59 protein-coding genes and 1 pseudogene (1 of these 60 cut by a window edge) are annotated in these 54,595 nt (G+C 70.0%); 25 read left to right on the top strand and 35 right to left on the bottom strand.

Going from position 1 to position 54,595, the window contains the following annotated elements; all coding sequences use genetic code 11:
• Positions 1-47 precede the first annotated feature (47 nt).
• The gene (locus AB0J46_RS14235) at positions 48-1,076 is read left to right on the top strand and encodes a serine hydrolase (protein WP_364330928.1); all 1,029 of its coding nucleotides are present in this window, start codon (positions 48-50) and stop codon (positions 1,074-1,076) included.
• Here the strand turns inward: AB0J46_RS14235 and AB0J46_RS14230 are convergent.
• The 5 genes from AB0J46_RS14230 to pstS are packed head-to-tail and all read right to left on the bottom strand — an operon-like array spanning position 1,045 to position 5,533.
• Complete coding sequence (locus AB0J46_RS14230; protein WP_364330925.1) at positions 1,045-1,770, bottom strand: response regulator transcription factor; 726 nt, start codon at positions 1,768-1,770, stop codon at positions 1,045-1,047. The two genes, AB0J46_RS14235 and AB0J46_RS14230, sit on opposite strands and share 32 nt — an antisense overlap.
• On the bottom strand, positions 1,770-2,546 hold the full coding sequence (pstB, locus tag AB0J46_RS14225) for a phosphate ABC transporter ATP-binding protein PstB (RefSeq protein ID WP_352322866.1): 777 nt from the start codon (positions 2,544-2,546) through the stop codon (positions 1,770-1,772). The genes AB0J46_RS14230 and pstB overlap by 1 nt, the downstream gene beginning before the upstream one ends.
• A 15-nt stretch (positions 2,547-2,561) precedes the next feature.
• Positions 2,562-3,434: a phosphate ABC transporter permease PstA gene (gene pstA, locus AB0J46_RS14220; RefSeq protein ID WP_357985115.1), complete on the bottom strand. Its 873-nt coding sequence runs from the start codon at positions 3,432-3,434 to the stop codon at positions 2,562-2,564.
• Positions 3,431-4,411, bottom strand: coding sequence for a phosphate ABC transporter permease subunit PstC (gene pstC / locus AB0J46_RS14215; RefSeq protein WP_357985112.1), 981 nt, complete (start codon positions 4,409-4,411; stop codon positions 3,431-3,433). Before pstC ends, pstA begins: the two co-directional genes overlap by 4 nt.
• A 6-nt stretch (positions 4,412-4,417) precedes the next feature.
• On the bottom strand, positions 4,418-5,533 hold the full coding sequence (gene pstS, locus AB0J46_RS14210; protein WP_364330920.1) for a phosphate ABC transporter substrate-binding protein PstS: 1,116 nt from the start codon (positions 5,531-5,533) through the stop codon (positions 4,418-4,420).
• Between the two features lie 137 nt (positions 5,534-5,670).
• Between pstS and AB0J46_RS14205 the strand changes: the two genes are divergently transcribed.
• The 3 genes from AB0J46_RS14205 (at position 5,671) to AB0J46_RS14195 (ending at position 7,454) form a co-directional block, all read left to right on the top strand.
• Entirely contained in the window at positions 5,671-6,144 is a 474-nt protein-coding gene (locus AB0J46_RS14205; RefSeq protein ID WP_358289023.1) for a low molecular weight protein-tyrosine-phosphatase, read from the top strand.
• The gene (locus AB0J46_RS14200) at positions 6,131-6,916 is read left to right on the top strand and encodes a fructosamine kinase family protein (protein WP_364330916.1); all 786 of its coding nucleotides are present in this window, start codon (positions 6,131-6,133) and stop codon (positions 6,914-6,916) included. Before AB0J46_RS14205 ends, AB0J46_RS14200 begins: the two co-directional genes overlap by 14 nt.
• A 166-nt stretch (positions 6,917-7,082) precedes the next feature.
• Positions 7,083-7,454: an Rv3235 family protein gene (locus tag AB0J46_RS14195; RefSeq protein ID WP_352366048.1), complete on the top strand. Its 372-nt coding sequence runs from the start codon at positions 7,083-7,085 to the stop codon at positions 7,452-7,454.
• 9 nt (positions 7,455-7,463) lie between these two features.
• Here the strand turns inward: AB0J46_RS14195 and hisN are convergent, their stop codons facing one another.
• A complete protein-coding gene (gene hisN / locus AB0J46_RS14190) occupies positions 7,464-8,261 on the bottom strand; it encodes a histidinol-phosphatase (protein ID WP_352366090.1) in 798 nt (265 codons plus the stop codon).
• 90 nt (positions 8,262-8,351) lie between these two features.
• Between hisN and AB0J46_RS14185 the strand changes: the two genes are divergently transcribed.
• Positions 8,352-8,807, top strand: a complete 456-nt coding sequence (locus AB0J46_RS14185) for a DUF4442 domain-containing protein (protein WP_358009509.1) — start codon at positions 8,352-8,354, stop codon at positions 8,805-8,807.
• Between the two features lie 11 nt (positions 8,808-8,818).
• Here the strand turns inward: AB0J46_RS14185 and rsgA are convergent, their stop codons facing one another.
• Together rsgA and aroA are read right to left on the bottom strand one after the other, a co-directional pair.
• The gene (gene rsgA, locus AB0J46_RS14180; protein WP_358289078.1) at positions 8,819-9,850 is read right to left on the bottom strand and encodes a ribosome small subunit-dependent GTPase A; all 1,032 of its coding nucleotides are present in this window, start codon (positions 9,848-9,850) and stop codon (positions 8,819-8,821) included.
• 91 nt (positions 9,851-9,941) lie between these two features.
• Entirely contained in the window at positions 9,942-11,216 is a 1,275-nt protein-coding gene (gene aroA / locus AB0J46_RS14175; RefSeq protein ID WP_364330912.1) for a 3-phosphoshikimate 1-carboxyvinyltransferase, read from the bottom strand.
• Between the two features lie 176 nt (positions 11,217-11,392).
• Between aroA and AB0J46_RS14170 the strand changes: the two genes are divergently transcribed.
• A complete protein-coding gene (locus AB0J46_RS14170) occupies positions 11,393-12,136 on the top strand; it encodes an SOS response-associated peptidase (RefSeq protein ID WP_364330909.1) in 744 nt (247 codons plus the stop codon).
• A gap of 156 nt (positions 12,137-12,292) precedes the next feature.
• Positions 12,293-12,625, top strand: a complete 333-nt coding sequence (locus AB0J46_RS14165) for a TraR/DksA C4-type zinc finger protein (protein ID WP_364330906.1) — start codon at positions 12,293-12,295, stop codon at positions 12,623-12,625.
• A gap of 108 nt (positions 12,626-12,733) precedes the next feature.
• Here AB0J46_RS14165 and AB0J46_RS14160 read toward each other — a convergent pair whose 3' ends face one another.
• Positions 12,734-13,474: a methyltransferase domain-containing protein gene (locus tag AB0J46_RS14160; RefSeq protein ID WP_352322877.1), complete on the bottom strand. Its 741-nt coding sequence runs from the start codon at positions 13,472-13,474 to the stop codon at positions 12,734-12,736.
• A 234-nt stretch (positions 13,475-13,708) separates the two neighbouring features.
• Here AB0J46_RS14160 and AB0J46_RS14155 point away from each other — a divergent pair, with 234 nt between their 5' ends.
• The 8 genes and pseudogenes from AB0J46_RS14155 to AB0J46_RS14120 all read left to right on the top strand — a co-directional run bounded on the left by AB0J46_RS14155 (position 13,709) and on the right by AB0J46_RS14120 (position 20,135).
• Positions 13,709-14,314: a sigma-70 family RNA polymerase sigma factor gene (locus AB0J46_RS14155; protein ID WP_125648071.1), complete on the top strand. Its 606-nt coding sequence runs from the start codon at positions 13,709-13,711 to the stop codon at positions 14,312-14,314.
• Entirely contained in the window at positions 14,311-14,577 is a 267-nt protein-coding gene (gene rsrA / locus AB0J46_RS14150) for a mycothiol system anti-sigma-R factor (RefSeq protein ID WP_352322878.1), read from the top strand. Before AB0J46_RS14155 ends, rsrA begins: the two co-directional genes overlap by 4 nt.
• A gap of 10 nt (positions 14,578-14,587) precedes the next feature.
• Positions 14,588-15,526, top strand: coding sequence for an NAD-dependent epimerase/dehydratase family protein (locus tag AB0J46_RS14145; RefSeq protein ID WP_358289007.1), 939 nt, complete (start codon positions 14,588-14,590; stop codon positions 15,524-15,526).
• Positions 15,527-15,751: 225 nt separating this feature from the next.
• Complete coding sequence (locus tag AB0J46_RS14140; protein WP_364330901.1) at positions 15,752-17,107, top strand: HD-GYP domain-containing protein; 1,356 nt, start codon at positions 15,752-15,754, stop codon at positions 17,105-17,107.
• Positions 17,104-18,402 (top strand): HD domain-containing phosphohydrolase, encoded by a 1,299-nt coding sequence (locus AB0J46_RS14135; RefSeq protein WP_364330898.1) that lies wholly within the window; start codon positions 17,104-17,106, stop codon positions 18,400-18,402. Before AB0J46_RS14140 ends, AB0J46_RS14135 begins: the two co-directional genes overlap by 4 nt.
• Positions 18,403-18,582: 180 nt before the next feature.
• A pseudogene (locus AB0J46_RS14130) lies at positions 18,583-19,026 on the top strand (biotin carboxylase N-terminal domain-containing protein); the annotation flags it as partial.
• A gap of 152 nt (positions 19,027-19,178) precedes the next feature.
• Positions 19,179-19,880: a hypothetical protein gene (locus AB0J46_RS14125; protein WP_364330895.1), complete on the top strand. Its 702-nt coding sequence runs from the start codon at positions 19,179-19,181 to the stop codon at positions 19,878-19,880.
• Positions 19,881-19,922: 42 nt separating this feature from the next.
• Positions 19,923-20,135: a biotin/lipoyl-binding carrier protein gene (locus AB0J46_RS14120; protein WP_358289001.1), complete on the top strand. Its 213-nt coding sequence runs from the start codon at positions 19,923-19,925 to the stop codon at positions 20,133-20,135.
• Here the strand turns inward: AB0J46_RS14120 and AB0J46_RS14115 are convergent.
• Positions 20,125-20,508: a thioesterase family protein gene (locus AB0J46_RS14115; protein WP_364330891.1), complete on the bottom strand. Its 384-nt coding sequence runs from the start codon at positions 20,506-20,508 to the stop codon at positions 20,125-20,127. The genes AB0J46_RS14120 and AB0J46_RS14115 overlap by 11 nt on opposite strands.
• 239 nt (positions 20,509-20,747) lie before the next feature.
• Between AB0J46_RS14115 and AB0J46_RS14110 the strand changes: the two genes are divergently transcribed.
• On the top strand, positions 20,748-22,478 hold the full coding sequence (locus tag AB0J46_RS14110; RefSeq protein WP_364330888.1) for a serine/threonine protein kinase: 1,731 nt from the start codon (positions 20,748-20,750) through the stop codon (positions 22,476-22,478).
• A gap of 4 nt (positions 22,479-22,482) precedes the next feature.
• Here AB0J46_RS14110 and AB0J46_RS14105 read toward each other — a convergent pair whose 3' ends face one another.
• The 4 genes from AB0J46_RS14105 to AB0J46_RS14090 form a co-directional block, all read right to left on the bottom strand.
• Complete coding sequence (locus AB0J46_RS14105; RefSeq protein ID WP_364330885.1) at positions 22,483-24,129, bottom strand: acetolactate synthase; 1,647 nt, start codon at positions 24,127-24,129, stop codon at positions 22,483-22,485.
• 63 nt (positions 24,130-24,192) lie between these two features.
• Positions 24,193-24,972 (bottom strand): hypothetical protein, encoded by a 780-nt coding sequence (locus tag AB0J46_RS14100; RefSeq protein WP_364330882.1) that lies wholly within the window; start codon positions 24,970-24,972, stop codon positions 24,193-24,195.
• Entirely contained in the window at positions 24,969-25,622 is a 654-nt protein-coding gene (locus tag AB0J46_RS14095) for a response regulator transcription factor (RefSeq protein ID WP_352366075.1), read from the bottom strand. The genes AB0J46_RS14100 and AB0J46_RS14095 overlap by 4 nt, the downstream gene beginning before the upstream one ends.
• Complete coding sequence (locus AB0J46_RS14090) at positions 25,613-26,773, bottom strand: histidine kinase (protein WP_364330878.1); 1,161 nt, start codon at positions 26,771-26,773, stop codon at positions 25,613-25,615. The genes AB0J46_RS14095 and AB0J46_RS14090 overlap by 10 nt, the downstream gene beginning before the upstream one ends.
• A gap of 135 nt (positions 26,774-26,908) precedes the next feature.
• On the opposite strand from AB0J46_RS14090, the gene AB0J46_RS14085 reads away from it, so the two are divergent.
• Complete coding sequence (locus AB0J46_RS14085; protein ID WP_364330875.1) at positions 26,909-27,484, top strand: hypothetical protein; 576 nt, start codon at positions 26,909-26,911, stop codon at positions 27,482-27,484.
• Here the strand turns inward: AB0J46_RS14085 and bioD are convergent.
• Together bioD and AB0J46_RS14075 are read right to left on the bottom strand one after the other, a co-directional pair.
• Positions 27,481-28,188, bottom strand: coding sequence for a dethiobiotin synthase (gene bioD / locus AB0J46_RS14080; RefSeq protein ID WP_364330872.1), 708 nt, complete (start codon positions 28,186-28,188; stop codon positions 27,481-27,483). The two genes, AB0J46_RS14085 and bioD, sit on opposite strands and share 4 nt — an antisense overlap.
• 35 nt (positions 28,189-28,223) lie before the next feature.
• Positions 28,224-28,943 carry a GntR family transcriptional regulator gene (locus AB0J46_RS14075; protein ID WP_125648113.1) on the bottom strand — a complete coding sequence of 240 codons (720 nt, stop codon included), beginning with the start codon at positions 28,941-28,943 and terminating at the stop codon, positions 28,224-28,226.
• Between the two features lie 463 nt (positions 28,944-29,406).
• Here AB0J46_RS14075 and AB0J46_RS14070 point away from each other — a divergent pair, with 463 nt between their 5' ends.
• Positions 29,407-30,876, top strand: a complete 1,470-nt coding sequence (locus tag AB0J46_RS14070) for a histidine kinase N-terminal domain-containing protein (protein ID WP_357985039.1) — start codon at positions 29,407-29,409, stop codon at positions 30,874-30,876.
• 169 nt (positions 30,877-31,045) lie between these two features.
• Here the strand turns inward: AB0J46_RS14070 and AB0J46_RS14065 are convergent, their stop codons facing one another.
• On the bottom strand, positions 31,046-31,300 hold the full coding sequence (locus AB0J46_RS14065; protein ID WP_113705541.1) for a WhiB family transcriptional regulator: 255 nt from the start codon (positions 31,298-31,300) through the stop codon (positions 31,046-31,048).
• Positions 31,301-31,575: 275 nt separating this feature from the next.
• Positions 31,576-32,541 carry a diacylglycerol kinase family protein gene (locus tag AB0J46_RS14060; RefSeq protein WP_364330868.1) on the bottom strand — a complete coding sequence of 322 codons (966 nt, stop codon included), beginning with the start codon at positions 32,539-32,541 and terminating at the stop codon, positions 31,576-31,578.
• Positions 32,542-32,630: 89 nt separating this feature from the next.
• On the opposite strand from AB0J46_RS14060, the gene AB0J46_RS14055 reads away from it, so the two are divergent.
• A complete protein-coding gene (locus AB0J46_RS14055; RefSeq protein WP_364330865.1) occupies positions 32,631-33,014 on the top strand; it encodes a hypothetical protein in 384 nt (127 codons plus the stop codon).
• On the opposite strand, the gene AB0J46_RS14050 is transcribed toward AB0J46_RS14055, so the two are convergent.
• From AB0J46_RS14050 to sodN, 3 genes are all read right to left on the bottom strand, one after another.
• A complete protein-coding gene (locus tag AB0J46_RS14050; RefSeq protein WP_352352343.1) occupies positions 33,011-33,790 on the bottom strand; it encodes an RNA polymerase sigma factor SigF in 780 nt (259 codons plus the stop codon). The two genes, AB0J46_RS14055 and AB0J46_RS14050, sit on opposite strands and share 4 nt — an antisense overlap.
• Before the next feature lie 17 nt (positions 33,791-33,807).
• Entirely contained in the window at positions 33,808-34,233 is a 426-nt protein-coding gene (locus tag AB0J46_RS14045) for an anti-sigma factor (RefSeq protein ID WP_352352342.1), read from the bottom strand.
• Between the two features lie 126 nt (positions 34,234-34,359).
• Positions 34,360-34,761 (bottom strand): superoxide dismutase, Ni, encoded by a 402-nt coding sequence (gene sodN, locus AB0J46_RS14040; protein WP_352331376.1) that lies wholly within the window; start codon positions 34,759-34,761, stop codon positions 34,360-34,362.
• An 89-nt stretch (positions 34,762-34,850) separates the two neighbouring features.
• Here sodN and AB0J46_RS14035 point away from each other — a divergent pair, with 89 nt between their 5' ends.
• Positions 34,851-35,144 carry a S24 family peptidase gene (locus tag AB0J46_RS14035; protein WP_352331378.1) on the top strand — a complete coding sequence of 98 codons (294 nt, stop codon included), beginning with the start codon at positions 34,851-34,853 and terminating at the stop codon, positions 35,142-35,144.
• A gap of 16 nt (positions 35,145-35,160) precedes the next feature.
• Here AB0J46_RS14035 and AB0J46_RS14030 read toward each other — a convergent pair whose 3' ends face one another.
• Genes AB0J46_RS14030 through AB0J46_RS14015 form a run of 4 tightly spaced genes read right to left on the bottom strand, consistent with a single transcriptional unit; the run spans position 35,161 to position 38,073 of the window.
• On the bottom strand, positions 35,161-35,589 hold the full coding sequence (locus AB0J46_RS14030) for a CGNR zinc finger domain-containing protein (protein WP_352331380.1): 429 nt from the start codon (positions 35,587-35,589) through the stop codon (positions 35,161-35,163).
• Between the two features lie 55 nt (positions 35,590-35,644).
• The gene (locus AB0J46_RS14025) at positions 35,645-36,388 is read right to left on the bottom strand and encodes an amino acid ABC transporter ATP-binding protein (protein WP_364330859.1); all 744 of its coding nucleotides are present in this window, start codon (positions 36,386-36,388) and stop codon (positions 35,645-35,647) included.
• A complete protein-coding gene (locus tag AB0J46_RS14020) occupies positions 36,385-37,212 on the bottom strand; it encodes an amino acid ABC transporter permease (protein ID WP_364330856.1) in 828 nt (275 codons plus the stop codon). The genes AB0J46_RS14025 and AB0J46_RS14020 overlap by 4 nt, the downstream gene beginning before the upstream one ends.
• Positions 37,213-37,215: 3 nt before the next feature.
• The gene (locus AB0J46_RS14015) at positions 37,216-38,073 is read right to left on the bottom strand and encodes an ABC transporter substrate-binding protein (RefSeq protein ID WP_364330853.1); all 858 of its coding nucleotides are present in this window, start codon (positions 38,071-38,073) and stop codon (positions 37,216-37,218) included.
• Between the two features lie 263 nt (positions 38,074-38,336).
• Here AB0J46_RS14015 and AB0J46_RS14010 point away from each other — a divergent pair, with 263 nt between their 5' ends.
• Positions 38,337-39,545: an NADP-dependent malic enzyme gene (locus tag AB0J46_RS14010; RefSeq protein WP_364330850.1), complete on the top strand. Its 1,209-nt coding sequence runs from the start codon at positions 38,337-38,339 to the stop codon at positions 39,543-39,545.
• Between the two features lie 277 nt (positions 39,546-39,822).
• The gene (locus tag AB0J46_RS14005; RefSeq protein WP_364330847.1) at positions 39,823-41,181 is read left to right on the top strand and encodes a hypothetical protein; all 1,359 of its coding nucleotides are present in this window, start codon (positions 39,823-39,825) and stop codon (positions 41,179-41,181) included.
• A gap of 72 nt (positions 41,182-41,253) precedes the next feature.
• On the opposite strand, the gene AB0J46_RS14000 is transcribed toward AB0J46_RS14005, so the two are convergent.
• From AB0J46_RS14000 to AB0J46_RS13975, 6 genes are all read right to left on the bottom strand, one after another.
• Positions 41,254-42,744 carry a hypothetical protein gene (locus AB0J46_RS14000; protein WP_364330844.1) on the bottom strand — a complete coding sequence of 497 codons (1,491 nt, stop codon included), beginning with the start codon at positions 42,742-42,744 and terminating at the stop codon, positions 41,254-41,256.
• A gap of 182 nt (positions 42,745-42,926) precedes the next feature.
• Positions 42,927-44,498: a hypothetical protein gene (locus AB0J46_RS13995; RefSeq protein WP_364330841.1), complete on the bottom strand. Its 1,572-nt coding sequence runs from the start codon at positions 44,496-44,498 to the stop codon at positions 42,927-42,929.
• 438 nt (positions 44,499-44,936) lie between these two features.
• Positions 44,937-46,466, bottom strand: a complete 1,530-nt coding sequence (locus AB0J46_RS13990; protein WP_364330838.1) for a hypothetical protein — start codon at positions 46,464-46,466, stop codon at positions 44,937-44,939.
• A 496-nt stretch (positions 46,467-46,962) separates the two neighbouring features.
• Complete coding sequence (locus AB0J46_RS13985; RefSeq protein WP_364330835.1) at positions 46,963-47,757, bottom strand: inositol monophosphatase family protein; 795 nt, start codon at positions 47,755-47,757, stop codon at positions 46,963-46,965.
• Between the two features lie 104 nt (positions 47,758-47,861).
• Positions 47,862-47,996 carry a hypothetical protein gene (locus AB0J46_RS13980; protein WP_364330832.1) on the bottom strand — a complete coding sequence of 45 codons (135 nt, stop codon included), beginning with the start codon at positions 47,994-47,996 and terminating at the stop codon, positions 47,862-47,864.
• 89 nt (positions 47,997-48,085) lie between these two features.
• Complete coding sequence (locus tag AB0J46_RS13975; RefSeq protein WP_364330829.1) at positions 48,086-48,301, bottom strand: DUF397 domain-containing protein; 216 nt, start codon at positions 48,299-48,301, stop codon at positions 48,086-48,088.
• 140 nt (positions 48,302-48,441) lie between these two features.
• On the opposite strand from AB0J46_RS13975, the gene AB0J46_RS13970 reads away from it, so the two are divergent.
• Together AB0J46_RS13970 and AB0J46_RS13965 are read left to right on the top strand one after the other, a co-directional pair.
• Positions 48,442-48,702 carry a GntR family transcriptional regulator gene (locus AB0J46_RS13970; protein ID WP_364330826.1) on the top strand — a complete coding sequence of 87 codons (261 nt, stop codon included), beginning with the start codon at positions 48,442-48,444 and terminating at the stop codon, positions 48,700-48,702.
• 149 nt (positions 48,703-48,851) lie between these two features.
• A complete protein-coding gene (locus AB0J46_RS13965) occupies positions 48,852-49,826 on the top strand; it encodes a 5'-nucleotidase C-terminal domain-containing protein (protein ID WP_364330823.1) in 975 nt (324 codons plus the stop codon).
• A gap of 47 nt (positions 49,827-49,873) precedes the next feature.
• Here the strand turns inward: AB0J46_RS13965 and AB0J46_RS13960 are convergent, their stop codons facing one another.
• The 3 genes from AB0J46_RS13960 to AB0J46_RS13950 all read right to left on the bottom strand — a co-directional run bounded on the left by AB0J46_RS13960 (position 49,874) and on the right by AB0J46_RS13950 (position 53,016).
• Complete coding sequence (locus AB0J46_RS13960; RefSeq protein WP_358288944.1) at positions 49,874-50,068, bottom strand: hypothetical protein; 195 nt, start codon at positions 50,066-50,068, stop codon at positions 49,874-49,876.
• A 491-nt stretch (positions 50,069-50,559) separates the two neighbouring features.
• Positions 50,560-51,720 carry a hypothetical protein gene (locus AB0J46_RS13955; RefSeq protein ID WP_358288941.1) on the bottom strand — a complete coding sequence of 387 codons (1,161 nt, stop codon included), beginning with the start codon at positions 51,718-51,720 and terminating at the stop codon, positions 50,560-50,562.
• A gap of 198 nt (positions 51,721-51,918) precedes the next feature.
• On the bottom strand, positions 51,919-53,016 hold the full coding sequence (locus tag AB0J46_RS13950) for a hypothetical protein (RefSeq protein ID WP_364330819.1): 1,098 nt from the start codon (positions 53,014-53,016) through the stop codon (positions 51,919-51,921).
• Positions 53,017-53,362: 346 nt separating this feature from the next.
• Between AB0J46_RS13950 and AB0J46_RS13945 the strand changes: the two genes are divergently transcribed.
• Entirely contained in the window at positions 53,363-53,605 is a 243-nt protein-coding gene (locus AB0J46_RS13945) for an SSI family serine proteinase inhibitor (protein WP_364330816.1), read from the top strand.
• Positions 53,606-53,699: 94 nt separating this feature from the next.
• On the opposite strand, the gene AB0J46_RS13940 is transcribed toward AB0J46_RS13945, so the two are convergent.
• Positions 53,700-54,595, bottom strand: the 3' portion of a protein-coding gene (locus AB0J46_RS13940) for a serine protease (protein ID WP_364330813.1). It continues 235 nt past the right edge of the window; the window shows 896 of its 1,131 coding nt (coding positions 236-1,131); the start codon falls outside the window, past its right edge — the gene reads right to left on this strand; the stop codon is at positions 53,700-53,702.

The following is a 54,595-nucleotide window of genomic DNA, read 5'->3' as shown; positions in this document are numbered from 1 at the left end:
CGGTGTTGCCATTTTTCGTGATAATTCACCGCATGATCGCGGGCAGCGTGAGGACACTTCCACGGCTGGCCATCGCGCTCGCCCTCCTGCCGCCGCTACTCGCCCCAGGCACAGCCGCGGGGACGGCGCTGCCGACGCACGCGGCGCCGGGGACGGTGGGCGCACACGTGGCGATGCCAGGGCAGGTCAGCGCCCCGGAGCCGGTGACCGTGCGCGCCGTGCCCGGGCCGGTACGCATGCCGCACCACCTCGGCCACCCGGCGATCGCCGTGACGGTCCCGGCCAAGAAGCCGAAGGCCGTGAAAAGCGTCCAGGCCAAGAAGAAGGTCGTGAAGCCCGTCCCGGCCAAGAAGATCACCGAGCGGCTCGACCGCTTCCTGGCGGGCCGGCCGGGCCCGGTCACGGCCATGGTCAAGGATCTGACGACCGGCCGCGTCTACCGCTACCACCCAGGCGAACGGCTGATCACCGCCAGCACGGCCAAGGTCCAGATCCTGATGGCGCTGCTGCTCGGGAGACCGTGGCGCAGGCTGCCCGAGCCCGTCAGGCGCGACGCCGAGCTCATGATCCGCTACAGCGACAACCACGCGGCCGACCGCCTGTGGTTGCGGATCGGCGGCGCGGCGGGCTTCACCGAGGCCGGCAGGAGGTTCGGGCTCAGGCACACCAGGGGCGTCCCGGGGGACTGCGTCGACCTCTACTGCTGGGGCATCACCGAGACGTCGGTGGACGATCAGGTCCGCCTGATGAAGGCGCTGGTGTCCGGGAAGAGCCCGCTGAAGGCGAAGGAGCGCGCGCAGGTGCTCAAACTGATGGGCGCGGTCGTCCGCGGCCAGGACTGGGGTGTCTCCGCCGCGGCCTGCGCGGGCGAGCGCGTGCGTCTGAAGAACGGCTGGTTGAAGCGCGTCTCCAACGGGCGCTGGGCCACGGTCAGCGTGGGGCTGATCCGGGGCCGCGGCCACGACTACGCGGTCGCCGTCCTCACCGAGGGCAGCGCCGAGGTGGGGGACGGCATCGCGACCGTCGAGGGCGTCGCCGCGCGGATCATGCGGGACTTCCGGAGGTGCCCGGCGTGACCAGCCGGTAGCCGACGCCGCGCACGGTCTGGATGAGCTGGTCGTCGTTGTCGCCGAGGCGCGCGCGCAGCCGTTTGACGTGCACCGCGATCGTGTTCGTCGACGTGGTCGCGGCGGCGTGCCACACGTGCCGCATGATCTGCTCGCGGGTGACCGTGCGGTCGGCGTTGCGCATCAGGTACTGCAGCAGCTCGAACTCGCGCAGCGGGAGGTGCACGGCGCGGCCCTCGACGCGTACCTGGTAGGCCTGGACGTCCAGTTCGACGCCGCCGACGGCCAGGACCTTGCGGGACTCGGGGGAGGACGCCTGGATGAACGGCAGCAGTTCCGGCACCCGGTACGGCCGGGCCACGCAGGCCGCCGCCCCCGCCGCGAGCGCACGTACGGCCTGCTCGGCGTTCCCCTCGCCGACGCCGAGCAGGACGGGCACGGCTCGCGCGAGCCGTACCGCGCGGACGAAGTCGACCGCGTCGATGACCGGGAGCGTGGCCGACACGAGCACCACGTCCGGCTGCAGCGCTCCCGCCTGGAGCAGCCCTTGGGCGCCGTCCGGCGCGCCGGTGACGGCCACGCCCTCGCGTTCCAGCGCCGTGACCAGGTCGTCGACCACGGCGTCGTCGGGGTCGGCGATGAGCAGTACGGGCTTGGTCCGCGTGTCCCCGTTCATCGTGGATGCCGCCTGCTGTGGGGTCATCAGCCGAAGCGTCCCGTGATGTAGTCCTCTGTCGCCTTCTCCGAAGGGTTGGTGAACATGCGGGAGGTCTCGTCCATCTCGATGACCTTGCCGGGCTTGCCCTGGGCGGCCAGGTTGAAGAACGCGGTCCGGTCGCTGACCCGGGCGGCCTGCTGCATGTTGTGGGTCACGATCACGATCGTGAACTCTTCCTTGAGCTGGGCCATCAGGTCCTCGATGGCCAGCGTCGAGATCGGGTCGAGCGCCGAGCACGGCTCGTCCATGAGCAGGACCTGCGGCTTGACCGCGATCGCGCGGGCGATGCACAGACGCTGCTGCTGACCGCCGGACAGGCCGGCGCCGGGCTTGTTCAGCCGGTCCTTGACCTCGTTCCAGAGGTTGGCGCCCTTCAGCGACTCCTCCACGATGCCGTCGAGGGTGGACTTGCCGACCCGGCCGTTGAGGCGGAGTCCGGCGGCCACGTTCTCGTAGATCGACATCGTGGGGAACGGGTTGGGGCGCTGGAAGACCATGCCGACCATGCGCCGGACCGAGACGGGTTCGACGGTGGGGGCGTACAGGTCCTCGCCGTCGAGCATGACCTTGCCCTCGACGCGGGCGCCGGGGATCACCTCGTGCATGCGGTTGAGCGTGCGCAGGAACGTCGACTTGCCGCATCCGGACGGGCCGATGAACGCGGTGATCGAGCGCGGCTCGATGGTCATCGACACGTCCTCGATCGCCTTGTGCGACCCGTAGTACGCGTCGAGGCCCGAGACCTGGATCTGCTTGGACATTGTGGCGGATACCCCCTATCGGCCCCTGGCGGGCCTGCGCCACCAGGCGATCAGGCGCGCCACCAGGTTGAGCAGCATGACGATCAGGATCAGCGTGAGGGCTCCGGCCCAGGCGCGGTCGATGGCGGTGTCGTTGGGACGGGCCGCCTGGTCGAAGACGAAGAGCGGAAGGCCCATCTGCGGCCCGCTGAACGGATCGTTGTTGATGGAGTCGGTGAAGAACACCGTGAGCAGCAGCGGCGCGGTCTCGCCGGCCACGCGGGCGACGGCCAGCATGACGCCGGTGACGATGCCGGTGAACGCGGTCGGCAGCACGACCTTCAGGATCGTGCGCCACTTGGCCACGCCCAGCGCGTACGAGGCTTCGCGCAGGTCGTTGGGCACCAGCCGGAGCATTTCCTCGGCCGATCTGACCACGGTCGGCATCATCAGGATCGACAGCGCCAGCGCGCCGGCGAAGCCGGAGAACGGGTTGCCCAGGAAGAGCACCCAGAAGGCGAGGATGAACAGGCCGGAAACGACTGAAGGGACGCCGGTCATGACGTCCACGAAGAAGCTGATGGCCCGGCTCAGGCGGCCGCCGTGGCCGTACTCGACCAGGTAGATGGCGGTGAACAGGCCGATCGGGACCGAGATGAGCGAGGCCAGCAGGACCTGCTCCAACGTGCCGATGATGGCGTGGTAGGCGCCGCCGCCGACGTCGCGGGCGCCGATGTTCCGCATCGAGTGGGTGAGGAACTCCAGGTCGAAGCGGGCCAGGCCGTTCGAGATCACCAGCCAGAGGACCGAGATGAGCGGCACCACGGCCAGCGCGAACGCCAGGTAGACCAGCCCCTGGACGAACCTGTCCTTGATCCGGCGGCCGGTCGAGATGTGCTGGATGGTCATGATCCCACCGCCCTGAACTCCTTGCGCCGGTTGATCACCATGCGTGCGCCCATGTTGACCAGCAGCGTGATGACGAACAGCACCAGACCGGAGGCGATCAGCGCACCCCGGCCGACCTGCGTGGCCTCGCCGAAGCCGTTGGCGATGTTGGCCGCGATGCTGTTGGCGTGCGGGGTGAGGATCTCGAAGCTGAGGTCGAAGGTGGCGGGGAAGATCAGCGCGACCGCGATGGTCTCGCCCATCGCGCGGCCGAGGCCGAGCATGGCGGCGCTGATGACGCCGGGCCGGCCGAACGGCAGCACGGCCATCCTGATCATCTCCCAGCGGGTGGCGCCGAGCGCCAGGGCCGCCTCCTCGTTCATCTTCGGGGCCTGGAGGAAGACCTCGCGCGAGATGGCCGCGATGATCGGCAGGATCATGATCGCCAGGACGATGCCGCCGGCGAGCATGGTCTTGCCGCCGATGGCCCCCTCGCCGGAGAACAGCGGGAACCAGCCGAGGTGCTCGTTGAGCCACTGCGACGGCGTGCGCAGCAGCGGCACCAGGAACGTCACGCCCCACAGGCCGTAGACGACGCTGGGCACGGCGGCCAGCAGGTCGACCAGGTAGCCGAGCGGCCCGGCCAGGCGGCGGGGCGCGTAGTGGGAGATGAACAGCGCCACGCCCACCGCGATGGGGGTGGCGATGACCAGCGCGATCGCCGAGCTGAGGACGGTGCCGAAGGCCAGCGCGCCGATGCCGAAGACCTGGCTGCCGTTGGGCTCCCAGATCAGGTCGGTGAAGAAGTTGCCCTTGTTCGCCTGCAGGGCCGGGACGGCCTCGCTGATGAGGAACACGGCGATGGCCGCCATGATCCCCAGCAGCAGGACGCCGGCACCGGTGGAGACGAACTTGAAGGGGCCTTCACCATGGCTGCGCCGCGAGGCGGACCGGCGCGTGGCCGGCCCGCCCCCACGGGTACGAACGTTGGTCGTCATGCTGTGCTAGGAGATCGCGCCGACGGCGGTGCGGACCTTGGTGAGCAGCTCGCCCGCGAGCGGGGCGTAGCCGAGGTCCTTCAGCGCGGCCTGGCCCTCGTCGCTGGAGGTGTAGGTGAGGAACTCCTTGACGATCTTGGCCTGCTCGGGCGCGAGGCCCTTCTCGCAGGTGATCTCGTACGTCACCAGCACGATCGGGTACGCGCCCGCTGTCTTGGTGGCGTAGTCGATGCTCAGCTTCAGGTCGTTGCCGGTGCCGGTGATCTCGGCGGTCTCGACCGTCTTGGCCGCGCTGTCGGCGGTCAGCTCGACGAACTCGCCGGAGCCGTTGGCCACCTTGGCCTTGCTGAGCTGGGAGTTCTCGGCGAAGGAGAGCTCGACGTAGCCGATGGAGCCCTCGGTGCTCTTGACGCTGGCCGCGACCTGGTCCGAGCCCTTGGCGCCCTGGCCCTTGGCCTCGGCGGGCCACGCCTTGGCGGGCTCGTACGGCCAGCCGGCGGTCGCCTTGAGGAACTTGGTGAAGTTGTCGCTGGTGCCCGACTCGTCCGAGCGGTGGAAGGCCGAGATCGGCGTGGACGGGAGCTTGGCGTCGGGGTTGTCGGCCTTGATGGCCGCGTCGTCCCACTTGGTGATCTTGCTGTCGAAGATGCCGCCGATGGTCTTGGGCGACAGCTGCAGGCCGTCCACGCCGGGGAGGTTGTAGACCACCGCGACCGGGCCGGTCACCATCGGGATGTTGATGGCCTTGCCGGTCTTGCACCGGGCGTCGGCCTGGGCGGGCTCGCCCTTGTCGTCCTTGAGAGCGGAGTCCGAACCCGCGAAGTCGACCGTGCCCGCGATGAACGACTGCACACCGGCACCCGAACCGCTCGGCTGGTAGTTCAGGCTCACGCCCGAGTTCTTGGCCTGGAAGTCCTTCTTCCACTGGTCGATCGCGTTGGCCTGGGCCGACGAACCGGCGGCGTTGATGGTGCCGCTCAGGCCGTTGTCGTTGCCCGCGGCGGGAGCGGCGGCGGAGCTGGTGCCGTTCGTGCTCCCGGAGCTGTTGTTGTCTGTGCCGCACGCAGCGAGCGAGAGCGCGCCGACGACGGCGACGGCGGCGAGCCGGCCTGCATACTTCACGGTTGGGTTCCCCTCACTTGGTCCTTAGTCGTCCATGAAGTTATGCAGGCAAAGTGACTCAGACCCCCCAACAAGGGTGAACGTTCGGTGAACGCGCCTGGTCCTCTCCATCAATGTGACCAGCGAAGATGGGATACATGAGCTATCGCGTGTGTCTCGTGTGCATGGGCAACATCTGCCGTTCCCCGATGGCGGAGGCGGTGCTCCGCCGGACCCTGGAGGAGCGCGGGCTCGGCGGCCGGGTCGTCGTCGAGAGCGCGGGCACCGGCGGCTGGCACGCCGGCGATCCGATGGACGAGCGGGCGCTGGGCATCCTGGCCGAGCACGGCTACGACGGCGCCGCCCACCGCGCCAGGCAGTTCACGCGGGACTGGTTCGACCGCTACGACCTGGTGCTGGCGATGGACCGCGACAACGCGGCCAACCTGCGCCGCCTGGCGCCCGCCGGCGTCGAGGTGCGCCTGTTCCGCTCGTTCGACCCCGGCGCGCCGGACGGCGCCGAGGTGCCCGACCCCTATTACGGTGGCCGCGAGGGCTTCGAGGAGGTGCTGACCATGCTGGAGACGGCCTCCAAGGGCGTGGCCGCGCACATCGCCGATGAGATCGACTGAGGACCTCGGCTCCTCCCACGGCCGGCGGTTGCAGCGCGGCGTGCTGGAGGACGGGCGGCAGGTGTTCGCCAAGATCGGCCCTGCCTCCGACATGTTCGCCTCCGAGGCCGCCGGGTTGCGCTGGCTGGGCGAGGCGATCACCGTGCCCGAGGTCGTGGAGGCCGGTCCCGACCGGCTGGTGTTGTCGTGGGTGCCGCAGGAGGCGCCCACCGCCGAGGCGGCCGTGCGGTTCGGCCGTGACCTGGCCCGTCTGCACCGCGCCGGGGCGGCCGGGTTCGGCGCGCCGTGGCCGGGGTTCATCGCCGAGCTGCCCATGGACAACTCGCCCGACGGCGACTGGCCGTCCTTCTACGCCTCCCGGCGGGTGTTGCCGTTCCTGCGCCGGGCGCGGCTGCCGGCCGCGGACGTGACGCTGGTCGAGCGGGCCGTGGCGCGGTTCGCCGAGGTGGCCGGGCCGCCGGAGCCGCCCGCCCGCGTCCACGGGGATCTGTGGAGCGGGAACGTGTTGTGGTCCGGTGGCACCGGGGTGCTCGTCGATCCGGCGGCCCACGGCGGGCACCGGGAGACGGACCTGGCCATGCTGGCCCTGTTCGGGCTGCCGTACCTGGATCGGGTGATGGGGGCGTACCAGGAGGAGTTCCCGCTCGCGCCGGGGTGGCGGGCGCGGGTGCCGCTGCACCAGCTCCATCCGCTGCTGGTGCACGTGGTGCTGTACGGAGCCTCGTACCGCGACTCATTGATGAATGCGGTCGCCCGGGTGTTGTCGCTCTGAACAACCGATAAAGAAATAGGGGATCCAGCCCCGCGATGCATTTCTCCGCCCAAGGGGAGAAAAGAGGACGGCGGCCGGGTAAAGTTGGCGGATTTCGTATCCGGCGGCCCCGGCCGAAAACTCATTAAGGCGTTTCCTTCTTCCCCCTGAGTCAATTGGAGGGCGCATGGCGGACGACTCCACGCACGGCGCACTGGCCCTGACCCCGCTGGTCTGGGGCCCGCCCGGAGCCCGGCCCGACGAACGCAGGCTGCGTCAGCTCGGGCAGGCGCTGGCCGAGGTGCTGACGGGCCGCCGCCCGCCGGAGTCGGTGGCCGACCGGCTCACCGGCGGGGCCTACCGCGACCTCGTCAGGGCCGGCCGGATGATCTCCGCCGATCGGCCGCCGTTCGTCGGGAGCCCGCACGTCAAGGAGCCGAGGGACGGGGCCGTCGAGATGTGCGTGCTGGTGCACTGCGGCGAGCGCAGCCACGTCCTGGCCGTACGGCTGGAGCGGCACGGCCATCGATGGTTGTGCACCGACTTCGAGACGGCCTGAAGCGGGCCGTCAGGAGGTGATCGTGGTGCCGTTGAGCCGGTTCAGCACCTCGTCGTGGAGGGCGCCGTTCGTGCAGACCAGGCTGCCGCCCTCCAGGCCGCGCACGCCGGCGAGGTCGGTCCAGACGCCGCCGGCCTCCTCGACGATCACGGTCAGGGCCGCCATGTCCCAGGGCGACAGCTCCGGCTCGGCGGAGACGTCGGCCGAGCCCTCGGCGACCATCATGTGGGACCAGAAGTCGCCGTACGCGCGGGTGCGCCAGCAGGCGCGGCCGAGGTCGAGGAAGTTGTCCAGCTTGCCGAGCTCCTCCCAGCCGCCGAAGCTGGAGTAGGAGAAGGAGGCGTCCTCCAGCGCGGTGACCGAGGAGACGCTCATCCTGGTGGCCTTCGCCAGGCTCTTGCCGGTCCAGGCGCCGCCGCCGGTCGCCGCCCACCAGCGACGGCCGAGCGCGGGGGCCGACACCAGGCCGACGACGACCTTGCCGTACTCCATGAGCGCGATCAGCGTGGCCCAGACGGGCACGCCGCGCACGTAGTTCTTGGTGCCGTCGATGGGGTCGATGATCCACGACCGGGCTCCCCACCCGGTCCTGCCGAACTCCTCGCCCACCACCGCGTCGCGCGGCCGGGCCCGGCGAAGCGTGCCGCGGATGGCCTCCTCGACGGCGCGGTCGGCGTCGCTGACCGGCGTCAGGTCGGGCTTGGTCTCGACCTTGAGGTCGACCGCCTTGAAGCGCCGCATGGTCAGGTCGTCGGCGGCGTCCGCCATGACGTGAGCGAGGCGTAGATCGTCGTTGTAACCCTGCACGGTCAGCCACGCTATCGCGTCGGTCGTGCCGGACATCAGTCACCGGCCACCCTTTTCTGGTAACTCCCTTTTCACCTACTGACCAGTAACATGTCTCCTATGTCCACTGATGTAGGTGCCTTCCTTCTCGAAACCGTTCCATTCGCCCGGACGTTGGGGATCGTGTTCGACTCGGTCGAGGACGGCCGGGCGGAATGCCGGCTGCCCGACCGGCCCGAGCTGCACAACCACGTGGCCGGGCCGCACGCGGGCACGCTGTTCACCCTGGCCGAGTCGGCGTCGGGCGCGGCGGTGCTGTCCAGGTTCGGCGATCAGCTCAGCCGCAGCGTGCCGCTGCCCACGACGGCGACCATCGAGTTCCGGAAGGTGGCCCTGGGGGAGGTGCGGGCCGAGGCGCGGGTGGCCGCCTCAAGGGAGGAGGTCGTCGGCAAGCTGGACGCCGGCGAGCGGCCCGTCTTCGACGTGCTGGTCGACGTGCGCGACGCGGCCGGCACCCTGGTCTCCAGCCTCACCGTCACCTGGACGCTGCGCCCCAACCGCCCCTGAACGGCCGGTGATCAGGCGGCGGGCTCGTCGGGGGCGCCCTCGCGGCTGGACAGCAGGCGGCGCAGCGACTCCAGGCGGGCCGGGTCGGCGTTGCCCGCGGCCGCCCAGGCGTCGAGCGCGCACCCGTCGCCGAGATGGGTGCAGCCCTTCGGGCAGGTGACCGTGCCCTCCACCAGGTCGGGGAAGGCGGCCAGCACGGTCTCGACCGACACGTGGGCCAGGCCGAAGCTGCGCACCCCCGGCGTGTCGATGATCCAGCCGCCCTCGGGCAGCTCCAGCGCGACGGCCGAGGTCGAGGTGTGCCGGCCGCGGCCGGTGACCGCGTTGACGTGCGAGACCGCGCGGTTGGCGTCGGGCACCAGGGCGTTGACCAGGGTGGACTTGCCCACGCCCGAATGGCCCACCAGCACGCTGATGCGGCCGGCCAGGTGGTCGCGCAGCTCGTCGAGGGAGCCGCCCTTGTGGACCACGATGTGCGGCACGCCCAGCGGCTCGTACAGGGCGACCAGCTCGTCCGGTGGGGCGAGGTCGGACTTGGTCAGGCACAGCAGGGCGTCGATCTCGGCGTCGAAGGCCGCCACCAGGATCCGGTCGATCATCCGGGGCCGGGGCGGCGGGTCGGCCAGCGCCGTGACGATCACGAGCTGGTCGGCGTTGGCCACGACCGGGCGCTCGATGCCGTCGGTGTCGTCGGTGTCGTCGGCCGAGCGGCGCAACATCGAGGTGCGCGGCTCCACCCGGACCACCCTGGCCAGCGTGTCGGGGAGGCCCGACACGTCGCCGACCAGGGCCACCCGGTCGCCGACCACGATGCCCTTGCGGCCCAGCTCGCGGGCCTTCATGGCGACCACGAGCCGGCGCTGCTGCTGCTTGCGCTTGTGGCCGCGGTCGGGCTCGACCAGGGTGGTGTAGCGGCCCCGGTCGACGGCGACCACGAAGCCCTCCACGGCGTCCTCGTGCGCGGGACGGATGCGGGTGCGCGGGCGCGAGCCCTTGCCCGGCCTGACCCGTACGTCGTCCTCGTCGTACTCCCGCTTTCTCAGCGGTCCGCTCCCATGCGCTCGCTTCCTCTCACGCCGGACCCTCCTGCGAAGTGCCCCCGCCGCCTGCCGCGAAACGCGCGATCATCGCCGCTCATCGGGACTCCAGCATCGTCGCCCACATCTGGACGAACTCGGGCAACGTCTTGGCGGTCGTCGCGATGTTCTCCACCTCCACGCCCGGCACGGCGAGGCCGATCACGGCCCCGGCCGTGGCCATGCGGTGGTCGTCGTAGCTGTGGAACACGCCGCCGTGCAGCGGGCGGGGACGGATGAGCAGGCCGTCGGCCGTCTCCTCCGCGTCGCCGCCGAGGGCGTTGATCTCGGTGGCCAGCGCGGCCAGCCGGTCGGTCTCGTGGCCGCGCAGGTGGCCGACCCCGCGGATGCGGCTCGGCGTGGTGGCCAGGGCGGCCAGCGCGGCGATCGTGGGGGTCAGCTCGCCCACCTCATGGAGGTCGGCGTCGAGGCCCTTGACCTCGCCCGTGCCGGTGACGACCAGGTCGTCGCCGTCGCGGGTCACCGTGGCGCCCATGGTGGTGAGCAGGCCGCGCAGCGCGTCGCCCGGCTGGGTGGTCTCCGCCGGCCAGCCGGGGACCGTGACCGTGCCGCCCGTGACCAGCGCGGCGGCCAGGAACGGCGCCGCGTTGGACAGGTCGGGCTCGACCGTCATGTCCCTGGCCGCGATCGGGCCCGGCTCGACCCGCCACACGTCGCGCTCGGTGTCGTCGACCTTGACCCCGGCCTCCCGCAGCATGTGGACGGTCATCTCGATGTGCGGCTGGGAGGGCACCGGCGGGCCGACGTGCCGGATCGTCACGCCCTTCGCGAACCGCGCCGCCGTCAGCATCAGCCCCGAGACGAACTGCGAGGAGCCGGAGGCGTCGATCGTGACCTCGCCGCCGGTCAGCGGGCCGGTGATGGTGAACGGGAGCGCGTCGTTGTCGATGCGCGCCCCGAGCGCGCGCAGGGCGTCGAGGATCGGGCCCATCGGACGCCTGCGGGCGTAGGGGTCGCCGTCGAAGAAGACCGGGCCGTCGGCCAGCGCCGCCATCGGCGGGACGAACCGCATGACCGTGCCCGCCAGCCCGGCGTCGATGCGCGCGCCGCCGCGGACCGGGCCCGGCGTCACCTCCCAGTCGACCGCGTCGGTGGTCTCGCGCACGGCCGTCAGCGTGGCGCCGAGCGCGCGCAGGGCCGACACCATGAGGTCGGCGTCGCGGCTGCGCAGCGCCTGGCGGACGACGCCAGGACCGTCGGCCAGCGCGGCGAGCAGCAGCGCCCGGTTGGTGACGGACTTGGAGCCGGGCAGGCGGACGGAGGCGTTGACGGGCGTGTCGGCCGTCGGCGCGGGCCAGTGCTGAGCGGGCATGTCCAAAGCCTACTGGCCCTGGTACGGCCCGTTCACGGCCTGTGGACGACGCGTCGCCCTTCCACCGAGCCGAGCCGTCCCAGCCGGGCGCGTCGCCCTTCCACCGAGCCGAGCCGAGCCGCCCCGGTCGGAGGCGAAGCCGCGAGCAACACCCCGGCGTATGGCAATGTGGGGACATGTGCGGTAGATACGCCTCGGCGCGCAAGAAGCACGAGCTGCTGGAGGAGTTCCAGGTCGAGCTCGACGGCGAGCCCGACAAGGAGCTGGGCGCCGACTTCAACGTCGCCCCCACCAAGAACGTCTACGCGGTCATGAGCCGGTCCTCCAAGGAGGACGAGCACGCGGTCCGGCAGCTCAGGATCGTCAGGTGGGGTCTCGTGCCCGTCTGGGCCAAGGATCCGTCGATCGGCTCCCGGCTGATCAACGCCAGGGCCGAGACGCTGGCCGAGAAGCCGTCGTTCCGGCAGGCGTTCGCCAAGCGCAGATGCCTGATCCCGGCCGACGGCTACTTCGAGTGGATGGCCGTCGAGGGCGAGAAGAAGAAGCAGCCGTACTTCATCCACCCGGCCGACGGCGGCGTGCTGGCCATGGCGGGCCTGTACGAGTTCTGGAAGGACCGCACCCGCGACGACGACGACCCGCTCAAGTGGCTGGTGACCTGCACGGTCATCACCACGGACGCGGAAGACGAGCTCGGCCGCATCCACGACAGGATGCCCATGATGATCGAGCGCGACCGCTGGGCCGACTGGCTCGACCCGGCCCTCACCGACACCGAGCGCGCCTCACGACTCCTGGTGCCCGCGGAGGCCGGGAGGCTGGCGGCATATCCCGTTTCTACTGATGTCAATAATGTCCGGAACAATGGGCCGGATCTCATCAAACCGCTTCCCGACGAGGAGGAAGCCGGCCTTTTCTAAAGGTGTAAGAAGCATGGTAAGTGGGCATTCGGTGAGGAAAGCGATGCGACCGTTCACTCGGTGTCACCGCCACGACATGCCCCTAATTGCGCCGGGCGGGACAACCGGGGAGTCCTAGCCGCGGGCTTCCCCCTTTTCACCCGGAGGTGCGGATTCGTGGACGTCACGACCGCTCGTCAGCGGCTCGAAGACATGCTCGCGGAGCTGGACCGCTCGATCGGGGTCCTCCAGGGCGACCCCGTCGCGATCCGCGAGCACTCGGCGGCCGACGCGGGCTCCGACCTCACCGACGCCGACCGCGCGCAGGCCATGCTCACCGTGGCGACCGCGCAACGCCGCGCGGTGACCGAGGCGATCAGGCGCCTGGACGAAGGCGCGTACGGCAGGTGCGTCGACTGCGACGAGCCGGTGCCCGAGGGCCGGCTGGAGGCCCGCCCGGAGGCCGCCCGCTGCGTGCCGTGCCAGGGAAGACGCGAACGCCGCCGCTGACCCGCGGAGGAACCGGAGGCCGCCGGACGAGGAGAACGGCGGCCCTGGGAACGGCCGGCGGCCCCCGGGAACCGACCCGCGGCCCCCGGAAACCGGTCGGCGGGTCGGTCAGCTCTTGCGGGCGCTGGCCACCAGGTGGATGCCCACCGTGTCGTCGTCGTCGGGATGGGCGTCGAGCTCGGTGCGCACGAGCCAGGTCAGGGCCCGCCCGTCGGACCCGAGCACGTGGTCCACCGTGGACGGCGACAACACCGTGCGCGGCCGCATCCACTCCACCTCCAGCCCGGCCCCCATCAGCAGCTCGCGGAGCTGGCCGCTGCTGAAGCAGCGCGTGATGCTGCCGTCGGGCCAGGGCACCAGCATGACCTCGCCGGTCTGCCGCAGGTGCTGCCACTGCTCCTGCTCGGCCAGGATCGCCATGCCGAGCACCAGCGAGTCGACGCACACCAGCGCCCGCCCGCCCGGACGCAGCACCCTGGCCACGTCGCTCATCGCCGACTCGGCCATGAGTTCGATCGACATCGCGCGTTCCTCGGCGACCACCGCGTCGACGCTCTCATCGGGAAGAAACGCCAGATCGTCGGCGCGTACGTGCCGAACCCGGTCGGCGTCCCGCAAACGGGACTGCGCGTCCACGGTCCGGCGGAAGTCGAGCACCTCGATCACCCGATGTCCCGCCCGCGCGGCCTGGCCGGACCAGCGTCCGCGGCCGCCGGACAGATCGAGGATCACCGACGGTTCGCCGGGAAGCCAGCGGTTCAGTTGCTCGGCGGCGACGGCGCGGTAGAAGGTCCAGTACGGCCCGAGCGTCCCAGAGCCGTTCAGTTCCTCGGCCGGAATGGGCAGCACACGCGACTCCTGAGTTCCGGAAAAAGGGCTACCAGCCGGTACGTATGGACGTTCCCCGCACCGGGTCCTCTGTACCTTCTATCTTGCGGGAACAGACAAGGGCGCGGGCGTGTTGCGACGAGCATGCTCACATTGGAAAGACCGCGCCCCGATGACCAGGAGGTCATCGGCCAGCGGGTATTCTCCCCTGAGTACGGTGTACCGCCACAGCCGGCCACCGGTGATCTTAGGGGGGTGGGTCCGGTGCCCGCGACAGGCGCGGAGACTCTGGAGCAGCGCAGCGAGCGGTTCGAGCGCGACGTCATGCCGTATCTCGAACAGCTCTACTCCGCCGCGCTCCGGATGACCCGGAATCCAGCGGACGCGGAGGACCTGCTTCAGGAGACCTTCGCCAAGGCGTTCGCGTCGTTCCACCAGTTCCAGGAGGGCACGAACCTCAAGGCGTGGCTCTACCGGATCCTGACGAACACGTTCATCAACAGCTACCGCAAGAAGCAGCGTGAGCCCAAGCAGTCCGGCACCGAGGAGATCGAGGACTGGCAGCTCGCGCGCGCCGAGTCCCACACCTCGAGCGGGCTGAAGTCGGCCGAGGTCGAGGCGCTGGAGCACCTCCCCGACGGCGACATCAAGCAGGCGCTCGCGGCGCTGCCGGAAGAGTTCAGGATCGCCGTCTACCTCGCCGACGTCGAAGGCTTCCCCTACAAGGAGATCGCCGACATCATGGGCACCCCCATCGGCACCGTGATGTCCAGGCTGCATCGGGGACGCAGGCAGCTCCGGGGCCTCCTTGAGGACTACGCCCGCGAGCGCGGCCTGGTCCCCTCGGAGGGATCGAAATGAGCTGTGGCAACCCGCACGACACCGACTGTCGCGAGGTGCTGGACAAGGTCTACGCCTACCTCGACGGCGAGCTGACCGACGGTGACGTCTCCGACATCCGCGTGCATCTCGACGAGTGCAGCCCGTGCCTGAAGGAGTACGACCTCGACAAGGCGGTCAAGGCGCTCGTGGCCAAGCACTGCGGCTGCGACCCCGTCCCCGCCGATCTGCGGTCCAAGGTGCTGGCGCGGATCGAGCAGGTGAGGTCGGAGCTGGCCGACTAGGATTCACGCCATGCGCGTCCTAGTCACCGGTGGTGCCGGTTTCATCGGGTCGAATCTCGTCGACCGCCTGCTCGCGGACGGACACGAGGTCGTCGCCGTAGACGACCTGTCCTCCGGCAGCAGGGACAACCTGGTCAACGCCGCCGAGAGCGACCGTTTCAGCCTGCACGTCCTCGACGTGCGCGACCCGGCGATCATCGGGCTGGCGGCCGAACTGCGGCCCGAGGTCATCTGCCACCTGGCCGCCCAGATCAGCGTACGCAGGAGCGTCGCCGACCCCGTCCACGACGCCCGGCTCAACGTCGAGGGCACCGCGTCGGTGCTGACGGCGGCCAAGGAGGGCACCACGCGCAAGGTGGTGTTCGCCTCGTCGGTGGCGGTCTACGGCCGGCCCGCCACGATCCCCGTGCCCGGCGACGCGCCCACCGACCCGCGCTCGCCGTACGCGGCCTCCAAGCTGAGCGCCGAGATCTACCTGGCGACCTTCCGCGCCCTGTACGGCCTGGAGTACACCACGCTGGTGCTCTCCAACGTCTACGGCCCGCGCCAGTCGCCCGACGGCGAGGCCGGCGTCGTGTCGATCTTCACCGACGCCCTGCTCAACGGCACCCCCACCGTCCTCTACGGCGACGGCACCCAGACCCGCGACTACGTCTACGTCGACGACGTGGTCGACGGCTTCGTCCGGGCCTGCGGCAGCGAGGGCAACGGCCGCCGCTTCAACCTCGGCACCGGCATCCAGACCACCGACAGGCGCCTGCACTCGCTGATCGCCGACGCGGCCGGGGCCCAGGACAAGCCGGGCTTCGCGCAGCCGCGGGTCGGCGACCTGCCGGCGATGGCCGTCGATCCGGTGCCCGCCCACGAGGGGCTGCGCTGGGAGCCGCGCACCGACCTGCCGACCGGCGTGAAGAGCACCGTGGCCTGGGCGCGGAGTCGCGCCAGGTAGTTGCTTGATTACACTTTGCTTGCGATTTCCCGCTCGGCCCGTACGGTGACGTCCTCTTCTGTAGCGTGAGCTCCAGAAGTCGACGTGGAGGCATGTGGGATGTTGAAGGACAGGTTCACCCGGTCGCTCGCCGCCGTCATCGTGGTCACCTCGATGGTGGCCCTGGCCGGCATCGGCGCGCTGCCGCCAGGGGTTTCCTGGACCTGACCGCCGTAGGGGGCCGCAATGCGTGACCTGCCCTGGCCCGCGAGGGTCTACCTGGTCGCCGTGATCGCGGCGGCGGCCGCGCTCATCGGGCACAGCGCGATCGTCTCCGGCCCGCTCGTGGCGCCGGAGAAACTCGACATCCTGCTGGTGCTCGGGCTGCTCTTCCTGGTGTGCGAGTCGATGCCGACGCTGCTCAACGTGGAGCAGTTCGCGGTGTCGGTGAGCTTCTCGGCGTCGCTGGCCGCGGTCGTGCTGATCGGGCCGGAGGGCGCGGCGCTGGTGGGGCTCACCGCCGCGGTCAGCGTGCGCCCGGGGCTGCCGCTGATCAAGCGGCTGTTCAACGGCGCGCAGTTCGCCGTCTGCGGCTACGCCTCCGGCTGGGTCTACGAGTGGCTGCACGGCGCGGTCGGGGTGCCGCGGGTCAACGAGTTCGACAGCCTCATCGGCCCCTACGCCGCCGCGACCGCCGTGTTCGTGCCGCTCAACATCGTGCTCACGCTGACCATGATCAGCCTGGCGACCAGCGTGCGGGCCACGGAGGTGCCGCTGCGCGGCATGGTCCAGTTCCTGCTGTCCTATCTCGGTTACGGCACGTTCGGGCTGCTGGTGGCCGGGTTGTGGGCGACCGTGCAGTCGATCTCGGCGGTGCTGGTGCTGATGCCGTTGTTCGTGGCCCGGTGGGCGTTCGGCCAGTACCACGCCCAGCAGCGCTCGTACGACGCCACCATCGCCGCGCTGTGCCAGGCCGTCGAGACCAAGGACTACTACACCCGGGGCCACTGCACGCGCGTCTCGCTCGCCTCCAGCATGATCGCCGAGGAGATCGGCATGCGGCTCGAACGCCTGCGCGCCATCCGCTACGCCGGCATGCTGCACGACGTCGGCAAGCTGGGCGTGCCCACGAAGGTGCTGCAGAAGGACGGCCCGCTCACCGAGGGGGAGCTCGCCGCGATCCAGCTCCATCCGATGCGCGGGCTGGAGATCGTCCGCGGCATCGGCTTCCTCGACGAGGCCTACGCCGGGATCATGCACCACCACGAGCGCCACGACGGCACCGGCTACCCGATGGGCCTGGCCGGCGACGAGATCCCCGAGTTCGCCAAGGTGATCGCGGTGGCCGACGCGTTCGACTCGATGACCTCCGACCGTTCCTACCGGGGGGCGCGCCCGGTCGAGGTGGCCGTGGAGGAGCTGCGCAAGTGCTCCGGCACGCACTTCGACCCGGTCATGGTGGCCGCGTTCATCCGGGCGCTGGAACGCAGTCCCTGGCAGCCGCCGCGCCGGGTCGAGGCGCCGCCGCCCGACGCCGCCGAGGCGACGATCAAGGACCACGACGACCCGACGATGCCGATCCAGGTCGTGAGCGGGCCATGACCACCACAGAGCGCGCCCGGCGCGCCGACCGGGCACAGGCCACCGTCCTGCGCCGGCTCGACTCCGGCCAGTTGTTGCTGATCTGCGCGGCCGGGCTGGTCGCCGTCGCGGGCGTGGCGCACACGGCGGCCGTGGGGCTCGACCGTCCCGAGATCGCCATCGGGTTCGGCGCGTTGATCGCGGTCGGCGAGCTGGCCCGGCTGACCATGCCGGGCAACCGGGAGGTCGCGCCCATCGGCGCCGCCGCGGCGCTCGGCTACACCCTGCTGCTCGACCTCAGCCAGAACCAGTTGCGCCACTCCGCGCTGCAGGTCGTGGCCGTGATCGCGGCCGGGATGATCGCGGGCGCGCTGCCCCACCTGGCCGTCGGCCGGCCGCCGCGGCTCGACGCGATGGCCCGCCGCCTGCTCACCGGCGCGCTGCTGGCCTTCGCCTTCCGTCCGCTGGCCGACCCGCTCTACCAGCTCACCAAGCCGCCGCCGGGCGCCCACACCTGGTGGCCGGCGCTCGTGGTCATGGTCTCGCTGATCACGGTGACGCTGCTGGTCGACGTGCTGATCGCGGCGCTGCTGCGGGCCGAGCGGCTGCGCACGGCGTTCCGGGTGGCGGTGCGCGACGAGATCAACATGGCGTTCCCGCTGGGCGCCGCGGTGGCCGCCTCCGGCGTGCTGCTCGCGCTCGCCACGCACAGCATGGACCTGGTGGCGCTGCTGGTGTTCGCCGCGCCGCTGCTGGTCACGCAGGTGGCCTTCCGCAAGTACGCCGGCATCCGCGCCACCTACCTGCAGACCGTCCGCGCCCTGTCGCGGGTCACCGAGGTCGGCGGCTACGTCGAGCCCGGCCACTCGCGCCGGGTGTCCCGGCTGGCCGTGGCGGTCGGCCGGGAGCTGGGCATGGCCGAGCCCGAGCTGCTGGAGCTGGAGTACGCGGCCCTCATGCACGACATCGGCCAGCTCTCGCTGCGCGACCCCATCCCGGGCGGCGCCACCGTGCTGGCCGATCCGGAGCAGGCGCGGCGCATAGCCGAGCTGGGGGCCGAGGTGATCAGGCAGACGGGCGTGCTCGACCGGGTGGCCGAGGTGGTCCGGAGGCAGTGCGACGAGATCGCCGACGACCCGCCGCTGTCCAGCCGCATCATCAGGGTCGCCAACGCCTACGACGACCTGGTGGGGCCGTCCACCGATCGCGACCGGTCGGGAGCGGCGCTGGAGCGCATCGGGCTCACGGCGGGCAGCGCGTACGACGCCGCCGCGCTCGATGCCCTGGCCCGGGTGGTCGGCAGAGGCCGCGTGTAGCCGATTGCCCGCCTTTGTGGGGTTCCTACAGATCATTCTCCGCTGATCGGTACTTCACGGGACAAGGGACGAGCCGACGCCGGTCATAGGGTTGACCGCGTGACTGCTGAGACGCTCGGACCCGTTCTGATCGCCAACCGGGGGGAGATCGCCCGGCGGATCATCCGCACGGTCAGGCGCATGGGCCTGCGTGCCGTCGCCGTGCACTCCGAGGCCGACGCCGGGCTGCCGTTCGTGCGCGAGGCCGACGAGGCGGTGCTGATCGGCCCGGCCGACCCCGCGCAGAGCTATCTCGACCCGGCCAGGGTGCTGGACGCGGCCCGCGCCACGGGAGCGGGCGCGGTGCATCCCGGTTACGGCTTCCTGTCGGAGAACGCCGCGTTCGCGCGGGCGGTGATCGAGGCCGGGCTCGTGTGGATCGGGCCGTCGCCGGAGTCCATCGACCGCATGGGCGACAAGATCAACGCCAGGAACCTCATGGAGCAGGCGGGCGTGCCCGTTGCCGCGGGCACCAGGGAACCGGTCACCGACCTGGTCGCGGCGCTCGACGCGGCCGAGCTGATCGGCTACCCGGTCATGGTCAAGACCGCCGGCGGCGGTGGCGGGATCGGCATGAGCGTGGCCCGTGACGACGCCGGGCTGGCCAAGGCCTTCGAGCAGGCGGCCAGGGCGGCGGCCAGTTCGCCGCGGCGGCCGCGGCGGGCGGCGCGGGCGACGCGCTGGCCGGGCCCGCGGTCCTGCTGGAGCGCTACGTCGAACGTGCCCGCCACGTCGAGGTGCAGATCCTCGGCCTGCCCGACGGCCGGGTGCTGGCCCTGGGCGAGCGCGACTGCTCGGTGCAGCGCCGCCACCAGAAGGTCGTCGAGGAGTCCCCGTCCCCCGGCATCGGCCCCGAGCTGCGCGAACGCATGCTGGCCGCGGCCGTGCGGGCCGGCGAGGCCGTCGGCTATCTCGGCGCGGGCACGGTCGAGTGCCTGGTCGACGCCGACGCCCAGGACTTCGTGTTCCTGGAGATGAACACCAGGCTGCAGGTCGAGCACCCGGTCACGGAACTGGTCACCGGCCTCGACCTGGTGGAGCTGCAGCTCCGCGTGGCCGCCGGGGAGAGCCCGGAGATCACGGTGGCGCCGCAGGGGCACGCGATCGAGTTCCGGGTCTACGCCGAGGACCCCAAGCGTTTCCTGCCCGGTCCCGGCCGGATCACCACCTGGGACGAGCCCGCCGGCGCCGGCATCCGCGTCGACTCCGGCTACGCGGCGGGCGACACGGTGACCATGTTCTACGACCCGCTGATGGCCAAGCTGTGCGTGGTCGGGGCCGACCGGACCGAGGCGCTGGAGCTGGGCCGCAAGGCGGTCGCGGAGTTCACCGTCGAGGGGCCGAGGAGCAATCTGCCCTTCTGTGCCGAGCTGCTGGAGAACCCGGCATTCGTCGCGGGAGACTACGACACGGGTCTGGTCGGGCGAATGCGGGCCTGACCCGGTCGACATTGTCAGTGACGTCGGAAGAGGAGAGCGCCGGTGGCCGAGGTACGCGCCGAGATGGTGGCGAACGTGTGGAAAGTGGTCGTCCGGGAGGGCGAGGCGGTCTCCGAGGGGGACACGCTGGTCATCCTTGAGTCGATGAAGATGGAGATCCCCGTGCTCGCCGAGGACGCGGGCGTGGTGTCGCAGCTCAAGGTGGCCGAGGGCGACGTGATCCAGGAGGGCGACCTGATCGCCGTCATCGACTGAGGCGGGCCAGGAACCTGGCGCGGTCGACGACCGTCCGCTCGACCGTGCCGCGGCCCACGAGCGTGCCCTGCCGGTCGCGGGCCTCGAAGGCGAAGACCAGGCGCCGGCCGTCGACGCCGGTGAGCTCGGCGGTGAGCTGGACGTGGTCGCCGACGGCGCTGGCGGCCAGGTGTTCGAGCTCGACCCGGGTGCCGACGGACGTCTCGCCCTCGGCCAGGTGCGGGCGCACGGCCTCGACGGTGGCCCGTTCGGCCAGCGCGAGCAGCCTGGGCGTGGCCAGCACGGGCACGTCGCCGCTGCCGGCTCGCTCGGCTGTGTCGGATCTCTCGACCATGGTGAGCAGTTGCGAGCGGAGGCCAGGTGAGAGCGTCATGGGGGTCAGCCTACCGAGGGCGGTTCTGATCTCCTGGAAACGCGGACAACACCGCCCATAAGGCTCCAGGATAGGGTTTGTACGGCTTGCGGCATATGAGTGGCATATGGGGCTCCTGAGACAGGTACACTCTCGGAGTTTCCGTGACCACTGTGTTACCTCACCGCGACAAAAGTTCGCTTTGTTGGAGAACCGCGGGGTGGGCGAGGTTACCGATGTAGGGGGGTAGCGGGGGAGTCATGGTTGCCCAAGGCACGACGCTGGCGGGGCGGTATCGACTGGATACCCGCATCGGCGCCGGCGGCATGGGCGAGGTGTGGCGAGGCGAGGACATCGTGCTCGCCCGCACCGTCGCCGTCAAGGTGCTGCTCCCAGGCCGCATGGATGATCGCGGATTCGTCGCCAGGTTCCAGGGGGAAGCCAGGGCGATGGCCACGATCAACCATTCCGGCGTGGTCGACGTCTACGACTACGGGGTGAGCGGCGACACCGTCTACCTCGTGATGAAGTTCGTGGACGGGGAGCCGCTCGACCGGCTGCTGGCCCGGCTCGGCCGGATCCCGCCGCAGGCGGCCATGGAGCTCATCGCGCAGGCCGCCTCGGCCCTGCAGGCGGTGCACGACCAGGGAATCGTGCACCGCGACGTGAAACCGGGCAACCTGCTCGTCCAGCGCGACGGCACGCTGGTGCTCACCGACTTCGGCATCGCCCGTTCCGACCTGGCCAACCGGCTGACCGACGCCGGCATGGTGCTCGGCACCGCCGCCTACTGCGCGCCCGAGCAGGCCGAGGGCGCGCCCGTCACCCCGGCCGTGGACATCTACGCGCTCGGCGTGGTCGCCTACGAATGCCTGCTGGGACAGCGGCCGTTCGACGGTGACAGCGCGGTCACGATCGCGCTCAAGCACATCCGCGAGGCCCCGCCGCCGCTGCCCGCCGACATCCCGCCGCAGATCCGGACGCTGGTGGAGGTGGCGCTGTCGAAGGACCCCGCCCGGCGTTTCCCCACGGCGAAGGCCATGAGCGAGGCGGCCCGCGCGGCCGGTCAGGGCCAGGCGATCACGCCGGTGGCCGAGATCGCGCCGCCGGCCACGGGCGCCACGATGGCCGCGCCACCCGAGTCGTACCAGACCGGTGCCTACCAGGCGGGCCACTCTCAGCCGACGGGCGCCTACCAGGCGGGTCACTCCCAGCCGACGGGCGCCCACCAGCAGGGCCAGCCGCCCGCCTACCCGGGAGGACAGCCGCCGGCCGGAGCCGGCGGGTTCCAGACGGGGGCGCACCTGCCCGCGTCGTCGGAGGAGACCACCGCCGCCGTCGGCGAGCGCCGGCCGGGCGGCCGCCGCGCCGCCAAGGCGCCGCGCAGGACCGGCCTGGTCGTCGGCCTCGCGGTCGCGGTGGTGCTCGGCGTGGGCGCGGGGGCGGTGGCGCTGACCGGCATGGTGCCCGGCGCGCCGACGCCGACCGTCACGGCCTCCAACGGGGGCAACAGCGACGACATCCCCGGCCCGACGAAGAGCGGTCCCAAGAAGCCCAAGCCTTCGCCGACGCCTTCCACGAAGCCGCCCACGACGCCCACCACCAGGCCGCCCACGCATCCTCCGAGCGAGGAGCCGACGGAGACCGAGGAGCCGACGACCACGCCCACCACCACCCCGACCACCACGAAGGAGCCGACCAAGTCGCCGTCGAGCACGCCGACGCCGACGGTCAAGAAGATCACGGTGCCCAAGGTCGCCGGGCTGCCCTTCCTCAAGGGGCAGGAGATGGTCGAGGCGGCGGGGCTGCAGGTGCGCGTCGTCAACAATGTCTACACGACCGACGACCCCGCCTGCCGCAAGATCACCAAGACGGTGCCGGCCGGTGGCACGGTGGTCCCGGAGACGAAGGTGGTCACGCTCTACGTCATCGACGGCATCTGCACGACGCCGTCGCCGTCGCCGTCCCCCACGGCGACGCCGAAGTCGTAGGGGGTCAGATCCCGGTGGTGTTGCGGGGGTAGGCGATCTGCGGGTCGGTGGCGATGTTCACCATGTACGGGATGCCGGAGTCGAACGCCCTGCGCAGCGCCGGCCCGATCTCCGACGGCTTGGTGACCAGCTCGCCGCCGCCGCCCAACGCGGTCACGACCTGGTCGTAGCGGCACTGCGGCTGGAGGTCGGCGGCCACGTCGTAGCCGTACAGGAGCTGCATGGGGTGCTTCTCCAGGCCCCACATGCCGTTGTTGCCGCAGATCATGACGACCGGCAGCCGGTGGCGGACGAGGGTGTCGACGTCCATCAGGGAGAAGCCGGCGGCGCCGTCGCCGAGCAGGAGCACGACCTGCGAGGACGGGCGGGCCAGGCGGGCGGCGATGGAGTAGCCGAGCCCGGTGCCGAGGCACCCGTACGGGCCGGGGTCGAGCCAGTTGCCCGGCTGCTTCGGCTCGACGTACTTGCCGGCGTAGGAGACGAAGTCGCCGCCGTCGCCGATCACCACGGCGTCGTCGGCCAGGACCTTGCCCAGCTCGCCGTAGATGCGCATGGGGTGGATCGGGTCGGTGTCGGCGGCCAGCAGCTCGGCGTCGTCCTCGATCGCCGCGGCGGCGGCCTCGGCCAGCGTGGAGGCCCAGGAGGCGTACGAGCTGGGCTTGACGCCCGCGTCGCCGCAGGCCGTGCCGAGGCTCCACAGCACCACCGACAGGTCGCCCGCGGCCTTGGCGGCGGGCTGCATGTGGGTGGCGAGCTGCGAGGGCGCGTCGGCGATGTGCACGACGCGGGCCAGGGGCGCGCCGTCCTTGCCACCGAACCAGCCGTAGCCGAGCCGGAAGTCGAGCGGGGCGCCGATCACGATGACCAGGTCGGCCTGGGAGAAGGCCAGGCCGCGGGCGCGGGTGACCAGCAGCTCGTGCCCGGCGGGCAGGATGCCGCGGCCCTGGCCGTTGGGGATGACCGGCAGCCGCCAGGTCTCGGCGAAGTCGCGCGCGGCCTCCTCGGCCCGGTCCATCCACACGTCGGAGCCGTAGACCAGCACCGGGCGCTCGGCCTCGGACAGCAGCCGGGCGATGGCGGCCAGGTCGGCGGGGTCGGGCTCCAGCGGCGAGGGCGACTGCGTGTGCACCTCGTGGGCGGGCGAGGGGGCGAACAGGTGGTCCATGTAGAAGTCGAGGAAGACCGGGCCGCGCTGGGGCGCGACGGCGGTGCGGAAGGCCGACTCGACGTCCTGGCCGATCGAGTCGGCGCCGGAGGCGGTGAACGACAGCTTGGTGATCGGGCCGAGCAGCGGCGGGTGGTCCATCTCCTGGAGGGCGCCGCTGCCCCAGCGCGACTGCGGCGCGCGGCCGCCCATGACGACCACCGGCGAGCCGTTGAAGTGCGCGGTCGCGATGCCGCTGACGCCGTTGGTGATGCCGGGCCCGGCGGTCAGCACGGCCAGGCCGGGCTTCCTGGTCAGCCGGGCCGTCGCCTCGGCGGCGAAGACCGCGCTCTGTTCGTGGCGCACGTCGAGGATGCGCATGCCCTCGTGGACCGCGCCGTCGTACAGCGGGAAGACGTGGCCTCCCGAGAGGGTGAACATGGTCTCGACGCCGTAGGCCTTGGACACGGCGACGGCGACGTCACCGGCGTGCTTCGCAGACTCCATGCCGGGAACTTACCAACCAGTGATAAGAGTAAACAGATCTCAAGAGTTGCGTCCGGCCGCGTCCTAGCCCTGTCCGCAGCAGACGCGGACCGAGCCCAGCGGCGCCCGCGCCTCGATCTTCCGGGGCGCGCCCTTCACCGCGTCGACCTCCACCTCGGTGCGGCGGCCCTCGGTCGTCACGTCATAGGTCTCCGGCGGCAGCCGCAGGTCGACGTCGCCGGTGGCCCGCGCGACGGCCCTGACCGTGAGCGGCGGGTTGGCGAAGTCGAGTCGTACGTCGCCCGAGCCGGTCTCGACGTCGGCCTGGCCGCCGAGCATCGCGTCGCCGAAGACGGACCCGGAACCGGACCTGGCCCAGACCTCGCCGGTGACCCCCTCGGCCCGCACGTTCCCCGACACGGTCGTCAGCCGCACGGCGCCGACCACGCTGTGGACCCCGAGGTCGCCGACGGTCGTCCGGGCTACGACCCCGGTCTCGAAGGGCACCAGCAGCGTGTAGTCCGCCCGGCACACCGGACCGTCCGGCCGGGGGGCGGTTCCGCACCGGATGTCCAGCCGCAGCGTGTCGCCGTTCCAGTCCTCGGTGATCACCGGCCGGTCGATCGAGGTCCAGTTCACGGACCGGGAGATCGTCAGCTCTCCCGCGGGGCCCGGCACGATCTCGACGTTCACCTCGCCGCTGCCCGTGGTGACCTTCAGCGTGTCCAGCGCGAACGGGACCGTCCTGGCCCGCGTCTCCTGCGGCGCGGTGGCGCGGGCGAACCCGTTCCAGACCAGCAGGACGGACAGCAGCAGTGCGGCCACCGTCGCCACGGTTCCCGCCGTCAGCCAGATGGTCCTCACGGCATGCTCCTGATCTTGAGGAACTGCAGGACGGCGAGGACCCGGCGATGATCGCCCTCCGCGGGGGACAGGTCGAGCTTGGTGAAGATGTTGCCGATGTGCTTGCCCACGGCCCCCTCGCTGAGCACGAGGGCCTGGCCGATGCCGGCGTTCGAGCGGCCCTCGGCCATGAGCTTGAGCACCTCGTGCTCGCGGGGCGTCAGCCGTTCCAGCGGGTCGCTGTCGCCGCGCAGCAGGAGCTGGGCGACGACCTCGGGGTCGAGGGCGGTGCCGCCGCCGGCGACCCGGCGCAGGGCGTCGATGAACTCGGCCACGTCGGCCACCCGGTCCTTGAGCAGGTAGCCGACGCCGCCGGCCGCCGTGGACAGCAGGCGGGCGGCGTAACGTTCCTCGACGTACTGGGACAGCACCAGCACGGCCAGGCCGGGATGCTGGCGGCGCAGCACGAGAGCCGCGCGCAGCCCCTCGTCGGTGTGCGTGGGCGGCATCCGGACGTCGGTGATCACCAGCTCCGGCCGGTGCTCCTCGACGGCCCGCAGCAGGCCCTCGGCCTCGTCCACGGCCGCCACCACCCGCATGCCGGACGCGTCGAGCAGCCTGATCAGCCCCTCGCGCAGCAGGACGGAGTCCTCGGCCAGCACTACTCGCACGGCAGTTCCACCTCGATCGTGGTCGGCCCGCCGAACGGGCTGGACAGGCGCAGCGTCCCGTCCACGGAGTCGATGCGCTGGGCCAGGCCGCGCAGGCCGGTGCCGCCGTCCAGCCGGGCGCCGCCGCAGCCGTCGTCGTGGACGAGCACGTGCAGGCGGTCGCGCTCGCGCCGGACCGTCACCTCGGCCCTGGTCGCGGCGGCGTGTTTGGCGATGTTGGTCAGTGCTTCGGACACGATGAAGAAGGCCACCGCCTCGATGGTCGGGGAGGCGCGCCGGTCGATGTCGACGCGCAGGCGTACGGGGAGAGGGGCGCGGGCCGCGACGCCGGACAGCGCCGCGTCGAGCCCCTGGTCGTTGAGCACGGCCGGATGCAGGCCGCGGACGAAGTCGCGCAGTTCCTTGAGCGCCTGCTTGGCCTCCTCGTGGGCCCGCTCGATCGCCTCACGGGCGGGCTCGGGCAGGTCGGTGAGGGTGGCCCTGGCCAGGCCGAGGTTCATGGCGAGCGAGACCAGGCGCTGCTGGGCGCCGTCGTGCAGGTCGCGCTCGATCCTGCGGCGCTCGGCGTCGGCGGCGTCGATCACGCCGGCCCGGCTCTCGGTCAGCGTCTCGATGCGCTGCCCCAGCTCGGTGCGGCTGGGCCCGAGCAGCGTGCGCGCCACCGACAGGTCGAGCGCCGCCATGCCCCTGGCCAGGACCGGGGCGAGCAGCAGCAGCGCCAGGCCGGTCGCCATGGAGACCCCCACGATGACCGGATCGCGCAGATCGACAAGGAACACCAGCGGCGGCGCCTGCACCCGCGGCGGCACGAACGACAGCAGCCCCACCAAGGCCCCGCCCCACGCCAGCGCGACGAGGAGGGCCGCCGCCGCGCCCACGAAGGGCGACAGCAGGTGGTAGGCGATCTGCCGCCAGGTGGCCGCCCGGCGCCAGCCGGCCGGCGCCACCGGTGGCGGGATGCGGACGTCGAGGAAGGCCGCGAACCTGGACCGCTGCACCCGGGTGAACACCGGGACGCCGCGCCGCAGCACCGGCGGGGCCACGGCCAGCAGCAGCGTGAGCCCGCCGAGCACCACGGCGACCGGCAGCCCGATCATCACGTGGGACGTGTCGAGCCAGGCACGCGCCGACCAGGGACGGGGGACTTTCATGCGTCAAAGGTATTGACCCACCAGACCCCTACGAAATGGGCCTGGTGTGCCGGTGGACGGTAGAGCTAACCCCACCCTCGAACAATTGCCGCGCACCGAACATCTCACTCCCCAACAGACCAAGGGGAGGTTCGGATGTTCGCAGCAGGGGTCGCCGCGCTGGCGGCCGCGTCCACGGTCCTGGGCGGGTTACCGCACGGCATGTTGTTCCTGGAGAAGCACCCGCCCGCCAAGCAGTGGGAGACCTACACCGTCAAGAACTCCGCCACGCTGCCGCTCCAGCTCGACCCGTGCCTGTCGCACCGGCGGCGGGACGGCGGCCGGCTGGCGGCGCGGGCCGTCCTGTACTCCAGCGAGGACGAGATGAGGTACGAGCAGCTCGTCGTCTACCGGAGCGTCCGGCACGCCAAGGCCGCCATGCGCGTCCTGCGCGCGGACCTGCGGCGCTGCGCCGACGTGGGCAAGGGCGTCAACCGCCACCGCTACTTCACCAAGCCCCTGGACGTGGGCGACGACGGCCTGCGCGCCGGCGGCCGGTTCTTCGAGAGCGGCGAGCACGCGGTCGCGGTCAGGCGCGGCGCGGCCCTCTACATCGCCGGCGAGTCGGCCTGGCCCACCAGGAGCCTGCCGCTCAAGGGCTTCCGGGGTCTGATCGACCAGGCGCGCCGGATGACCGTCAAGGTCTGCCGCCTGCCCGAGGCCGCCTGCTAGAGCACCCCCACCCGCCGCTTGAAGGCGGACGGGTCGAAGGAACCGCCCAGCGTGGCGCCCAGCCCCTCGCGCGCCAGTCGGGCGAACGCCTCGCGGCCGAGTCGCCCGGCCCCTTCGGGCAGCACTCCCGCCAGCGGCCGCGCGGCCAGCATTTCCAGGTCGGCGACGTTGCTCCGCTCGATGATCCCGGTCTCCCGCGGCCAGCGCCCGATCACCACGCCCGCCGGGTCGAGCCCCCGGTGCGCCAGCGCCTCCAGGGTCAGCGCCGTGTGGTTGAGCGCCCCGATCCCGGCCCCCGCCACGACCAGCACCTGCGCGCCCACCAGCCGGGCCAGGTCGGCGATCGTCGCGCCGTCCTCGTCGAAGCGCACCAGCAGGCCGCCGGTGCCCTCCACGACGACCAGCCGGTTGCTCTCGGCCAGCTCCTCGACGAACCGGGCGGCGGCGGTCAGCGACACCGGCGGCACCCCGGCCACCCGCGCGGCGGCGGCCGGCGAGAGCGGCTCGCCGAAGCGCGCCAGCTCGAACGTGGTGCTCACCCCGGAGAGCCGGATCACCTCGTCGAGGTCGCGCCCGCCGCCGGTCTGCGCCGGCTTCACCACGGCGACGGACGCACCCCGCTCCCTGGCCAGGGCGGCCACGGCGGCCGTCACGACGGTCTTGCCCACGCCGAAGTCGGTGCCGGACACGACGAGAACGCTCATCGTCCCAGCCTAGAAGCCGCCGCCCGCCATCCCGGTCAGGGACGCCGCAGGCGCGTGACGAACTTGTACCGGTCGCCGCGGTAGAGGGACTGCGCCCACTCCACCGGGTGGCCGTCGGCGTCGAAGGCGTGCCGGGTCAGCAGCAGCATCGGCAGGCCGACGTCCACGCCCAGGGCCTTGGCGTCGTACGGGGTGGCGAGCACGGTCTCGATGATCTCCTCGGCGTCCGTGAGCCGTACGTTGTAGGCGTTGTGCAGCGTCTCGTACAGGGAGGCGTGCACCTCCAGCTCCCGCCGCAGGCGGGGGAAGCGCCGCGCGGACAGGTGGGTGGTGTCGATCGAGACCGGCTCGCCGTTGGCCAGCCTGAGCCGGTGGATGCGCAGCACCCGGCCGCCGGGGTTGATGGCCAGCCGCCGCGCCAGGGCCTCGTCCGCGGTGATGTAGCCGATCTCCAGGATCTTCGTGTCCGGCTCCAGGCCGGCCGTGCGCAGGTCGCCGATGTAGGAGGTGAGCTGGAGCACCTGCGCCACCTTCGGCTGGGCCACGAACGTGCCCTTGCCCTGGATGCGCAGCAGCCTGCCCTCCACGACCAGCTCGGTCAGCGCCTGGCGGACGGTGGTGCGCGAGGTCTCGAACCGCACGGCCAGCGTGCGCTCGGGAGGCAGGGCGGTGCCCGCGGGCAGGCTCTTGGTGAGCTCCAGAAGACTGCGTTTCACGTCGTAGTACTTGGGAACGCGGGGGCCGTCGTCGGTCACGCTCTCACCTTCACTTCTGGCACGGCGGTGAGGGCGTGTCTGATCACCGCGAGATCATCGGAACTCATATCGGCCCGAGCGGTCAACCACCTGGGAGGACGGCATATCCGCACGGAGCGCGCACACCGCCAAGTACGCGCGAATCCGGGCAGCTCAGACTGATTGTGAAGGATATCCACAGCTGCGTGCGCGATCGCAACCGAGGCCGGTGTCAGGCCCGCGTCGTCGAGGAGCCACCCGCCCGTGTCGATCACCTCCGGCAATGCCCGTGAAGCGCCGTCATGGGGATCGAGCGATCCCGCCGTGTGACGGTTCTCACAGTACGAGATTCCCCGAAAGTCGCGCCGGGTGCACGGCGACGCACCCGTGCCGCACGCGTGCGGCGTCTTCACCGGGCAGGAGCTGCGCATTCGATCAGGGGGTCGGTTTGGCTGTTGGCGGCGAAAGCACGCATGATGCACTCGTGCCGACTCTCAGCGACCTCGTCGCCCGCCACACCGCACTCGACGAGGCGGACCTCGACTGGCTGCACTCGCTGGTCTCCGACTGGCAGCTGCTGGCCGACCTGTCCTTCGCCGACCTCATCCTGTGGGCGCCGCTGCTCGGTGAGAACGGCTGGATCGCCATCGCCCAGATGCGCCCCACCACCGGCCCCACCGTCTACCACGACGACATCGTCGGCAGCGTGGCCGCCAAGGGCGAGCGCCACCTCATCGACACCGCCTGGAACGAGCGCCGCATCTGCCGCGAGGGCGATCCCGACTGGTCCACGGGCGTCCCGGTGCGCGAGGAGACGATCCCGGTGCGCCGGGCGGTCGACAACGGCGAGGGCCGCTTCCTCGGGGTGATCCAGCGCTCCACGAACCTGTCCTCGGCGCGCACCCCGTCCCGGCTGGAGCTGACCTACCTGCAGAGCGCGTCCGACCTGGCGCAGATGGTGGCCGAGGGGCGCTTCCCGTTCTCGGGGGAGGAGCCGATCCTGGTGCGCTCGCCGCGCGTCGGCGACGGCCTGCTGCGGCTCGACCGGGCCGGGCGCGTCACGTACGCCTCGCCCAACGCGTTGTCGGCCTACCGGCGGCTGGGCCTGCACGCCGACCTGGTCGGCGCCGAGCTGGGCCGGGTGACGGCGACGCTGTGCTACTCCGACGAGCCGATCAACGAAGACCTGATGATCGTGGCCAGCGGGCGCGCGGCCAAGGAGACCGAGGTGGAGTCGGGCGGCACGATCGTGCAGCTCAGAGCCATCCCGCTGATCGTCGGCGGCGGTCGCATCGGCGCGCTCGTCCTCATAAGGGACGTCACCGAGCTGCGGCGGCGCGAGCGCGAGCTGATGACCAAGGACGCCACGATCCGCGAGATCCACCACCGCGTGAAGAACAACCTCCAGACGGTCGCCGCGCTGCTGCGGCTCCAGGCGCGGCGCCTGCAGGTGCCCGAGGGCCGTGAGGCGCTGGAGGAGGCCGTGCGCCGCGTCGGCTCGATCGCCATCGTGCACGAGACGCTGTCGCACGCGCCGGAGGAGTTCGTCGACTTCGACGAGATCGCCGACCGGGTGATCGCGATGGCGGGCGAGGTGTCGGCGGCCGAGGCGGCGGTCACGCCGCGCCGGGTGGGCGCGTTCGGCGTGCTGCCCTCGCTCATCGCCACGCCGCTGGCCATGGCGCTGACCGAGCTGCTGCAGAACGCGTTGCAGCACGGGCGTCCCAAGCGGATGGAGGTGCTGGTCGAGCCCGCCCCCGACCGGCTGAACGTCACCGTCTGGGACGACGGGCGCGGCCTTCCCGCGGACTTCGACCTCGACAAGTCCACCAGTCTGGGGCTGCAGATCGTCCGCACGCTGGTGGAGGGGGAGCTGTCGGGCAAGCTGACGATCGAGCCGCGGGAGGGCGGCGGCACGCACGTCGGGTTGTCGATCCCGTTGCCGTCCGCCTGAAGGATCCGCCGGGCCGGGCTACCGTCGTCGAGGGCGGCGCCCGGTCCGTGCGAGCCTGGCCGCCGCGCGCACGACGCGACGGGGTCTTGGCGGAAACGTCGATCACGCCAAGCTGGGCGGCTCCTGCGGGGAAAGCAGGGTCGATCGGAGGTGGATCAGGTGGGGCAGATCAGGCCGAGGCGCGGGCGCGGGCGCGGGCGGTGCGGCGCTTGAGGGCGCGGCGCTCGTCCTCGCTCAGGCCGCCCCAGACGCCGGCGTCCTGTCCGGACTCCAGCGCCCACTTCAGGCAGGCGTCGACGGCCGGGCAGGACCGGCAGACCTGCTTGGCCTCTTCGATCTGCATCAGGGCAGGGCCGGTGTTGCCGATCGGGAAGAACAGCTCGGGGTCCACGTCACGGCAGGCAGCTCGGTGGCGCCAGTCCATGCGTCCACTCCTTAGTAGATGGAACCTTTGGTCGGCTCCGTGCGGCTACTACTTTGTGAAGAGTTTCACTAACTCGCGCGAACAATTACCCGGATCCAGGTGTTGGACCGGGGGTGTCCGCCTGACAGCCGGAGGGCCTTGGGGGTGTTAAAGGTCCTACGTTCCGACGTCAGTCTTGAGCCTTCCAGCCACGCAGAGTGCACGCAAGAGGGTTGGGGCGAAGTTTTGGCGGTTATGGATGTCGGATGCGTCACACAATGACCGAATGTAACCAGCTAGACCAGAACTTGTAACGCGTTCGGGGTAGACCGGAACGTTACGGATTCGCGTTCGCCCAGGTAGTCCCCGTCCAGCTGGAAGGCCACGGGACGGTCGGCGGCGAGGGTGAACTCGGCCTCGTCGTGCAGCTGGACGAGGTGTTTGCCGGACGGGACGGCGTCACTCTCCGTGAGGATCTGCCGGATCAGCCCGGCGATCTGGACGGGCCCCATCCGCCTCAGCCCGAGCAGGTCGAGCCCGGTCTCGAAGCTCGCCCACGGCGTCGGCGTCACCGGCTTGGCCCCCAGGTACGTCCACGGCGAGGTGTTGGTGATGATCGCCATGAACACGCCCTCGGCCGCCGGGATGCCCGGCCCGGTCAGGGTCATCGGGGCGTGCCGTTTGTCCGTGGCCAGATAGTGCCGCAGAGCGGTGTTCACATACCGGGCGGGGGTGGCCTTCCTCCCGGTGCCGCGCAGGCCCTCCACGGCCCGTACGACCTCGGCGTCGTAGCCCATGCCCGCGCAGAACGTGAAGTACCGGCTCTCTCCCTCCCAGAGCGCGTGGCCCAGGCCCACGGTCCGGCGCCGGCCCTCTCTCAGCGCCTCCAGGACCGCGCCGGTGGCCTCGACCGGGTCGTTCGGCAGCCCGAGGGAGCGGGCGAAGACGTTCGCGCTGCCGCCGGGGATCACGATGAGGCCGGGACGACCGGAGCTCGGATCGTCGGCCGGCGGGACGTCGTGGCCGTCGACCGGGTTGAGCAGGCCGTTGACGGTCTCGTTGATCGTGCCGTCGCCGCCGAGCACCGCGACCACGTCGAAGCCCTTGGCGCGGGCCGTGGCCGCCAGCGTCGCGGCGTGCCCCCGGTAGCCGGTCTCCTCCACCGACAGCTCCACGGCCGCGCCCAGCGCGCGGATCAGAACGTCCCTCGTGCGGGCGTTGGTGGTGGTGGCCTTGGGATTGACCAGCAACATTGCGCGCATATCGCCAGCGTAGTCGCTGATCGCCGACCCGCTCGGGGTGGGGGAACATCCCCGGCGGGACCGGACCCGGGGGCGGATAGGGTTTGGCTGTGTCGAAGCGTCCGTGGAGTTTGCTCGTCGCCGCCGTCGTCGTGGCCCTGGAGGGGCTCATCGCGCTCGGGCTCGGGATCTACGTCGCGGTGGAGACGGTGGTGAGCACTCCTGACAGTCTCACCACGGCCATCGCGGAGTCGGCCTTCGGGCTGCTGATCGGGGCCGGGCTGCTCTGGGTCGCCTGGGGCGGCCTGCTGCGGGCGGAGCGGTGGGGGAGGTCGCCCGGCGTGGTGACGCAGATCTTCCTGCTGCCTGTCGGGGGCACGCTCATCCAGTCAGGTCAGCCGCTGATCGGCGTGCCGCTGATCGTGCTGGCGCTGACCGGGCTGGGAGCGCTGTTCGCGCCCCCCACCACCCATGCGCTCTACGGGGACGGTTAGTCCTCCGCGGTCAGCCCCTCGCGCAGCTGGGCGAGGGTACGGGCCAGCAACCGGGACACGTGCATCTGCGAGATGCCGAGCTCGGTCGCGATCTGCGACTGCGTCATGTTCCCGAAGAACCGCAGCAGCAGGATGCGCTTCTCGCGCGGCGGCAGCCGTTCGAGCAGCGGCTTGAGCGACTCGCGGTATTCGACGCCCTCCAGCGACTCGTCCACGATGCCCAGCGAGTCGGACACCGCGGGGGCGTCGTCGTCGCCGGAGTCGGGCGCGTCGAGGGACACCGTGGAGTAGGCGTTGGCCGACTCCAGGCCCTCCAGCACCTCCTCCTCGGTCATCTTGAGGTAGGCGGCCAGCTCGGCGACCGTGGGCGCGCGGCCCTCGCGCTGCGACAGGTCGCTGATCGCCTTGGTCAGCGAGAGCTTCAGCTCCTGCAGGCGGCGCGGCACCCGGACCGCCCAGCCCTTGTCACGGAAGTGCCGCTTGATCTCGCCGACGATGGTGGGCGTGGCGTAGGTGGAGAACTCCACCCCGCGCTTGAGATCGAACCGGTCGATCGACTTGATCAGGCCGATCGTGGCGACCTGGGTGAGGTCGTCGAGCCACTCGCCGCGGTTGCGGAAGCGGCGGGCCAGGTATTCGACCAGCGGAAGGTGAAGCTCGACCAGCTCGTCCCTGATGCGCTGGCGTCGCGGTTCCTCGGGACCCAGCTCGGCCAGCTCGGCGAAGAGCAAGCGGGCGCGAACCCTGTCGGGCACGGCGTGTTCGCTGGTGGCCATGGCTCCAGTCCTTTCCGTCACGCCGGCCTCGCTGCGCCTCGGCGCTTACGCAGGACGATCGCCATGCGGTCGGGGGAGTCGGTCACGGCGTCGACGTCGTCGGCCAGGGCGGTCAGCACCATCCAGGCGAAGTCGTCGCGCTTGGGGGCGGAGCTGCCGACGGTGGCCACCTCGACGCTGACCTTCATCACGTCGCCGGTCAGCTCGAACTCGGCGGTCAGGTCGGTGCCCGGAACCGCCTCGCTCAGCAACATGGCGCACGCCTCGTCGACCGCGATGCGCAGATCTTCGATCTCGTCCAGGGTGAAGTCAAGCCGGGCGGCCAGGCCGGCGGTGGCCGTGCGCAGCACCGACAGGTAAGCACTCGCGGCGGGGAGCCTGATGCTCACCACGTCGCGGATGCCCGCTACACCCTCCGCACGCGTCTCGGTTTCCTCGGTCACGTTCCTCCTCGCGTTTCCGACGCCAACTGCAACTTACCGCCCCCGGGAGGTCCTTGGCGGATTCAGACTCGCCATCAACGGAAAAGGCTCTGTGCGGTCTGGACCGCACAGAGCCTTTTATGCCGTTTAGGCGGCCTTGGTCTCCCAGAAGATCTTGGAGATCTCGTCGATCTTGGCCAGGAGCTCGTCGGCCTTGCCGCCGTCGACGGTGCCCTTGGCGGCCGCGGCGCCCGCCAGCTTGGTGGCCTCCCAGAAGAGCTGGTGCAGCTGGGGGTACTGCTCCAGGTGCGGCGGCTTGAAGTAGTCGGTCCAGAGCACCCACAGGTGGTGCTTGACCAGCTCGGCCCGCTGCTCCTTGATGATGAGCGCGCGGGTGCGGAAGACCGGGTCGTCGCTGGCCTCGTACTTCTCCATGATCGCCTTGACCGACTCGGCCTCGATCCGGGCCTGGGCGGGGTCGTAGACCCCACAGGGCAGGTCGCAGTGGGCGGAAGCGACATGCTTGGGTCGTAGCAGTCGTGCGAGCATCAGAAAGTCCTTCCTTGATGCTGAATCAGCTTGGTCCACAACCGACCTTACTCGGGTCCCAACGCCTGTGGAGTAGGGGGTCTCTGCCCATGAGAGTGCGTGTCGAGGGCGATTCGATGCGTCCGGCGCTGGTCCCCGGCGACTGGCTCCTCGTCCGCCGGGGAGCCGCCGTCCATCCGGGTGACCTCGTCGTGGCCCGGCTGCCCGGCGACCCCGATCAGCTCATCGTGAAACGCGCGCAGTGGCACGGCGAGGGCGGCTGGTGGCTGGAGAGCGACAACCAGCGCGCCGGCGGGCGCCGCGACAGCTGGGACTTCGGGCCGGTCGAGGAGATCGTCGGGCGCGTCGTGCTGCGCTACTGGCCGCTGGTGCGCCGCAGGTGACCCCTCAGAGGCCCTCTCAGCCCTCCTGGGCGCTCCTGCGGCGCCGGTAGGCCGCCACGTTGGCGCGCGTGGCGCAGCGGGGGGAGCAGTAGCGGCGGGAGCGGTTGGAGGAGGTGTCGAGGAAGGCGCGGGCGCAGCGCGGCTCGTGGCAGCGGCCCAGCCGGTCGGCGCCCACCTCGGCGACGACGGCCGCCAGGCCCATCACCGCGCTGGCGGCGGAGTCCTCGGCCAGGTGGAGGTGCCAGCCCTGGCCGTCGTGGTCCGACAGCCGCGGGTGCACCGGATAGCGCACGAGCAGGGCGTTGAGACGCTCGGCCACGGCGCGCGCGTCGCCCGCGACGTCGAACACGGCGGCCAGCTCGGCGCGCAGGGCGGTCAGCTCCGGGGGAGGGGCGGGATCGTTGATCAGCCGGACCGCCCACTCTGCGTAAGAGGTCAGGTCCATGCGGGAGTATTACACGAGTCGCCGGGCCCCCGGCACCTCCGGGGGCCCGGACGGCTCACTCCTCCGGGTGCAGCACCCGGTGCAGGAACGCGCGGGTGCGCTCCTGCTGCGGGTCGCCGATCACCTGGGCGGGGTCGCCGTCCTCGACGACGACGCCGCCGTCCATGAAGACCACCCGGTCGGCCACCTGGCGGGCGAAGCCCATCTCGTGGGTGACCACGAGCATGGTCATGCCCTCCTCGGCCAGCTTGCGCATGACCGTGAGCACGTCGCCGACCAGTTCGGGGTCGAGCGCCGAGGTGGGCTCGTCGAACAGCATCAGGTCGGGGTTCATCGCCAGCGCCCTGGCGATGGCCACCCGCTGCTGCTGGCCGCCGGACAGCTGGGTGGGGTAGGAGTCGCACTTGGCGCCGACGCCCACCTTCTCCAGGTTCTCCCGGGCCACGACCTCGGCCTCCCGCCTGCCGCGCTTCAGGACGCGCTGCTGGGCGATCATGACGTTCTGCAGCGCGGTCATGTGCGGGAACAGGTTGAACTGCTGGAAGACCATCCCGATGCGGCGTCGTACGGCGTCGATGTCCACGTCGGGGTCGGTCACCTCCACGCCCTGCACGAACACCTTGCCCTTGGTGGGCTCCTCCAGCAGGTTCACGCAGCGCAGCAGCGTGGACTTGCCCGAGCCGGACGGCCCGATGACGCACACCACCTGGCCCGGCTCGACCGTCATGTCGATGCCCTTGAGCACTTCGTTCCGGCCGAAGTACTTGTGCAGCTCTCGTAGCTCGATGGCGTGCGTCATTGGCTCCTCCGCTTACGCCCCTCAAGCCGGGACGCGAGGTAGCCCAGCGGGATCGTGACGATCAGGTACGTCACGCCGGCGACCATGATGGGCGTGGCGTTGGCGTACTGGGAGGCCAGGTCGTTGCCGAACTTGGCCAGCTCGACGTACTCGCCGGAGACGCCCAGGAACAGCACCAGCGAGGAGTCCTTGAGCAGGGACACGAACTGGTTGGTGGTCGGCGGGATCACCATGCGGACGGCCTGCGGGATGACCACCGTCACCTGCGCCCGGGTCGCGGACATGCCGAGCGACCTGGCGGCCTCCGTCTGGCCCTTGGGGACCGCCTGCAGGCCCGCCCGGAAGACCTCCGCCTGGTAGGCGGCGCCGACCAGGCCGAGGCCCAGGATGCCCTGTCCGTACGTGCCGAACGGCACCTCGAACCCGGGCAGCGCGAGCGGCAGGAAGGTGATCATCAGGAAGATGAGCAGCGCCGGCAGGCCGCGGAAGATCTCGATGTAGACGGTCGCGATCCACCGGTACGGCCGCACCTGCGACAACCGCATGAGCGCGAGCAGCAGCCCGAACACGAACGCGAAGACGAAACCGCCCACCGTGTAGATGATCGTGTTGCGCAGCGCGATCGTGAACAGGTCGGGCAGCGCCTGCTTGGCCACGTCGACCTTGGCGAAGTTCTGGGCGAGGCTGGCCCAGTCGGCGTACAGGACGACAGCGACGAGCGCGGCGGCCAGCACGACGTACTGGACGGCCCGCGTGATCCGCTGTTTCTTCCGAGGGCTGAGCCCGGCCCGGCCGGGCTCAGCGGTCTTCGGCTGGTCGGCCATGGATCAGCCCAGCTCGCCGGGCTTCTTGCCGAACCACTTCACGTAGATCTTCTCGTAGTTGCCGTCCTGCTTGGCCTTGGTGATCTCTTCGTTGATCGTCTTGAGCAGGGTCGGGTCGGCGCCCTTCTTCAGGCCGATGCCGTACTGCTCGCCGGTGTCCAGGCTGGCGATCAGCTCGAACTTCTCGGCGATCTCGGGCTTCTTCAGCCAGGTCAGCACCACGGGGAGGTCCTGGACGATCACGTCGGCCTGCCCGGCCTGCAGGGCCAGCAGCTCCTTGGCCGAGTCGGCGTACTCGGTGGGGTTGAGGCCCTGCTTCTTGACGTAGTCGAGGCCGGTCGTGCTGGCCTGCGCGCCCAGCTTGAGGTTCTTGGCCTTGACGTCCTCGAGGGACTTGGCGCCCGAGCCCTTCTTGGCCAGCAGCGCCTGGGTGGCGTCGAAGTAGGGCTCGGAGAAGTCGATGTTCTGCTTGCGCTCGTCGGTGATCGTCATGCCGGCGGCGGCCACGTCGCACTTGCCCGCGGCCATGGCGGCGCCACTCTTGATCACCGCGAAGTCGATGTCCACGATGTTCTGGGTCACGCCGAGCTTCTTCGCGGCGAGGTCGACGATGTCCACGTCGAACCCGACGATCTTGCCGCTGTCGTCCTTGAACTGGAACGGCTCGTACGGGATGTTCGTGCAGACCGTGAGCTTGCCGGGCTGGACGAGCTTCACGCCGCCGGCCGCGGAGGCGCTCGCGCCGGTCGTGCTGCCGGAGGAGCCTCCGGCGTCGCTGCCACAGGCGCTGAGGGCGAGAGCGGCGGTCAGGGCGAGCGCGCCGACAGCGTAGCCACGGCGGCCCTTGGGGCTGAGGGCCATGTACGGCCTCCTCGAAAGAGTTATGCCACGTAACTTGCGTTTTGTGCAGTTTAAATGGGGTTTAGCTGCGGTCCGTCATCCCGCGTTTAACAATGCGTCAACGGAACGGCGTCGGCTCCGACACCATCGACCATCTCACCATGTGGCACTATGGGGAGACGGGTGACCCCCGTAACCCCTCAGAGACGACCGACGAGGGGGAGCTTGGCAGCTACCGAAGCCAGCCCACTCGCGCTCGTACGCCGAAGGTCTCTTCCGCTCCGATGAATACAGGGGTCGCTGTGTCTGCCACGCCCGCTTCTGCTTCCGTCGAACCGCTCGACCTCGATCCGGCCTTCGCGCTCCACCGCGGGGGCAAGCTGGAGGTCCGCTCGACCATTCCCGTCCGCGACGCCGACGACCTGTCGCTCGCCTACACGCCCGGCGTCGCACGGGTCTGCACCGCCATCGCCGAGACGCCTGCGCTGGTCAACGACTACACCTGGGTCTCCAACGTGGTCGCCGTCGTCACCGACGGCACCGCCGTGCTCGGCCTGGGCGACATCGGGCCGTCGGCCGCCATGCCGGTCATGGAGGGCAAGGCGCTGCTGTTCAAGGAGTTCGGCAACGTCGACGCCGTCCCGATCTGCCTCGACTGCACCGATGTCGACGCGCTGGTCGAGACCGTCGTGCGCCTCGCGCCGTCGTTCGGCGGCGTCAACCTGGAGGACATCAGCGCCCCGCGCTGCTTCGAGGTCGAGGACCGGCTGCGCGACCTGCTCGACATCCCGGTCTTCCACGACGACCAGCACGGCACCGCCATCGTCGCCCTGGCCGCCCTGCGCAACGCCGCCCGCCTGACCGGCCGCGCGCTCGGCGACCTGCGCGCCGTCGTGGCCGGCGCGGGCGCGTCCGGCGTCGCCGTCACCCGCATCCTGCTGGGCGCCGGCATCGGCGACATCGCGGTCGCCGACTCCAAGGGCATGATCTACGAGGGCCGCGAGGGGCTCAACCCGGTCAAGGAGGCCCTGGCCCGCGAGACCAACCGGGCCGGCCACACCGGCTCCACCGAGGAGGCCCTGGCCGGCGCCGACGTCTTCCTCGGGCTGTCCGGCTCGACCGTCTCCGAGGCGGCCATCGCGTCCATGGCGCCCGACTCCATCGTCTTCGCGCTGTCCAACCCGACCCCGGAGGTCCATCCCGAGGTGGCCGCCAGGCACGCCAGGGTGGTCGCCACCGGGCGCTCCGACTTTCCCAACCAGATCAACAACGTCCTGGCCTTCCCGGGGGTCTTCCGCGGCGCCCTCGACGTGCGGGCCACGACGATCACCGAGAACATGAAGGTGGCCGCCGCCGAGGCGCTGGCCGCCGTCGTCGGCGACGACCTGTCGGCCACGTACGTCATCCCGAGCCCGTTCGACCGGCGGGTTGCCCCCGCGGTGATCGCCGCCGTGGCCGCCCAGGCCCGCGCAGACGGCGTCGCGCGCCTCTGATCCACCGTCACGAGCGGGGGCCGATCGGCCCCCGCTCGCTCGTTCTCCCGCTTCCGCCCAGGTCAGAAGGCATTGCGGTTTCCCGCCCGCGGCATGGGTAGGTGAGTTCCCCGTCCAGGTGAGCCGGATCCAGATCCTGATCCCGAGCAGGACTGGCGAAGGGATTGCGATGGAGTTCGCGTGACCTTTGGGAACTGCCGAAAAGCCTTTACGCAACGTGCTATAAAAATAGCTCTCTGTAAGGATGTGGGCGCCGACTCCTGTGACGAGGAGAGCGATGGAACGCGAGCCTAACCGACTGCTCCAGCAGCTCATCGCCGAGGCGGGTTTCTCCCACAAGGGATTGGCCAGGCGCCTCAACGACCTGGGAGCCGCGCGTGGCACCCCGGGTCTGAAGTACGACCACAGCTCTGTGCTGCGGTGGATCGGGGGTCAGAAGCCACGGGATCCCGTCCCGTGCCTGCTCACGGAGATATTCGCGCTGCGGCTCGGCCGCCCGGTGAGCTCGGAGGACCTGGGCATGCCGACCAACATCACGCCCCTCGATCTCGGTCAGGAGTTCACCCACACGTGGCAGGAGGGGGTCGCGACCGTGACGGCGTTGTGGCGGGCCGACGTGGAGAGACGGAGGTTTCTGATCGACTCCACCTTCGCGATCGGAGCAGGATCCGTCGGAGCCATACGCTGGCTGACGGCGCCTCCCGAAGGGCGTCCCAACGGCACCGGGGCGCGCCGGGTGGGCAGGGCCGACATCGCCGCGATCCACGAGGTGACCCGGTCCTTCGGCGAGCTCGACAACCGCTTCGGCAGCGGCCGGGTCCGCTCGTCCGTCGTGAAGTACCTCGACACGGCCGTCTCCCCGCTGCTCAAGGACGGCAGCTACGGGGAGTCCACCGGCAAGCAGCTGGCCGCCGCGGCCGCCGAGCTGACCCGCCTGGCCGGCTGGATGGCCTACGACATGGAGCAGCACGGCCTGGCCCAGCGCTACCTCATCCAGGCCCTCCGCCTGGCCAGGGGCGCCGACGACCACACCCTGGGCGGCGAGATCCTGGCCGGCATGGCCCACCAGGCCATCTACATGGGCCAGCCGGCCCACGCCCTCGACCTGGCCAGGGCCGCCCAGCTCGCGGCCCGGCGGGCCGGCGTCCAGACCCTGCTGTCCTCCGCGCAGGTCCTGGAGGCCCACGCGCACGCGGGCCTCGGCGACCCCAGGTCCTGCGGGGCCTCCCTGCACCAGGCCGAGCTGGCCTTCGACGCCCGCAGGCCCACCGAGGAGCCGCGCTGGCTCAGCTACTTCGACGAGGCCTACCTGTCGGCCAAGTTCGCCCACTGCTTCCGCGACCTGGGGGAGGGCGAGCGCACGGTGCGGCTGGCGCGGCGCTCCCTCGACATGGACACCCGGTACGTGCGGGGGCGCATGTTCAACCTGTCCCTGCTGGCGGCCGGGCTACTGGAGTGCGGCGAGCTGGAGGAGGCGTGCCAGGCGGCGGGCAACGCGCTGGCGCTGGCGGGGGAGCTGCAGTCGGCGCGGTCCCGGTCGTACGCGGCGGACCTGCGGCGGCGGCTGGAGCCCTACAAGAACGAGCGGGCCGTGATGGCGCTGCGGGAACGCACGCGCGAGCTCACGTCCGTGTGACGGCTTGGCGGCGGCTTGGCGACGGGCGAAGCCCCGGGGCGCCTCTTCGGCGGTCCCGGGGCTTCGGCGTCGCTAGTTGAGCAGTTCGCCGTTCGGGCCGACGATGCTCTTGGTCTCGGCGTAGTTGGCCTTGTTGTAGACGTCGGCCACCTCGCCGTCGAAGTAGGCGGAGCTGATGAAGTCGATCCGGTCGTTGCCGTCCTGGTCGTGGAACATGCTCGTCACGCCGTTGACGTAACCGGTGCGCTTGCCGTTGTCGTACTTCATGAGCCAGGGGCCGCCGTCGGCGCCGGGGGTCATGGAGCACTTGAGCACCTGGTGCTCCTCGACCCGGAAGGTGTTGACCTGGTACGTCTTGGTGCCCGTCTTGCCGGAGCACCACTTGGGGGTCACGCCGGTGTAGGGCTTGTCGCCGTCGGGGTGGGGGGCGGCGGGGTAGCCGAAGACGGTGACCTTCTGGCCGCGCGGCTGGTTCCACGCGAAGCCCTGGCCGCCGACGACGTCCCCGAGCCGGCCCATGTCCTTGGCCATGCCGATGAAGTACTCCGGCATGAAGTACTTCCGCGACGTGCCGGGCTTCACCCACTTCTGCGTGTAGTAGTGGGTGATGGTGAAGTTGCCGAACTTGTCGGTGCCCTTCTTGCCGAGCCCCTTGTAGGCGTCCTGCTGGGTCTTGGTGACCTGCTCGACGACCGGTTCGCCGAACTTGAAGCCGTTCCCCTTGCCGACCTTGGCGGCCTTGTACGCCTCCTCACCGACCTCGACCTTCTCGAGCACGGCGTTCGGATAGTCAGGCCCGACGAGGTCGGCCGGCTTGTCTTCCCCTTCGGACCAGCAGTCGCCCAAGTTCAGCAGGCACTTCTCGAACTCCTTGGCGTCGATCTCGCGGGGTTTGATCCACTTGTCGCCGCCCCACGCCTTGAACTCCTTGACCTCCACCTGCTTCTCGCCCGCCAGGGTGAAACCGTTGTGGACGGCGACGAAGGCGAAGTCCCCGTCGTAGTCGTCGTAGGTGTCGAGGTCGTAGGCGGTGAAGGCATATGCGCCGACGTAAACGCCCCAGGGGGACTTGCCCTGGTAGTAGCCGGGCACGAACACCCACTTGCTGTAGACGTCCTTGCCGGTCTCGTAGACGCAGTGGCCGGCGGTCGCCACCAGGTTCCTGTGCCGCGACTGGATCGAGGTCGCCGAGCACCAGCGGTACTTGCCGGCGCTGTCGACGAAGAAAACCTTGCCGATGGTCTTGGGCAGGTTGACGTTCTTGCTCGCGCTGGGCTTCGGAGTGCCGGTGGGGGCGGTCAGCCCGGGCTTGCCGTCGGGCGCGGCGTTCTCCTCGCCGCGGGCCGCGACCAGCTTGGTGACGTCTTTGGCGTCCCACTGGTACTGCGTCGCCTTGCGCAGCGCGGCGCCGTTGGCGTCGAGCCAGAAGTACGCGGCGCTGTAGGCGTCCGACGGTTTGGCGGTCAGGTCATCGGTGACCCAATCGGGTTTGGCGTCGGCGGGGACGGCAAGCGCGGCGGCGCTCAAGCTGGCAGCAGCGAGGGGGATGAGCAGGCGCTTCAAGGGAGGCTCCACACGGGTTGTCAAGAAGGGCGTCAAAACCCTATCGACCCTTTAGTCACTCTGGTAAGGGTTCTTCTCGGTTTATCGCCGGAAAGGCCGAAGGGCCCGGCAGATGCCGAGCCCTTCGGGTAAAGCTAGGTAGAGCAGAGGTTTGGACCCTCAGCCCAGGATCATTCCGAAGATCAGCTGTCGGCCTTCGGGATGATGCTGCCCGACCACACGTTCGCCGCGGCGGCGTAGACCGAGTTGGTCTCACCGTCGAAGTACGGCGAGGACATGTAGTCCCAGCGGTCGTTGCCGTCCGTGTCGTACAGAACGCTGGTCACGCCGTTGACGTAGCCCATGCGCTTGGCGTTGCTGTACTTGAGGAGCCACGGGGCGCCGTTGTAGCCGCCGGTGACGGCGCACTTCAGCGAGATGTGCTCTTCGATCTTCAGGCTCGGGACCTTGGTCGCCTTCGCGCCGGTCTTGCCGTAGCACCACTTCGGCGTAACGCCGGAGTAGGGCTTCGAGCCGTCGGGGTGCTTGGCGTAGGGGTAGCCGAAGGTACGGACGTACTGGCCGGTCTTCTGGTTCCAGGCGAAGCCCTGGCCACCGACGTTGTCGCCCAGGCGGCCGACGTCCTTGATCTCGTGAACGTAGATGAAGAAGTCGGTCCTGTAGTACTTGGTGTCGGTGCCCGGCTTGTACCACATCTGCACGTAGTAGTGCGTCAGGGTCGCGTTGCCCTGGCGGTCCACCCACACAGTCGCAGGCGCGTCAGCCGTCGGCTTCGGCAGCGGCTTGTCGGCGTTCCACGTCGGGTCCTGCTTCTTGATGTAGGCGAGAGCCTGGGTGTAGGTCACGTTCTCGACGACGGGCTCGCCGAACTTGTAACCGTTGCCCTTGCCGACCTTGGCAGCCTTGTAGACGTCCTCGGTGACCTCAAGCTGAGCAACCTCGGCGCCGGGGAAGTCCGGGCCAGCGACCTCGGACTTGGAGCCCTGCGCGCGGTGGTAGTACTCGGCGGTCTTCGGGTCAAGGCGGCCCTTGCGGAACTCTTCCTTGCTGACCTCGACGTCCTTGGCGTCCTTGTTGCCCTTGTAGGCGTCGAACTCGGCCTTGGTGACCTGCTTCGACTTGTTGAGGTAGCCGCCGACACCGTTGTACACGGTGACGAAGGCGTAGTCGCGGTCGAAGTCCTCGTAGTTCGAGAAGTCGTAGTGCGTGAAGGCCTGCTTGCCCACGTAGATGCCCCACGGGGTCTTGCCCTGGTAGTAACCCGGGACGAACACCCAGCGGGAGACGACCTCGTCGTTGGCGGCGATGTCGTACACGCAGTGACCAGCCGTCGCAACCAGGTTGCGGTAGTTCGACTGGATGGAGGTGCCGGAGCACCAGTACAGCTTGCCGTCGCGACCCTCGAAGAAGACCTTGCCGATGGACTTCGGCAGGTTCACGTTCTGGGACTTGACCGTGACGGTCTTCTCGGCGCCGATCGGCGGGGTGGAGCCGGGCTTGCCGTCAGCGACGTACCCGCCCTTCTGCACGATCTTCTTGACGTCCTTGTTGTCCCAGTAGTAGGCCGTGGCCTGCCGCAGGGCAGCGTTGTCGGACTTGGTCCAGAAGTCCAGGATCTCGGCGGCCTTCTGCTCGCTGGCAGCGAGAGCGGCGTTGTCGACGTCCGGGTCGGCCTGGGCGGCACCGGCGAGGCCGGCAGCCAGCAGACCGGTGGCCAGCAGGGCGCCACCGGCGGGGAGGAGGATGCGCTTCAAGGTAACTCCTTGCGCTGTCGTGGAACGCCTCTTGCGTCCCATGCGTCAGTAAAGGGATAGCCAGGAACATACAGTGTCGATCTTGAAGTCCGGTAGCCGCTTTGAGAGGAAAAGATGCGACAAGCCGGACGTTATCGTTCTGTGATGTTTAGGTCCCTGTTGCGCAGGAGTCAGCAGAAGTCGGGCTTCAGGCTGTTTGCCCTGATCAACATAAAGAAGGTGTGAGCCGGTTCGGCGGGCCTGGTGGTCACCCTTGATCCGGTCCGCTCAGGCAGTGTGATGCAGATCACATCGGGTTGATGGCACCGTTTCGGCGTCGCATGCGTCCAAACGCCTTCACTCTCCGGCCCGGAAAGGCCGAAGGGCCCGGCGGATGCCGAGCCCTTCGGTTGCTGACGGTTCATACGAACGGTCAAGACCGGTCGTGGGAAGCCGTCATCAGACGATCTTGCCGGACCAAACGTTGGCAGCGGCCTTGTAGACGACGTTCGTCTCACCGTCGAAGTACGGCGAGGAGATGTAGTCCACGCGGTTGTTGCCGTCCTGGTCGTTGAAGGTGCTGGTGACACCGTTCACGTAACCGAGGCGCTTGGAGTTGCTGTAGTTGAGGAGCCAAGGGCCACCGTCGGCGCCCTCGGTCATGGCGCACTTGAGCGCCACGTGCTCCTCGATCTTCTTGGCGGCCGAACCGACCAGCTTCTTGGTGGTCTTGCCGTAGCACCACTTCGGCGTGATGCCGGTGTAGTTCTTGTGGCCGTCGGGGTGCGGCGCGGCCGGGTAGCCGAACACGCGGACGTACTTGCCGGTGGGCTGGTTCCAGGCGAAGCCCTGGCCGCCGACGTTGTCGCCGAGGCGACCGGCGTCCTTGGCGAAGCCCTCGACGATGAAGAAGACGGTCTTGTAGTACTTGGTGTCCGAGCCGGGCTTGTACCACTGCTGCACGTAGAAGTGCGTGATGGTCCAGTTGCCGCGGGCGTCCTTGACGACCTTGGCCGGGTACTTCGCCGCGTCCTTCTTCTGGTTCTCCTCGTAGGCGGCAGCCTGAGCGTCGGTCACGATCTCGGTGACGGGCTCACCGAACTTGAAACCGTTGCCCTTGCCCGCACGGGCGGCCTTGTAGGTGGCCTCGCCGACCTCGACCTTGCCGACCTCGGCACCGGGGAAGTCCGGGCCGGTCGCCTCGGGCGCCGTGCCGCGCTTGACCCAGTAAGCCTCGGTGGAGGTGGGGTCGAGCTTGCCCTTGCGGAACTCCTCGCGGCTGATCTCGACGTCCTTGGCGTCCTTGACGCCCTGGTACTTGTCGAAGTCGGCCTTGGAGACCTGCTTGGCGGTGCCGCTGCCGAGCTGGACGCCGTTGTACACGGTCACGAACGCGTAGTCGCGGTCGTAGTCCTCGTACACGTCGAAGTCGTAGTGGGTGAAGGCCTGCTTGCCCACGTAGATGCCCCACGGAGCCTTGCCCTGGTAGTAACCGGGGACGAAGACCCACTTGGACATGACGTCGGCGTTGGCGCCGGTGTCGTAGACGCAGTGACCGGCCGTGGCGACCAGGTTGCGGTACTTCGACTGGAGCGAGGTGGCGGAGCACCACTTCTTCTCGCCCTTGCCGTTGACGAAGAACACCTTGCCGATGGTCTTCGGCATGTTGACGTTCTGCGTCTTGGCGGTGGTCTTCTTCTCCTCACCAATCGGGGCAGTGGTGCCCGGCTTGGTGTCGGCGCTGTAGCCGCCCTTGCTCTGCAGCTTGGCGACGTCCGCCTTGTCCCAGACGTTGGACTCGGTGGCGGCCCGGAGGGCGGCACCGTTGTTCTCGGCCCAGAAACTGGCGATCGCCTTCGCGTTGGCCGCGCTCGCCGCCATCGCGTCGGTGGAGATGTCGCTGTCGGCCGAGGCCGTACCGGCGAGGCCGGCGGCCAGGAGGCCGGTAGCCAGGATGGCGCCACCGGCGGGGATGAGGATGCGCTTCAAGGGAACTGCTCCTTGGTCTGTCGTGGGTCGCAACATGCGTCCCATGCGTCAGTAAAGGGATAGCAAGGAACATAGCCAGTGATCTCCGCAGGTGAAAGCCGTTCTGAGGGGATCGGTAAGGGGCGCTTTCGCCGTTACCGTGCTGTTATCTGTCAGAGGCTTTGGCGTGACGTTACCGGAAGGTGATGTTTTCGCTGGCCCTGTGGGGGATTCGGTGGGCGGGACGAAAGTTCCGTTAGCGGGTTGTTGCGCTGTGTGATCGGATGAATGTGATCCAGATCACAGGAACCAGATTGGGGTCCCATCCGTCTAAATCGGCCCGCCACTCACAGGTGATCTTCAGGTTCGGCTCAGGAGCCCTCAGGTTTCGACAATTTGCCCGATTTCGTAGAGGGCTCGGACCCAACACGTCCTGCGTGCTATGGGGCTGTTTGGGGTGTTTGTCGTTTTTGGGCATGGCGAAGCGAAGGGCGGCGACAGCCGCGACCCTGAAGCGTCAGGGGAGAAGGATGGTGCGGACCGTTCGCCAGGAGGCTGCGTCGGCTGCGTTGAGCAGGCCCGGTTGGGGGACGGACGGGCTGTACGGGGTGGCGTCGAGGTGGCGGGCGGCGCCGCCGGCCTCCGTCAGCAGCAGGACGCCCGGCGCGTGGTCCCAGGGAAGCGTCCGGTGGAACAGCAGGAAGTCCTGGTCGCCGTTCAGGAGGCGGGGATAGTCCACGCCGGCGCACTTCGTCCCCGGGGTGAGGGCGGCGAAGCGGGGTTCGGCCGCCGCCACGTGGGCCTTGGCGTCGTCGTCCAGGAAGCGGGTGAGGACGGCGCCGCGCAGCCGGGCGGGGTCGGCGGGAGGCGCGGCGCGGTGGACGGGGATGCCGTTCCGCCAGGCTCCGGAGCCGAGCTCGGCGACGTAGACGTCGTCCTCGGCCGGCCGCACGATCCAGGACGCGACCGTCTCGCCTGACCGGACCAGGGCTGCCATCACCGCGTACTCGGGGCGGCCCGCGACGAAGTTGGCCGTGCCGTCCAGGGGGTCGACCAGCCAGGCGGTGGGGGCGTCGTGCAGGGCGGACAGGAGCGCGGGGGCGGCGGAGGCCGCCTCCTCGCCGACGACGGGGGCGTCCAGGAGGTCGCGGAGGCGGCGGCTGATCAGCTCCTCAGCCTCGCGGTCGGCCACGGTGACCACTTCGCCCGGTGTCTTCTCCGAGACGTCACCGGCGGCCAGGGCGCGGAACCGGGGGAGGATCGCGATCTCGGCGGTCTCGCGAAGGATCTCGGTCACCGCGTCGATCAGCATGGGACTCATGCTAGACATCGGGTGCTATGGGGCTGAAGGGGGCCTTCGTCCGTGGGTGCGGTTGATCGGGCATGGATGGGAGACGTGCCGGTTCGGGCAGCAGATCACGCCGATCGTGAGGAACCGGGCGCCGGGCGGTTGGAGCTGGAGGTGGGGAAGTCGGGGGAACCGGGGCGGCGTTCGGCCTCTCTTCCGCGCTCGGCGCCGTTGCCGGTCCACAGGTAGGCGTGCCAGTGCATGGTGCTCCCCTGTGGTCGGCGGGGCCGCCCCTGCTCGTTTCGGTCCTTGGGCCTTGATTTCGGGCAGGGGCCGGCTGTCTCGTTCTCGGCTAGATGGTGGCGATTCCCGCGGCGCGCAGCTCGGTGCCGGTGAAGCGGAGCGTTCCGGCGTCGGGGTTCTTGGAGTCGCGGAGTGCGTAGGCGTCGTCGATGCCGGGGATCTGCGCGATCAGGACGCAGGTCTCCACGTGCTCGCCCGGTGGGCCGCCGCCGCGCAGCTGGGTGAAGGGCACGTCATCGAGGTTGCCGCCGTACAGGTCTGTCATGAGTGCTTCCTTTCGTCTCGTCAGCGGCCCGCGGGGGGATCGCTTGGAAGATACAAGCACTAGACATGATAGGACCTCTCCATACCTTGGATGAGGTAGTCATTTGTCCTCGTAGGTTCTGCGTCCCTTAGCGTTTTTCTATGGCCTTGGTGGACAAAAGCGACCGCATCGACCATGTCGGGCCGAACCTGGTGTGGCGGCAACTGGCCGAGGACGTCGAGGCCGACATCGCCTCCGGCCTGCTGGCGCCCGGCGCCAAGCTGCCCGCCGAGCTGGAGCTGGCGAGCCAGTACGGCGTCTCCCGGGTGACGGTCCGGCGCGCGGTCAAGGATCTGGCGGAGCGCGGCCTGCTGGTCGTCGTCCATGGGCGGGGGACGTTCGTGTCGCGCGGTTCCGCGTGAGGGCTGGCGGCGGGACGGGATGTCGATATAACGTTCGAATCTCATGGTGATCATCGCCGCCCGATCCTGACATCCCTTCCATAAGTGAAACTGTGTTCGGCTGGCTGACCGGGGGCGTGATCCTGGAGATCTCAGGAACGGAGATGTCTGTGGGGTTATGGACTTCGGCAGCACGCCGCCTCGGGGGACTGGTCGCCGTCGTGGCCCTCTCGCTGGGGGTGCTCGCCACGGGGGCGCAGGCCGCCTCGGACGTCAGCGCGAACGTCGGCGAGCTGACCATCGCCTTCGAGCGCACCACCGCGTCGAAGTGCCCGGTCAGCTTCGACGTCCACGGGTACTTCCAGGGGCTGCCGCCGGGCGAGCAGACGATCCAGTACCGCCTCGTCGGCGCCGGGGAGTGGAAGACGCTCGTCGTGCCCGCCAAGCGTCTGATCGTCCACAGGGCGTTGCTGGAGACCGTCACGTGGGAGTCGGCGCCGGACTCGCGTGACTACTCGGTCCAGATCGAGATCAACCAGCCCGACGGACTGCGGTCCAACGTCCTCTACTACTTCAAGTGCAACACCCCGCCGTCCGGGGAGACGTTCGGCGAGGCGGCCGAGGCCGTCACCCGTACGGCCAGTGGTGGCCCGATGGCCGAGCTGGCGGCCGACGCGCAGCTGGAGTCGGTGCGGGCGCGCTCCGGCGCGCAGGTCGCGCTCGTCAATCGGTACGACGTCAAGGCGGACCTGCCGGTCGGTCCGATCGGGTTCGAGCACCTGTGGAACGTGCATCCCGCGGGGAAGGCCATCGACGTCCAGACCATGACCGGCGGGCAGCTCAAGGCTCTGCTGGCCACGCCCAATCCGGCAGGCTGGGTGCTGACCCCGTCCGCCGGGCTGCGTTACACGCTCGGCGGCGGGAAGGTCGTGTCGATGACGCTCGACGGGCTTCCGGTGAGCGCCACCCAGGAGATCAAGGTCGCGGGCGCCTGGAGTCTCGTCGCGGGCTTCGACGGCTGGCCGCGCTGGGAGGGGACGACCACGTACACCGGCGGGCCGGATGACACGGGGGCGCTGGCGGGCTATCTGGCCGCTCATTCGCCGGTGACGGCGCCGGCGGGCGATCGCGTCACCCTCCGCTAGTCAGCGGGCCGGCCGTGCGTCCGGCCCGCTCGTCCTGTCTTTGGTGGTCACCAGCTGCGGACGCGGGGGCGGCGGCGCATGCGTTCCAGCATCGCCTCGTTGAAGGCCGCGGACACGGATGCGAACTCACCGTCCTCGACCGCTCGGTCGACGTACGCCTTGACGTGGGGGTCGAGGGTGATCGTGACCTCCGGTGCCGTCGTGGCGGGAGCGGTCGCGGGCTCGTCCTGATCCTCGGTCATACCGACATCTTGCGCCACAAGGGCTGGCGAATCACGCCCCGAAACGCCGCGGATTGGAGAGACAGCACAAGGACCGTTGCGGCCGGATCGGGGTTCGTCGGCCATGGGCTCCTAAGAAGCCCTGCGGGTGACGGGGCCCAGTGAGCTTCCAGTGGGCACAGCTTGATGTCAGGAACGCGGATGGGGCATGGAGTCCGCGGTTGGGCGGGCGGTGACGGCGGGAGTTCCGTGGCGCCGCAGGCGCGTGGGGTGCGCCGGTAGGCGCCTGATCGGGAAGGGGCTGAGCCCTTGTGGGCGCGGAGCGCCTTCCCTGGGAAGTCGATTGACGGGGCCCGGGCGGGCTTCCAGCGGGCACGGCTTTCTGGCTGGAACCCAGATGGGGCCTTATGGGCGCGGAGCGCCTTTGCTGGGGGAGTCAATTCGGGGGGCGGACAGGTGAGGGCCCCGGCGGCAAGGAGCAACGCCGGGGCCCTCTCTCCCCTGGTAAGGGCTTACTTGTAGAGCTCTCCGTTAGGCCCCACGATCTTCCCCGACGGGAAGTTGGTGGCCGCCTTGTACACGGCCGCCGTCTCGCCGTCGAAGTAGGGCGAGGTGATGTAGTCGATGCGGTCGTTGCCGTCCTGGTCGGCGAAGGTGCTGGTGACACCGTTCACGTAGCCGAGGCGCTTGGCGTTGCTGTAGTTCAGCAGCCACGGCCCGCCGTCGTAGCCGGGGGTGACGGCGCACTTCAGGCCGACGTGCTCCTCGATCTTGAGCCAGGACGCGCCCACGGTCTTGGCCGTCGTCTTGCCGTAGCAGTGCTTCGGCGTGACACCGCTGTACGGCTTGTTGCCGTCGGGGTGCGGGGCCGCCGGGTAGCCGAAGGTGCGGACGAACTTGCCCGTCGGCTGGTTCCAGGCGAAGCCCTGGCCGCCCACGGCGTCGCCGAGCCGGCCGGCGTCCTTGGACAGCAGGATGTAGTAGTGGCCGCCCCAGGCGCGCTTCGGGCCGCTGAAGCGCTCGAAGTCCTTGCGGTCCACCTGCTTCACGCCGTCGAACTGGATGCCGTTGTAGACGGTGACGAACGCGTAGTCGCGGTCGTAGTCCTCGTAGTTGTCGAAGTCGTAGTGGGTGAAGGCCTGCTTGCCCACGTAGATGCCCCAGGGGGCCTTGCCCTGGTAGTAGCCCGGGACGAAGACCCAGTTGGACAGCGTGTCGCTGTTGCTGTCCGTGTCATACACGCAGTGGCCGGCGGTCGCGACCAGGTTGCGGTTGCCCGACTGGATGGAGGTGGCCGAGCACCAGCGGAACTTGCCGGAGCCGTCGACGAAGAAGACCTTGCCGATGCTCTTGGGCAGGTTCACGTTCTGGGACGCGCCGCCCTTCTGCGCGCCGGTGGGCGCGGTCATGCCGGGACGGCCGTCGGGGTCGTAGCCGCCCTTGGAGACGACCTTCCGCACTTCCTTGGAGTCCCAGGTGTACTGCGTGGCCTGGCGGAGGGCGGCGCCGTTGGAGGCGATCCAGAAGGAGGCGATCGAGGCGGCCTGGGAGTTGCTGCCGGCCATCGGGTCGTTGGAGACACCGCCGTCGGCCTGGGCGGTGGCGGAGAGCCCGGCGGCCAGAAGGCCGGTCGCCACGACCGCGCCGCCGACGGGGAGGAGGATTCGCTTCAAGGTAACTCCAGGTTGCGCTGACAGGAGGCGCCTCTTGCACCCCGAAATTCAGCAAACGGACGACCCGGAACCTATAACGCTGACAGGGGGAATGGAAATTTTCGGTAGATCAAGTCAGCGCTCCCACCCAGCGCCGTTACCGTACCGAGATCAATGGATCGGCTGATCACGTCTCGTGATCACATGGTTGCATGTGACTTACGTCACATTTCCCGGCGTGGTGAGTGCGGCGGCGCGTCGGTAGACCTCCGCGGTGGTCGTGTCGAAGTACGGCGACGACACCGCGTCGTAGGCGCCCTTGGCGTCCCTGTTCCAGGTCAGGCTGTTGACGCCGTTCAGGTTGCCGAGCCCGCGGGCCGCGTCGTAGTCGACCAGCCAGGGGCCGCCGCTGGCGCCGGGACTGAAGGCGCACGGCTGGAGCCGGACGCCCTTCTGCAGGTCGAGCGCGGGAGCCACGGTCCAGTACGTGACGCTGCCCTGGCACGTCCGCAGCGTCTTGCCGTCGAACGGACGGGTGCCGTCGGGCTGCACGCCGGCCGGGAAGCCGAACGCCGTCATGGTGGCGGCCACCGGCTTCCTGTTGATCTCCAGCCCCTGGCCGCCCACGTTGTCCTGGAGCCGGCCGACGTCCTTCATCGTGTACGTGCCGTCCTTGGCCTGCTCCCAGACGAACCCGCGGTGCACGGTCACGAACGCGTAGTCGAAGTCGTAGTCGCCCTTGCCGGACCAGTCCTCGTGCATGCTGAGCGCGGCCCCCACGTAGATCCCGTCGGGCGTCTCGCCGTTGGGACCGGGGTTGGGGACGAAGATCCAGTACTCGGCGGCCTTGGCCTGGCGGGAGTCGTACGCGCAGTGGCCGGCCGTGGCCACGACGCTGCGGTTGCGGGCGGCGACCGCGCTGGCCGAGCACCAGTACTGCTTGGCGCCGAACTTGAAGAAGACCTTGCCCATGGTCTTGCCGGCGCCCCCCTGCTTGGGCGGCACGGGCGTGATGCCCTGCGTCACGGACGTCCGCCGCGCCGTCGTCACGGGCGAGGCGGGCCCGGAGGCGGCGCCGGCCGAGGACGTCGGGGCGGCCTGCGCGCCCGGCGTGGCGGGGCTGTAGCTGTCGGCCTGCTTGAGCTGGTCGGGACGCCAGTAGTCGGCGACCTTCTTCATGTCGGCGGCGGTCTTGGCCAGCGTGACGCCGAAGACCCGGCTCGCCGGCGCGGCGTTCGCGATCCCCGTGAAGGCAGGCAGCAACAGCAGCGCGCCGCCCAGGGCGGCCGCCGCCAGTTGCCTGGCCCGGGAGATCATGAAATGCCTTTCTTAGGGTCGTAAGGGTGGATTTTTCCAGATCAACTGCCTGTATTGCAGCCCGGATAGAGATTCGTTACCTGATCAAGAGTGCACCGTGTGCGATAAGGACACCATCAGCCGATCCCTCCCGATACGCGTAACTGATCACGCGTGTCGGTCGTTGCCCCAGGTCAGAGGGCTGATAGAGGCTGCGCCTATGCACCGAATTCTCTGCGTCATCGCGCTTTCCTGCGCCGCATTCGCCGCCGCTCCAGTGGCGAACGCCACGACCGGACCGCCCGATGTCCGGACGTCGCACAAGGACCAAAGGCTTTTCCGGATCAGCGTCGGAGATCGGCAGGGCGTGCTGGAGTGCACCCCCGGCCGGGTCGCGCCGGGGCAGGTCGCGGCCTGTTCCGCTCTCGAACAGGTGGGCGGGAACCCGGCCCGTCTGACCGGCCGTACGGGGGTCTCCTGCACCGCCGACTACGAGCCGGTGGACGTACGGGCGGAGGGCGTCTGGGACGGCGACCGCTACCGCTACTCGCAGACCTTCCCCAACGCCTGCGCCCTCGCCGTCGCCACGGGCCCGGTCTTCCGCGTCTGAACGCGGTCCTGAGGCGTACGTCCGGGACGTCGGGGGCGGGGGAAGGCCCCGGATCCCGCCGAGGAGGATCCGGGGCCTCGACTGCCGGGCCGGATCACGGCATGTCGCCGGTCCAGCGGTTGGCGGCGGCCTTGTAGACGTCGTAGGTGTCGGTGTTGAAGTACGGCGACGAGATGTGGTCGTAGCGGTCGTTGCCGTCGGTGTCCCACGCGACGCTGTTCACGCCCACCAGGTAGCCGGTGCGTGTGGAGTTCCGGTAGTCGTAGATGAACGGGCCGCCGCTGGCGCCGGCGGTGAAGGAGCACCTGAAGCCGATCTGCTCCTGCAGGTCGTACTTCTTGGCCTCGGGCATCGGAGCCGTCCTGCCGTAGCACCACTTCATGGTCCGGCCGGTGTACGGCTTGTCGCCGTCGGGGTGCCCGCCGGCCGGGTAGCCGAAGGAGAACACGTTCAGCTTCGTGCTGCGGTTCCAGGTGAAGCCCTGGCCGCCGACGTTGTCACCGAGGCGGCCGGCGTTCTTGACCGTCCAGCGCCACCGGTTGCCGGTCTTCTCCCAGCTCACCTTGATGCCGTTGTAGACGTTGACGAACGCGTAGTCGAAGTCGTAGTCCTCCTTCACCACGAAGTCGTCGTGCGCGTTGAACGTCTTGGCGGCGTAGATGCCGTACGGCGCCTTGCCCTCCCACACGTTGTCGCCGTCCCAGTACGACGGGATGAAGATCCAGTTGTCGTAGAAGGTGTTCTGCCGGGTGTCGTAGACACAGTGGGCGGAGGTCGCCACCAGATTGCGGTACTTGCCCTGTACGGAGCTGGCCGAGCAGTACCGCCAGTTCTTCGGGTTGCGCGGGTCGGTCCGGGGCAGCGTGAAGAACACGCGGCCGACCGTGTTGGGCAGGTTGACCTGCCTGCTCTTGCCCGCCTTGGCCTTCTCGCCGCCGATCGGCGGGACCGATCCGGGCGGCCCGTCGGGGGTCTGGTCGCCGCCCGTGT

It is taken from the genome of Nonomuraea sp. NPDC049758, assembly GCF_040674635.1.
In the GTDB taxonomy this organism is placed as follows: Bacteria; Actinomycetota; Actinomycetes; order Streptosporangiales; family Streptosporangiaceae; genus Nonomuraea.
Note: the sequence above shows the minus strand (reverse complement) of the source record. Positions and strands in the feature narration are given on the sequence as shown.

Coding starts and splice junctions, on each gene's coding strand:
- AB0J46_RS14230 (WP_364330925.1), bottom strand. CDS start 1,770: ATGACCCCACAGCAGGCGGCATCCACGATGAACGGGGACACGCGGACC.
- pstB (WP_352322866.1), bottom strand. CDS start 2,546: ATGTCCAAGCAGATCCAGGTCTCGGGCCTCGACGCGTACTACGGGTCG.
- pstA (WP_357985115.1), bottom strand. CDS start 3,434: ATGACCATCCAGCACATCTCGACCGGCCGCCGGATCAAGGACAGGTTC.
- pstC (WP_357985112.1), bottom strand. CDS start 4,411: ATGACGACCAACGTTCGTACCCGTGGGGGCGGGCCGGCCACGCGCCGG.
- AB0J46_RS14205 (WP_358289023.1), top strand. CDS start 5,671: ATGAGCTATCGCGTGTGTCTCGTGTGCATGGGCAACATCTGCCGTTCC.
- AB0J46_RS14200 (WP_364330916.1), top strand. CDS start 6,131: ATGAGATCGACTGAGGACCTCGGCTCCTCCCACGGCCGGCGGTTGCAG.
- AB0J46_RS14195 (WP_352366048.1), top strand. CDS start 7,083: ATGGCGGACGACTCCACGCACGGCGCACTGGCCCTGACCCCGCTGGTC.
- AB0J46_RS14185 (WP_358009509.1), top strand. CDS start 8,352: ATGTCTCCTATGTCCACTGATGTAGGTGCCTTCCTTCTCGAAACCGTT.
- aroA (WP_364330912.1), bottom strand. CDS start 11,216: ATGCCCGCTCAGCACTGGCCCGCGCCGACGGCCGACACGCCCGTCAAC.
- AB0J46_RS14170 (WP_364330909.1), top strand. CDS start 11,393: ATGTGCGGTAGATACGCCTCGGCGCGCAAGAAGCACGAGCTGCTGGAG.
- rsrA (WP_352322878.1), top strand. CDS start 14,311: ATGAGCTGTGGCAACCCGCACGACACCGACTGTCGCGAGGTGCTGGAC.
- AB0J46_RS14145 (WP_358289007.1), top strand. CDS start 14,588: ATGCGCGTCCTAGTCACCGGTGGTGCCGGTTTCATCGGGTCGAATCTC.
- AB0J46_RS14140 (WP_364330901.1), top strand. CDS start 15,752: ATGCGTGACCTGCCCTGGCCCGCGAGGGTCTACCTGGTCGCCGTGATC.
- AB0J46_RS14135 (WP_364330898.1), top strand. CDS start 17,104: ATGACCACCACAGAGCGCGCCCGGCGCGCCGACCGGGCACAGGCCACC.
- AB0J46_RS14115 (WP_364330891.1), bottom strand. CDS start 20,508: ATGACGCTCTCACCTGGCCTCCGCTCGCAACTGCTCACCATGGTCGAG.
- AB0J46_RS14110 (WP_364330888.1), top strand. CDS start 20,748: ATGGTTGCCCAAGGCACGACGCTGGCGGGGCGGTATCGACTGGATACC.
- AB0J46_RS14105 (WP_364330885.1), bottom strand. CDS start 24,129: ATGGAGTCTGCGAAGCACGCCGGTGACGTCGCCGTCGCCGTGTCCAAG.
- AB0J46_RS14090 (WP_364330878.1), bottom strand. CDS start 26,773: ATGAAAGTCCCCCGTCCCTGGTCGGCGCGTGCCTGGCTCGACACGTCC.
- AB0J46_RS14085 (WP_364330875.1), top strand. CDS start 26,909: ATGTTCGCAGCAGGGGTCGCCGCGCTGGCGGCCGCGTCCACGGTCCTG.
- bioD (WP_364330872.1), bottom strand. CDS start 28,188: ATGAGCGTTCTCGTCGTGTCCGGCACCGACTTCGGCGTGGGCAAGACC.
- AB0J46_RS14065 (WP_113705541.1), bottom strand. CDS start 31,300: ATGGACTGGCGCCACCGAGCTGCCTGCCGTGACGTGGACCCCGAGCTG.
- AB0J46_RS14060 (WP_364330868.1), bottom strand. CDS start 32,541: ATGCGCGCAATGTTGCTGGTCAATCCCAAGGCCACCACCACCAACGCC.
- AB0J46_RS14050 (WP_352352343.1), bottom strand. CDS start 33,790: ATGGCCACCAGCGAACACGCCGTGCCCGACAGGGTTCGCGCCCGCTTG.
- sodN (WP_352331376.1), bottom strand. CDS start 34,761: ATGCTCGCACGACTGCTACGACCCAAGCATGTCGCTTCCGCCCACTGC.
- AB0J46_RS14035 (WP_352331378.1), top strand. CDS start 34,851: ATGAGAGTGCGTGTCGAGGGCGATTCGATGCGTCCGGCGCTGGTCCCC.
- AB0J46_RS14030 (WP_352331380.1), bottom strand. CDS start 35,589: ATGGACCTGACCTCTTACGCAGAGTGGGCGGTCCGGCTGATCAACGAT.
- AB0J46_RS14025 (WP_364330859.1), bottom strand. CDS start 36,388: ATGACGCACGCCATCGAGCTACGAGAGCTGCACAAGTACTTCGGCCGG.
- AB0J46_RS14020 (WP_364330856.1), bottom strand. CDS start 37,212: ATGGCCGACCAGCCGAAGACCGCTGAGCCCGGCCGGGCCGGGCTCAGC.
- AB0J46_RS14015 (WP_364330853.1), bottom strand. CDS start 38,073: ATGGCCCTCAGCCCCAAGGGCCGCCGTGGCTACGCTGTCGGCGCGCTC.
- AB0J46_RS14010 (WP_364330850.1), top strand. CDS start 38,337: ATGAATACAGGGGTCGCTGTGTCTGCCACGCCCGCTTCTGCTTCCGTC.
- AB0J46_RS14005 (WP_364330847.1), top strand. CDS start 39,823: ATGGAACGCGAGCCTAACCGACTGCTCCAGCAGCTCATCGCCGAGGCG.
- AB0J46_RS13985 (WP_364330835.1), bottom strand. CDS start 47,757: ATGCTGATCGACGCGGTGACCGAGATCCTTCGCGAGACCGCCGAGATC.
- AB0J46_RS13980 (WP_364330832.1), bottom strand. CDS start 47,996: ATGCACTGGCACGCCTACCTGTGGACCGGCAACGGCGCCGAGCGCGGA.
- AB0J46_RS13975 (WP_364330829.1), bottom strand. CDS start 48,301: ATGACAGACCTGTACGGCGGCAACCTCGATGACGTGCCCTTCACCCAG.
- AB0J46_RS13970 (WP_364330826.1), top strand. CDS start 48,442: ATGGCCTTGGTGGACAAAAGCGACCGCATCGACCATGTCGGGCCGAAC.
- AB0J46_RS13960 (WP_358288944.1), bottom strand. CDS start 50,068: ATGACCGAGGATCAGGACGAGCCCGCGACCGCTCCCGCCACGACGGCA.
- AB0J46_RS13950 (WP_364330819.1), bottom strand. CDS start 53,016: ATGATCTCCCGGGCCAGGCAACTGGCGGCGGCCGCCCTGGGCGGCGCG.